Here is a 57,671-nt window from a genome sequence, read left to right on the forward strand (position 1 = left end):
AGAAAAGAAGCCCTTAAAGCTCTTCTACCCCTTCAAAGAGGAGATTTTGCAGGCATTTATGAGGCGATGGAAGGTAGACCGGTTACAGTTCGTCTTCTTGACCCACCACTTCATGAGTTTGTACCTCACACAGATGAAGATATTGCAGAGCTTGCAAAAGAAATGAAACTAGATTTTGAAGATCTTAAAGCAACGGTAGAAGGACTCAAAGAGTTTAACCCAATGATGGGGCATCGTGGTTGCCGTTTAGCAGTGACTTATCCTGAAATTGCAGAAATGCAAACACGTGCTATTATTGAAGCTGCTGTACAAGTGAAGAAAGAAAAAGGTTACGACATTGTACCAGAAATCATGATTCCACTTGTAGGCGAAAAGAAAGAACTTAAATTTGTGAAAGATGTTGTTGTTCGTACAGCAAATGAAGTTATTAAAGAATCAGGTATTGAAATGGAATACCATGTAGGTACAATGATTGAAATCCCACGTGCTGCACTTACAGCAGATGCTATTGCAGAGGAAGCAGAATTCTTCTCATTTGGTACAAATGACTTAACACAAATGACCTTTGGTTTCTCTCGTGATGATGCTGGTAAATTCCTACCTGCTTACTACGATACAAATATTTATGAAAGCGATCCATTTGCAAGACTTGATCAAACAGGTGTTGGTCAACTTATAGAGATGGCTGCTGAAAAAGGACGACAAACACGTCCAAACATTAAACTTGGTATCTGTGGTGAACATGGTGGTGATCCATCTTCTGTAGAGTTCTGCCATAAAGTAGGTTTAAATTATGTATCTTGTTCACCATTTAGAGTGCCAATTGCAAGACTTGCTGCTGCACAAGCTGCGCTTACTCAAAAATAAGAATATATTTCATAAAAGTGCTACATAAGGCTTGCCTTATCGTAGTACTTTTTGTTTGTGCGATTATACTAAAAAAAATGTGCTTTTATGACACTTTTTGTTTCTTTAAACAAATTTGTCATTTAAAAAAGGAAATGGAGAAATTATGTAGTATTACTAATAGTATGTGAGGTGATAAAAATGTGCCATCGAAGAAGGCAAGAGGCATTTGAAAAAGAGTATTTAAGTCCTTATGCTATGCGAGTGAGTCAATCTAAAGGGCGAGAGCGTTTAGAAGAGGAATGTGAAGTTCGAACAGCCTTTCAACGTGATCGTGATCGTATCTTACATTCAAAAGCTTTTCGAAGGATGGCTCATAAGACACAAGTTTTTATTTCACCAGAAGGAGATCATTATAGAACGCGGTTAACACATACGCTAGAAGTAGCGCAGATTGCACGAACACTTGCAAGAGCTCTAAGGCTGAATGAAGATTTAACAGAAGCTATTGCCTTAGGACATGACTTAGGACATACGCCCTTTGGACATACAGGTGAGAGAGTTTTATCAGAATTAACAGAAAGACGTTTTTCACATAATAAACATAGTTTGCGTGTAGTTGAGAAACTAGAAAATGAAGGAAAAGGACTTAATTTGACCTATGAAGTGCGGGATGGTATAGTTAATCATCCCACCAGTGGACATCCTCAGACTTTAGAGGGATGTATTGTTCAAATTGCTGATAAAATAGCTTACATTAATCATGATATTGATGATGCAATTAGAGGGAAGGTATTGACACAAGACGATTTACCCCTAAAGTATCGTCAAGTATTGGGGGAGACATCTAGTATTCGGATTAATCGTATCATTATGGATCTTATTAATGAGAGTAATGGAAAATCCATGATAAAAATGAGTCAATCTATGCAGACAGCTTTTTATGGTATGCGTCAGTTTTTATTTGATAAGGTCTACATTGGTTCTTCTGCTAAAGAGCAGGAAGGAAAGGCAGAGCAAGTAATTCGTCAGCTTTATGCTTACTATATCCATAAACTAGAGGCATTGCCACCTCATATTTATCAAAAATTAGAGTATGGAGAAACAAAGGAACAACTTGTTTGTGATTATATTGCAGGGATGACAGATCGTTATGCGATTCATTGTTTTTGTGATTTGTTTTTTCCTGCATCTTGGAATATTTACTAAGAATAGAATAAGGTTTCTTTAAACATAAGATTAGATAGAAAGAAGGAGAGTAGATGTATCCCCAACATGTGATTGAAGAGATTAGACAACGCAGTGATATTGTATCTATTATCTCCGAACATACGAGTCTTACAAAAAAAGGAAATAATTACACAGGTTTATGTCCCTTTCATACGGAAAAAACACCTTCTTTTTCTGTCAGTGAGGATAAGCAACTTTATTATTGTTTTGGATGCGGAGCAGGTGGCAATATACTAACTTTTTTGATGCAAAAAGAGAATATGAACTTTGTAGAAGCACTTAAATATTTAGCAGAACGTGAAAATATATCTCTAGAAGAAGATTATCTTTCACCAGAGGAAGTGGAACGTACACATCATCGTCAAAAACTTCTAGAAGTTTTAAAGGAAGCAGGTAAATATTTTTATTACATGCTAAGAGATGCTACTCATAAAGAGGTACTTCATTATTTAACAGAACGTGGTCTGAATTTAGATACAATTAAACAATTTGGTATTGGTTATTCTCCAGCTACGTATAATGGATTATATAAATATTTAGAACAAAAGGGCTATTCTAAAGAACTTCTTATGGAGTCTGGATTATTTGTAGTAGGTAAGCAGTCACAAGTTATAGCAGATCGTTTTATGGGACGTGTAATTTTTCCAATTTTTGATACAAGTAAAAAAGTAATTGCCTTTGGGGCCCGTGTATTAGATAATAGTTTACCTAAGTATTTAAATTCACCTGAAAATCTTTTGTTTAATAAAAGTAACACATTATATGGTTTACATTTAGCAAGAAGTAGTGCCAGTACCTATTTTATTTTAGTAGAAGGCTATATGGATGTTATAGCTATGCATCAAGCTGGATTTACTCAGACAGTAGCTTCATTAGGTACGGCTTTTACGCCACTTCATGCAAAGCTTTTAAAGCGTTATACAAAGGAAGTGGTTATTCTCTATGACAGTGATAGTGCGGGTATTAAGGCTGTTCAGCGTGCTATTCCTATTTTGCGAAATGAAGGGCTCAAGGTAAGGGTACTACAGCTTAAGGAAGGGAAAGATCCTGATGAATACTTAAAAACTCATGGTAGAGAAAGTCTAAAACGTTTATTGGAGGAGGCAACGACAGATGTATGGTTTGAGATTTCACGTTTAGAACTTCAATATGATTTAAAGGTAACAGAACAAAAGGTGAAGTTTTTACAAGAAGTTGCTTACAAGCTAAGTGATTTAGAAAGTAGTATTGAGCAAACGCTTTATGCAGAGGAAATAAGTGAACAATATGGGATTGACCTCAATGTTTTAAAAGCAGAGATTGTTCAACATTATAAGCGCAAGCAGCTCCTTCCTAGAGGCTATAATGCCAAAGCATCTGTACCTGTTAAAAAGCCAGTGTTAAGTGCAGAAGTAAACTTTTTAGCAACTATTTATCATTATCCACATATTGGAAAGCAAATAGGAGATTATGTGACATGGGAGATGTTTGAAACGCCTTTATTACAGGATTTAGCTAGAGTTATTAATGAAGTACTTGTGGAACAGAAACCCTTGGATATGGATTATTTTGCAGCTACCTATCCAGAAGCTCAAGACCAAACTATTATTTCATATGTTTTAATGAACTATGATGAGCGTTATGAGGATCAGAGTGTTCTAGAAAAAATGGTGCTAGAAAATATAAAAAGAATTAAGAAAAGTTATATTGAGAAAAAAAGCAGAACAGCAAAAGATGTAACCGAGATACAGAATCTACTATTACAAAAAAACGACCTTGACAAATTGTATATTGATTTTAGAAATGGTTAGAATAGTAGACAGGAGAAAGGATGGATAATCGTGAAAGATATGGCAGAACAGAAGCTAGCGTTTAAGACGAAGCTTGACCAATTAATGACTATTGCAAAAGAAAAAAAGGGGGTACTTGAACAAGACGATATCAATGATGTTTTCGCAGATATGGATTTGGACCCCACTAAGATTGAACAGATTTATGAATATTTAGAATCTCAAAATATTGATATAATAGGTAATATCACAGAAGTTGAGTTAGAAGTAGAGGAAGAGGATATTGATATTACCAATCTACCAGATGGTATCAGTATTGATGACCCTGTACGTATGTACCTTAAAGAAATCGGCAAAGTACCTCTGTTATCAGCAGACGAAGAGATTCGTTTAGCAGAACGTATGCAAGAAGGTGACCAAGAAGCTAAGAAAAAATTAGCAGAAGCAAATTTAAGACTTGTTGTTAGTATTGCTAAACGTTATGTGGGACGAGGGATGCTTTTTCTTGACCTTATACAAGAAGGGAATTTGGGGCTTATCAAAGCTGTTGAAAAATTTGACTATACAAAAGGTTTTAAGTTTAGTACCTATGCGACTTGGTGGATTAGGCAGGCAATCACTCGTGCTATAGCAGACCAAGCGCGTACCATCCGTATTCCTGTGCATATGGTAGAAACCATCAATAAGTTAATGCGTGTTTCACGTCAACTTCTTCAAGAGTTAGGTCGTGACCCACAGCCAGAAGAAATTGCTAAAGAAATGGAAATGAGTGTAGCTAAGGTACGTGAAATTATGAAAATTTCTCAAGAGCCTGTTTCGTTAGAAACACCCATTGGAGAAGAAGAAGATAGTCACTTAGGAGATTTTATTCCTGATGAGGATATTCCTGTACCAGCAGAAGCAGCAGCCTTTACACTTCTTAAAGAGCAGCTTATAGAAGTTTTAGATACCTTAACAGAAAGAGAACAAAAAGTTCTTCGCTTACGTTTTGGATTAGATGATGGTAGAGCAAGAACTTTAGAAGAAGTCGGCAAGGAGTTTAATGTAACACGTGAGCGTATTCGCCAAATTGAAGCTAAAGCACTCCGTAAATTACGTCACCCAAGTCGTAGTAAAAAATTAAAAGATTACTTAGAGTAGAAGTTGACTTGTCAACTTCTCTTTTTGATAGAGAGGATAGAATATGGAAGTACAATTATCCAAAAGATTACAAGCTATTGCAGATTGTGTACCTGCTGGAAGCCGTGTGGTGGATGTGGGAACAGACCATGGCTATATTCCTATTTATTTAATTCAAAATCATATTGTGAAGAGTTGTATTGCAACAGATATTAATAAGGGGCCAGTTGCTAATGCCAAAAGGCAAATTGCACGTTTTGGTTTAAAGGATATTGATGTACGATTAGGTAGAGGGCTTGAGCCTATCCGAGAAGGGGAAACGGATGTTCTTATGATTTCAGGTATGGGTGGCTATTTGATTTGTGATATTCTTAAAGCAGCACTTCCCTTAGTTAAGAAGAGCTCGCAGCTTATTTTACAACCTCAGCAAGATGTGCCTGTAGTACGCCGTTTTTTACACACCATAGGTTTCTGTATAAGTAATGAATGCTTTGTAGAGGATGAAGGGAAATATTATACTATTCTTGTGGCACAACCAGGTAAAGAGTGTTATACAAAAGAATATGAGTATACTTATGGCAAATGTCTTATTGAAAAGAGAGATCCTATTTTTAAAGAGTGGCTCCTTTTAAAACAAAAACGGTTGGAAGCTATTGAAGCGCAATTAGAAGGGGTAGAGACGCCTACTAGCTTAAAACGCAAAGAAGCTTTAAAAAAAGAAAAATTAATGCATAAAGAGGTAATGGCATGTATATTTTAAAGGATATAATGACTTATTTGGAGCAACTGGCTCCTTTGAAATTGGCTGAAAAATGGGATAATGTAGGACTCATGCTAGGAAGTCGTAGACAGTCTGTTCAAAAGGTATTATGTGCACTTGATGTGAATGAAGAAGTTGTGGAAGAAGCTATAAAGAGTAGGGTGCAATGTATCATTACACACCATCCCTTTTTCTTTTCAGAGATTAAGTGTGTAGATTTAGATACTAAAAAAGGGATGCTCATTGCTCAACTGCTCTCACATTCTATAAGTGTTTATAGTATGCATACGAATTTCGATAGCGCTCCCTCTGGTCTAAATGATTTCTTATGTACACAGCTAGGTCTAAAAAATTGTCAAGTTCTACAGATAACAGGTCGTGATAGCCTTTACAAGGGGATAGTATATGTACCAGAAACACACTATGAAAAGGTGCGTGAGGCAATTATTACCCATAATCCATATAAGCTAGGTATGTATACTGGTTGTACATTTACAAGTCAAGGAGAGGGAACTTTTAAGCCACTCGAGGGAAGCCATCCATACATAGGCAAGCAGCAGCAGTTGGAGAAGGTAGCTGAAAAGAAGATTGAGTGGTTATGTAGGGCGAGTGACCTTCAAGCGCTTTTAGCAGTGGTTCGTGAAGTACATCCTTACGAAGAAGTTGCTTTTGATGTGTATAAGATGCAACATCTTGAAGAAGTCTATGGTTTAGGACGTTATGGTGAGTTAGAAAGGCCAGTTACCTTTGAAGCCTTTTTAGAAAAAGTAAAATATGTTTTCAATATTAAACAATTGCGCAGCACTCAACTCACCTTTGAAAAACCCATTCAGCGCGTTGCTATTTGCTCAGGAAGTGGAGCGAGTTTTTTAACACGAGCAGCTCAAGTGGCAGACTTATATATTACAGGGGATATGAAATTTCATGAAGCACAAGAGGCTAAAAGCCTTGGATTATGTGTATTAGACGTAGGGCACTATGCCTCTGAGAATGGTGCTATGGCTTATCTAGGACAAAAGCTTTCGGAGACATTTGAAAATTTAGAGGTTGTGATTTCAAAAGTGCATGCAGAAACCTTGCATATACTCTAACTAAAAAGGGGGAAATAAGATGATACAAACAATCAAGGTAACACTTAAGGATGGGCGCATTTTAAGTTATGAAAAACCTGTTTCACTTTATGAAATAGCAGAGACAGTTCAAAAAGAATACCCCTATCCCATCATGCTAGCCAAAACGCCTACAGGTTTTAAGGAACTCTGCCAAGTTATAAAAGAAGACATACAGGACTTAGAATTTGTAGACTTAAGTCAAAAAGATGGCATGCGAGTATATCAACGCAGTGCGACTTTCCTTATGATTGTGGCAGCTAAACGTTTAAAACCAACTTGTAATATCTATATTAATCATCATATTACAGGAGGTTATTTTTGTGAATTTGAAGATGCTACCATGTCTAATGAAGCTTTTATTGCACAGATTGAAGATGAAATGAAGCAGATGGTAGGAGAAGCATTACCTATTTCAAAATATACTTTTTCCACTGATGAAGCCTTAAAACTTTTTGAAAAAGAAAAAATGTTTGATAAAAAAGAACTTTTTAAGTACCGTAGAACGTCAACCATTAATGTATATGATCTAGATGGATTTAAAAATTATTTCTATGGCTATATGCTGACCAATACAAGGTGGATTACACTCTTTAAACTCATACCGTATGCACATGGTTTTATCTTACAGTTTCCTAAAGAAAGTGATCCTTCTGTTCTTGCTGATTTCATACCTCAACCCAAGCTTTCGGAAGTGTTTAGGGAGTCTGAACAGTGGGCAAAGATTATGGGGGTTGATATAGTAGCTTCTCTTAACCGTGTCATTTCTCAGGGGCAAGCAGAGGATTTGATTCGCATTTCAGAGGCTCTTCATGAGAAAAAAATCGCTCAAATTGCAGATAAAATTGTAGCTAAAGAAAAGGTAAAGTTAGTTCTTATCGCAGGTCCTTCTTCCTCAGGAAAAACAACTTTTGCTCAGCGGCTTTGTATCCAACTACGTGTTAATGGAGTAAAGCCACATGTCATATCTATTGATGATTATTTTGTTAACAGGGAATTTACGCCACGTGATGAAAGTGGAGCGTATGATTTTGAAGCTTTAGAAGCCATCGACATTGCATTATTTAATGAACACATGAATCGCCTTATCCAGGGTGAAGAAGTAGAGATTCCTAGCTTTAACTTTGTAACAGGACAAAGGCAATATAAGGGGCATCGTGTACAGCTAGAGGCAGAAGATATACTTGTAATTGAAGGAATTCATGGTTTAAATGAAAAATTAAGCTATGCAGTACCTAAAGAGAATAAATTCAAAGTGTATGTTAGTTGTCTCACACAGCTAAATATTGATCATCATAATCGCATTCCTACAACAGATACTAGGCTTATCCGTCGTATGATTCGAGATAATGAATACCGTGGCATATCACCTGAGCGTACTATTGAGTTATGGGCTTCTGTAAGAAGAGGTGAAAACAAAAATATTTTTCCTTATCAAGAAGAAGCAGACGTGATGTTTAATACCGTATTAATTTATGAATTAGCTGTTTTAAAGCAAAAAGCTGAAGCCTTACTTTTTGGAGTGGATCGCCAATCTCCTTATTATCCTGAGGCAAAACGAATGCTAAAGTTTTTAGAATATTTCTTGGGAATGGATACAACCTGTATCCCAACAACATCTATTATTCGTGAATTTATTGGTGGTAGCTCCTTACATTCCTAATTGACAATAATGTAAGGTTATGCTATTATTGAAAAGTTGTTAAGTAAGTCAGACAGTCGCACGTACCAACTCGAAAGAGGGTGCTTGAGGAACGTCCGGGCTCCATAGAGCAAGGTGCTGGATAACACCCAGTGGAGGCAACTTTAAGGATAGTGCAACAGAAATAAACCGCCTACTTTGATAGGTAAGGATGGAAAGGCGAGGTAAGAGCTCACCGTCCCTTAGGTGACTAAGGGAGCCCTGTAAACCCCACCTGGAGCAAGACCGTACAAAAGACATATAGTTGCTCGCTAGTCTTTGGGTAGGTCGCTAGAGCCATTTGAGGTAACTCTTGGCGTAGATAGATGACTGTTTGATACAGAACCCGGCGTATAGACTTGGTTAACAACCTGATAAAGTATAGAGAGTCAACAGATTACACCTTTTAGTGTACTGTTGACTTTTTGATTTAAATAACAAACTATAAAAATCAAAGAAGGTATGGGATTTTAAATCTATTTGGACTATACTGTAAAGGAAACAAGTGAGGAATATAAAAATAGGAGCTGAACAGAGTGGAAAGAGAAATTATTGTTTATACAGATGGTGGTGCTCGTGGAAATGGAAGTAAGGATTGTGCATCGGCTTGGGCGTATACATTAAGTTATGGTTCTCACTATAAAGAAGATAAGGGAGCTATTCGTGGTGCAACAAATAATCAAATGGAGATGACAGCTATTATTGAAGCTTTAAAAGCTATTAAAAATAAAAGTTTACCTATTCGTGTACACAGTGACTCTGCATATTGTATCCAGGGGATTACCTCATGGATTCACAACTGGAAAAAAAAGGGTTGGATCAACTCTAAAAAAGAACCTGTAGAAAATAAAGACCTTTGGTTAATGATGGATGCTTTAGTCACACAATGTACAGATATTCAATTTATTAAGGTGAAGGGGCATGCCGATGTAGCAGGAAATATTCGTGTAGATGCTCTTGTAAATGAGGCAATGGATGAACTAGAAGGATAGGTTTTTAAATAGATAAATGAGAAGGAAATAGAGGAAGACAAAAGAGGTAACAGGAGTTGTTACCTCTTTTTTTTATGGGGGAAACTCAGCATCATAAAATTTTAATATCCTAGCTATGACTTTTACTAAAATATCTAATACATTAACAAGTTTTTGGTAATAATTAAAGAGAGTTGTTTTAGTGATAGCTACTTAGCATAAAAAATAAAAAGCATATGGAATAGGATAAAATTATTTGTATAAAATAAACAAAAAGAATAAAGAGAATAAGTAAATTTAAACAAAGTGGTTAAACGTTTTAACAATTTTATTGACTTAGGAATAAAAAATGTGATATTTTATATTTGAAGAAGGTTAAACGTTTTATCAACAACTCAGTATATTTATAAGAAAAGGAGAAAAGATATGATAGAAGTTATTATTTCAATTGTAGCAATAATATTACTGTCAGTGCTAATTGTAAAAAAATACAATACCACAATTGCGTTACTATTTTGCGGCATTCTTTTATTAGCGGTAGCCGTTATTTTAGGACATCCTGTTCTAGATAATGAAACCACTACAGGGCTTGCCCTACTGGATATTTTTAAAAATATCGAAACAGCATTTCTGAGCCAGTTAGGGAATATTGGTTTAACACTGATGTCCTTAATGGGATATTCAACTTATATGACTTATATAGGTGCAAATGATAAAACTGTTCAAGTTATGTTAAAACCTTTAGGAAAAGTTAAATCCAAATATGTTTTAGTACCGATTATTTTTATATTAGGAAACCTACTATCATTAGTAGTTCCAAGTGCTTCAAGTTTAGGTGTATTATTGATGGCTACACTATTTCCTATTCTTACAAGGGTGGGGATGAGTCCACTAACAGCAGCAGGTATTATAGCTACTACTGCTACTATTATGCCGACTCCCCTTGGAGCTGACAATGTAATCGCAGCTGAAACGTTTGGTATGACTATACTTGACTATGTTGGCAAACATGCTGCTATTTCTATTCCTTCTCTGCTTCTTATGGCTATTGCCCATTATTTTTGGCAAAAATATTGTGATAAAAAAGATGAAACAAAGGGTATAGCTTTTAAGACAGAGTTAAAGGGTTTACGTGAAAATCTTCCTCCCACTTTCTATGCATTATTACCTGTTTTACCTTTGGTTTTAGTAATAGTTATTAATTTAGGATTTCCTTCATTAAAGGTTGGACTAGTAACTATTACCTTTATCAGTTTGATTGTTACCATTATCTGTGAGGCTTTAAGAACACGAAATATTGTTAATGTTACTCAAGATGTTCAGGAGTTCTTTAAAGGTATGGGAACAGGTTTAGCTTCTGTAGTATCTATAATGGTTGCAGCAACTGTTTTTGTAAATGGTTTAAAAGCTTTAGGGATTGTTGATATGTTGATGAATTCTGCTAAAGGTTTAGAAGGTGCAGGGATTATCATGATGTTAGCGTTTAGTGGTATTACCTTTATTATTGGTTTGATTAGTGGTAATGGCCTATCCGTATTTTATGCAACTGTTGGTTTAATTCCTAGTGTGGCAGCTGCAGCGGGTGTATCACCAGCCATGATTGGTTTGCCTATGCAGATGATTGCTAACCTTGTACGCTCTATCTCACCTGTAGCGGCTGTAATTGTTATTGTTGCATCTTCAACTGGAGCTACACCAGTTCAGTTAGTAAAAAGGACAAGTATACCTATACTAATTGGAATTATAAGCTGTTTGGTACTATCTTTTGTATTGTTATTTTAAAGTATAAAAATGAGCGCTTATTAGCGTTCATTTTTATAGTAAAAGAGGTGGCCATAGATAGGAGAAAAAATAATAAGATCTACTTGATGGATATCAATAAAGGAATATTAAATGATATAGGTGGTAGGATGAAAATAGAGATTGTTGACAATGCATTAACACCAGAAATATATATAGCTGTTAGAAAACAAGTAAATTTTAAATATTATCCGTATGAGGATGTAAAAGTTGCGCTAAAAAATTCTCTCTATACAGTAGTTATCTATGATGAAGGTAAGCCTATAGGAATATCAAGAATCGTTGGTGATGGAAAGATTGTCTTTTTTATAAAAGATGTGGTGGTTATTCCTGAATATCAAAAACAAAATATCGGCTCTATGCTGATGGACAGGATACAGCAATATATTTCAACAGTAGCATGCGAAGGAGCCTATATTGGACTTATGTCAACACCTGGACTTACTAATTTTTATAAAAAGTTTGGATTTATTGAAAGACCTACAGCCGAACTTGGACCCGGTATGGTGAAATTTTATAATACATGACCGATTAAAAGGTTAAGAGTTATTTGGATAGTTTTAGAACATCTATAGAGGTGAAGGTTTTTGGAAGGAAAGAGGTGTACCTGATAATGAAAAAATTAATCGTATTAGGCAGTCTGAATATGGATATTTCAATTCAAAGTGATTATTTACCCAAAAGTGGTGAAACCATTAATGGCTATGAATTCCTTATGAACTCAGGAGGTAAGGGAGGGAATCAGGCAGTATCAGCAGCCAAGCTTGGGACAGAAGTAGAAATGATTGCAAAAGTAGGAAATGATGCCTTTGGAAGACAATTAATAGATGATTTAAGAAGTTATGGAGTAAATGTTTCAAATATTGAAATTTCAAAGGATATTTCATCTGGAGTAGCTGTGATTACAAGATGTAATAATGATAATAGAATTATATTAAGTAACGGAGCTAATCATACTTTAGATATAAAAACGATAAAAGATAAATTAAAAAAGATAGCTAATAAAGGTGATATTTTCTTAACACAACTAGAGAATGATTTTGAAATTGTAAAAAAAGCAATTAAATATGCTAAAGAATTAGGTCTATATACCATTCTAAATCCTGCACCTGCAAGAGAAATTGAGGAGGAGTTCTATCAATATTTAGATTTGGTTATTGTTAATCAAAGTGAATGTGAATTATTGACAGGTATTTATCCTCATGAACAAAGTACTTATGAAAGTGTATTAAAGGCATTTAGTGATAAGGGAGTACATGTAATTGTTACCCTTGGTACGGAGGGAAGTATAACCAATTATACAGGTAGTTTGGAGTATATTGCATCAAGGAAGGTAAAAGTAGTTGATACAACAGCAGCAGGAGATTCTTATATTGGTGCTTTGTGTCGTTATTTAATAAAGGATAAAGATTTTATAGAAGGATTAAAATTTGCCTCAGATGTGGCAGCTTTAACTGTCACTAAGAAGGGTGCCCAAGTTTCAATACCTTATTTCGATGAAGTAAAAGCATATTATAAGGAGGATAGAAATTATGAATAAAAGACCTATTATTATTGATACAGATCCTGGTATAGATGATGCCTTAGCTATTGCAATTGCATTATATTCCAATGAACTAGATGTGAAGTTAATTACTACCGTAGCTGGTAATGTAGGAATTGATAAAACAACCTACAATGCGTTACGTTTATTAAAGTTTTTTCAGAAAGAAAATGTTCCTGTTGCAGTAGGTGCAGATAGGCCTCTTATCAGATCTTACGAAGATGCTAGCTCTGTACATGGAAAAAGTGGTATGGAAGGCTATGATTTTGAGCCGCCAACTCAAATACCTATTGAAGAAAATGCAGTAAATGCTATGCGTAGAGTTATAATGGAAAGCAAAGAGGCCATCACTATTGTGGCAATTGGGCCATTAACCAATATTGCACTTTTGCTTAAAATTTATCCAGAAGTAAAGAAAAACATAAAAGAAGTTGTTATGATGGGGGGAAGTGCAAGCCGTGGCAACATGGGAGTTATGTCAGAATATAATGTAGGCGTTGATCCTGAGGCAGCCTATATTCTTTTCCATAGCGGGCTAGAAATAGCCATGGTAGGTTTAGATGTCGGTTTTAAGGCATTGGTTTTTCCAGAGGATAGTGAGGCCATTAGAACGATGAATAAAACAGGAGAAATGGCATATTGTCTGTTTAAGAAATATCGTGGTGGAAGCTTTAATACAGGCTTGAAAATATATGATAGTACAGCTTTAGCTTATTTGCTTGCCCCTCAAATATATGAAATCGTAGAAACCTATGTTGATGTGGAACTTGCTGGTTCTATGACAGCAGGCTGTACATTAGTTGACCTAAAAGGTTATTTGAAACAACCACATAATGCTAAAGTCTGTATAGATATAAATCAGGAAAAATTCCGCGAATGGTTTAAAGAATCTATTCGTAAATGTATTTAAATACATTTACGAATAATATGTTAAGCAACCATCAAGCTTGATATACCACAGTAGGAAGGAGGTCATTTCATATGAATAACTTTATAATGTATAGTATTGCATTCTTATCAGTTATTGCTGTCATAGTTATGTTGATAAAAAAAATGGATTTAAAGATTACTTTATTTGCAATGGGTGTTGTATTAATGTATATTGCAGTATTCATGGGAAATACCATTGGTGGTGATAATTTTAAATCTTCAGGATTAACAGTTTTAGATCCCTTATTAATAGTAATTAATGAATTTAAAGCCTCATTTAATTCAGCTGGGTTTATTATTATGATTTTAGGTGGATATACTTCGTATATGTCAGCAATCAACGCCAATGAGGTTACTGTTAATACTCTGACAAAACCCATAAAAAAGATAAAATCAGTTTATATTTTAGTTCCTGCTGTATTCTTAATAGGCAATTTGCTTTCGCTAGTTATACCAAGTGCATCGAATCTAGCTATTATTTTATTAGCTACGTTATATCCAGTACTTCGTCAAGTAGGAATGACGCCCCTTACTACAGCTGCTGTGATTGCCACAACAGCAACAGTGATGCCTACTCCTTTAGGAGGAGATAATGTAGCTATTGCTAGTGAGCTTGCTAAATATGCTGCATTTTCTGGACTAACAGTGTCTGATTATGTCTTAAAGTATCATGCTGCTGTATCTGTACCTACCTTAATTGTTATGGCAGTAGTACATTTCTTCTGGCAAAAGTATATGGATAAAAGGACGAGAAAGCTTAATAAAGATGAGATTGTAGTAGATGCAGTAAAAGAAATAAAGGGAGGTATATTTTTTCGTATAATATACACTCTCTTACCCATATTTCCTATTTTACTATTAATAGCTATCTATTTACTAGATGCCTTTAGAGATGTCACAGTAAATATTAGTGTCGAACTTGCAGTGGTAGTTTCTTTTGTAGTTGCTATTATCTGTGAAGCAATCCATAAAAAGAGTATAGTTTCAGCACTTAGTAAGACGGATTTCTTTTTTAAAGGCATGGGTACTTCAATGGCAACTGTTGCTCTATTAGTGGCAGCCACAGTTTATGTTTCAGGTCTTAAATCTATTGGGTTAATTTCATCATTACAAACTACCATGTTTGAGATTCAAGGTTCAGGATTTATACTACCACTAATTCTAGTTTGTTTAACACTATTAATTGTGTTGTTAAGTGGAAGTGGAACGGCATTATTCTATGCCTTAGTTCCTTTAATGATGCCATTAGCTATGGCGGCAAATATAAATGCTTTAGCGATAACAATACCTATGGCATTAGCAGGAAATATTATAAGGGCAGTATCTCCTGTAGCAGCAGTTATTATGATTGTTGCAGGTACTGTTAAGATTAGTCCTCTAGATCTTGTTAAACGGACTTCAGTGCCAATGATTACTGGTATTCTATTTATGTTTGTTTTATCCATGATCTTATTTTTATAGAATAGACTTTTCTTGTATTTGCGTGTTAATATATATTGTAAAGGGTTTTAAATTTGGAGGTTGCACAAATGAAGGTTACAATTAAAGATATTGCACGAGAAGCAGGAGTGAGTGTAGCAGCAGTTTCTTTGGTACTAAACCAAAAGGATTGTAGAATTGCTGAAGAAACAAAGAAAAGGATAATAGAGGTTGCAAGAAAATACAATTATACAGTTAATCAACAAGCGAGAAGTTTAGTGACAAAAAAATCAAATGTAATTGGCTTAATTATTCCAGATATAGAAAACATATTCTTTTCATCCTTGTCTAAGAAAATAGAAGAATATTGTCGTAGAAAAGGGTATGCTATAATGATTGTAATCTCTGATGAAAATCCAAAGGAAGATATTGAATTATTACATTTACTTGTTTCTAGGGGTGTAGATGGTATTCTTTATACACCCAGTAATGGGAATGAGCAGGATTATGAAAAAATTAGAAAGTATTTAAGTTCACTTCCTATTCCTTATGTAATGGTAGATCGATATTTAGATAATATAGAGTGCAATAAAGTGTATATTGATAATATAAATGGTTCTTTACAAGCAATAGAGATGCTAATAAAAAATGGACATACAAAAATTGGGTGTATAGGTTATGCAGTTTCCAAATCTGTTACTTATTCACGTGTTACAGGCTATAAAGAGGCCATGAAACAATTCGGTTTGCCTGTGAATGAAAAATATATTTATGATGGGCAATATAAAGTTATTGGTGGGTATCATGCAGGTAAGGAGATTGTGAATAGTGATTTAACCGCTGTATTTATTTGCAACGATATGATGACACTTGGTTTTTTGAAATATTTAAGTGAATGTGGCAAAAAAGTTCCTAATGATTATTCTATTATTAGCTATGATAATACGCTACATAATTTTGTAGTATCCCCTAAAATTACAACAATAGATCAAGATTTAGGTGAGTTAGCAAAAAACGCATGTCAATTATTATTTAAAAATATTAGTAATAAAAATACGAATCCAGAAGTTATTTGCTTATATCCTCAATTACTTATAAATGAAAGTGTGAAAAAGATAAATTAAGAATTTATATATATAAGGGAGTATAGAAAACGAATCAGCTCGTTTTTTATACTCCCTTATGTTATATTATTATATTCCCACTTTAGTAACTAGTCTTATAAATAAAGGCCTTAAAAAAGCTTAATGATAGGAATCTATGGGGTAGACTGTTTTTGACAATAGCAATCAATGGCGTGAGCGACACGCTTAGCCGCTACCACTGCATCAATAACGGTTTTAGCGCCACTAACTACATCTCCACAGGCAAAGACACCTTCTTTAGTGGTATGCCCTACTTCATCGGTAACTAAAAGACCATAGCGCGTTTGAAGTGAAGAAGAAGTAGAAACAATATTAGTTTGAGGAACCTGGCTGATAGCAATAATAATGGTATCACAAGTGAAAAGTTTTTCAGAATGAAGGATTTGTTCCAAAACAAACGACCCATCTTCTTGTAACACTTCCCGAGTGTCTGCTAGGATAATTCCTTTATCTGTAATTTCTAAAGGCGTTTTATAAAAGTTAAAATGTACCCCGTCTTGTTTGGTATGGGTAATCTCAGCTTGTGTAGCCGTCATAGTTTCCTCACCACGACGATAACAAATAGTAACTTCTGAAGCACCATAATATTTTGCGCTACGAGCAGCATCCATAGCTACATTACCTGCACCAATAACACAAACTTTTTCACCTAAATGATAGGTAGATGGATTTTTTAAATAGTCAATGGCATAGAGGGCGTTGCCAAGGGTTTCTCCTTTAATACCTAATGTCTTTGGATTCCAAACACCTGTACCAATAAAAATAGCATTATATCCATCAAAAAGGAGTTTATCCAGTGTGATAATAGGCCCTACTAAGGTATTATGTTTGATTTTAACACCTAATTGAAGAAGCTTTTGCTCAAGTTGCTCAATAAGAGTGCGAGGCAAGCGAAATTCGGGTATACCATAGGTTAGCACGCCACCGATACGATCACGCATTTCAAAAAGAGTAATATCATAACCTTTTTGAGCTAATGTGATAGCAATAGTAAGTCCAGCAGGTCCAGAGCCAACGATGGCTATTTTAAAACCATTTTTAGGTGCGCGTGTTATAGTAAGTTCTTCTAAATAGCGCTTAGAAATGAATTCTTCAATAGTGTGGAAGGCAACAGGCTCACCTTTAATACCTTTAATGCAAGCTCCTTTACATTGATGTTCATGGGGGCAAACAATAGCACAAATAGCCGAGAGAGGATTGTTATTGAAAAGAAGTTCACCTGCTTCATGAATCTGTCCTTCTTGGAACAAATGAATAATCTCTGGAATAGGTGTACGAATAGGGCAGTGTATCTGACAACGGGCATTTTTACATTTTAAACAACGGTTAGCTTCAGTAGATAAATTAATCATAAAGTGTGTCTCCTTTGATGTCTCTTATGAATGTCTAAGTTGGGTTTATTATAAGGGGGAACAGATAAATGTTCAAGAATTGATAATTATTAAACAGAGTTTTTTTCATTTTTTAGGGGCGAATGCTTGTTATCTCTCTTAAAAACACATACAATAAAAGAAATAGACACAAGTAAGTACATGGAAGATATGTGGGTGAAAAAGATGGAAGTTGTAGCAAAAGCTTTTTTTGAAGTATTAACAGAATTAAAGGTAAAAGAAGACTTAGGAAATCTCTTTAAGCAAGTAGAGGTGGAGGAAGTCTTTTTAAATCAAAGTGAAAGGGCTCTTACTTTTAGGCTATGTAGTAAACACCTTATTCATCAAAAGCAAGTTAAAAAAATGGAGGCACAAATTAAAAAACAAGTTTTTCCAACTACTCCCATTTGCATTCACCTTTTAATGCAATACAATTTGCCAAAGGAAATGTCACTTGAGGGAATCATAGAAGATTATAAAGAAAGCTTGCTTTTTGAAATTATGGAATATAGTCCCTCTGTTTATATGATTATTAAAAATGCCAAATGGGTAGTAAGCAGTAATACTCTGCAGCTTACTTTGGAGGAAAGCCTATGGGCACGCAAAAAGTCTCAAGGAGTACGCCAGTTTTTAGAAGAGATATTTGAAACCCGGCTAAGACGTTCACTTAATGTACAATTTGAATATTGTGTGGGAAAAGGTCCCTCTCTTATACAAGAAAATGAAGTGCGCTTAAGAAAAGAAGTAGGAAATTTAATGCAAAATTTACCCTCCAAAGAACAAGCGCTTAAAGAAGAAAAAATTCAAGAAATACCACAAGCAGCATCCAAGATGCAGCGTAGGCCAGCAGCAGATCCAGAAGTTTTCTATGGACGCAACTGTGAAGGAGCTATTACACCCATTAGTGAGATACAAGATGCTATTGGGGAGGTTGTTGTAAAAGGGAAGATTCTTGCTTTAGATACGCGTGAAATTCGCAATGAAAAAACAATTATTATCTTTGACATTACCGATTTTACAGATACCATTACTGCTAAATGTTTTGTGAAAAATGAAGAACTTCCAGATATTTTAGAGCAACTTAAAAAAGGGAGTTTTTATTTAGTAAAAGGTGTAGCACTTTTAGATAACTTTGATAAAGAAATTAGTTTGGGCTCTATTCAAGGCATTAAGGCCATCGCAGACTTTACTACTAAGCGGATGGATAGAAGTCCTATTAAACGTGTCGAACTGCATTTACATACAGTAATGAGCGACATGGATGCGGTGGTAGATATTCATAAAGTCATTAATCGAGCGAAGGAATGGGGGATGCCAGCTCTTGCCATTACTGATCATGGATGTTTACAAGCTTTTCCTATTGCCAATCACTGTGTAAAAAAAGACGAGCCTTTTAAAGTGATTTATGGGGTAGAAGGTTATTTTGTAGATGATTTAAAACAACTAGTCATTGCTTCTAATAATCAAAGTTTACAAGATACTTACGTAGTGTTTGATTTAGAGACTACAGGGTTCAGTCCCACTCATCATCAGATTATTGAGATTGGGGCAGTGAAAGTTATACAAGGAGAGATTGTAGACAGATTCAGTGCATTTGTTAATCCGAAGAGAGCTATTCCTTATGTGATTCAAGAGCTTACAGGAATTTCAGATAAGATGGTACAAGATGCCTTACCTATTGAAAATGTGTTGCCTGAGTTCTTAGACTTTTGTGAAGGAGCTGTGTTAGTAGCACATAATGCTGATTTTGATTATAGTTTCATAGAGGTGAATGCTAAGAAACAAGGTCTTTGTGCTACCTATACAGTTGTAGATACGGTCTCCTTAGCGCGTATACTTTTACCTAATCTTAGTAATTTTAAATTAAATACAGTGGCTAAGGCACTTGAAGTAAGTTTAGAAAATCATCATCGAGCAGTTGACGATGCCACTGCTACAGGTGAAATATTTGTTAAATTTATAGAGAAACTTGAAGCAAAAGGAATACAAACACTGGATGAGTTAGAGCGATTAGCAAAGGCTTCACCTGAGGCAATTAAGAAAATGCCTTCTTATCATGGGATTATTTTAGTTAAGAATGAGGTAGGAAGGGTGAATCTAAATCGTCTTGTTTCAGCCGCTCATCTGGATTATTTTAATAGGCGGCCACGTATGCCCAAGAGTTTGATTGAAAAATATCGAGAAGGGCTTATTATTGGTTCAGCCTGTGAAGCAGGTGAGCTTTTTCAGGCACTTATTAAGGAAAAAGATGAAGCAGAATTAAGGCGTATTGTTAATTTTTATGACTATCTTGAAATTCAGCCTATTGGAAATAATAAATTTATGTTAAAAACAGATAAATACCCTGCTGAAACAGAGGAAGATTTACGTGATTATAATCGACGGATTGTAGAATTAGGTGAAAAGTATCATAAACCTGTTGTAGCTACTTGTGATGTGCATTTTGTGGATCCAGAAGATGAAGTATATCGTCGTATTATGATGGCAGGCAAGGGCTTTAAGGATGCAGATGAACAAGCACCTTTGTATTTACGAACTACAGATGAAATGTTAGAGGAGTTTAGTTATTTAGGAGAGGCAAAGGCAGAAGAGGTGGTCATTACCAATACGTTACTAATTAATGAACAAATTGAAAAAATTTCTCCTGTACTTCCTGATAAATGTCCGCCTGAAATATCAGATTCAGATGCCACTTTAAAGAAAATTTGTTATGATAAAGCCCATGAAATTTATGGTCCTGATTTACCACAAGTAGTAGTCGAACGATTGGAAAGAGAGCTTAACTCCATTATTTCCAATGGCTTTGCTGTCATGTATATCATTGCACAGAAGCTTGTATGGGATTCCAATGCACACGGTTATTTAGTTGGTTCCCGTGGCTCTGTGGGGTCTTCTTTTGCAGCAACCATGGCAGGAATTACAGAGGTTAATCCTCTTGCACCACATTATATTTGTCCAGCGTGTTATTATTCTGATTTTGACTCAGAAGCTGTTAAAGCTTATGCAGGTCGTTCGGGATGTGATATGCCCGATGCTAAGTGCCCAAAATGTGGACAGGATCTTTTAAAGGAAGGACATGATATTCCTTTTGAGACCTTCCTTGGCTTTGAAGGAGATAAAGAACCGGATATTGACCTAAATTTCTCAGGAGATTATCAGGCTAAAGCCCATAAATATGTAGAGGTTATTTTTGGAGAAGGTAAGGCATTCCGTGCCGGAACGATTGGTACCATGGCAGAAAAAACAGCTTTGGCTTATGTTTATAAATATTTTGAAGAACGCAATGAAACCAAGAGAAGAGCAGAGATGCGCCGATTAGCAGAAGGGTGCACAGGTGCTAAGCGAACGACTGGACAGCATCCAGGAGGAATTATTGTTGTACCACATGATAGAGAAATTTACGAATTTACAGCTATTCAGCATCCAGCAAACGATATGAATACGCCTATTATAACGACTCACTTTGAATATCATTCCATTGACCATAACCTCTTAAAACTTGATATTTTAGGACATGATGATCCTACTATTATTCGTCGTTTAGAAGATATCACAGGAATTAATGCCAAAACAATTAAACTTGATGATAAGGATGTGATGTCTTTATTCCATAGTACGGAAGCTTTAAAAATTAACCCTAAAGACATTGGGGGCATTCCTTTAGGGTGTTTAGGTATTCCGGAGTTTGGAACAGACTTTGTTATCCAGATGCTTTTAGATGCTAAACCTCAAAGTTTTTCAGATTTGGTACGTATTTCAGGACTTTCTCATGGAACCGACGTGTGGCTAGGAAATGCTCAAACTTTAATAGAAGAAGGAAAAGGGACAATTTCCTCTGTTATTTGTACGCGTGATGATATTATGACCTATCTTATTAATCAGGGAATGGATAAGGGGCTTTCCTTTACCATTATGGAGAGTGTACGTAAAGGTAAGGGATTAAAACCTGAATGGGAAAAAGCTATGTTAGAAAAGGATGTACCAGATTGGTATATTTGGTCGTGTAAAAAAATTAAATACATGTTCCCAAAGGCTCATGCTGCAGCCTATGTTATGATGGCGTGGCGTATTGCTTGGTATAAGATTTTCTATCCACTTGCTTATTATACAGCCTTCTTTAGTATTCGTGCATCTGCTTTTTCCTATGAATTAATGTGTCAAGGAAAGGAGCATCTAGAGTACCACATGAAGGAACTTATGAGTAAGGGAAAAGAAAATCAGACAGCAAAGGAACAAGATACTCTAAAAGATATGCGCTTAGTGCAAGAGATGTATGCAAGAGGTTTTGAATTTGCACCTATTGATTTGGAAAAAGTAGATGATAAGCGTTTTCAAATTATAGATGGTAAAATTATGCCTTCTCTAAGTGCGATTGATGGCTTAGGTGAAAAGGCAGCAGAAGCTATCGTACAAACTATTAAAGAGGGGCCCTTCTTATCCAAAGATGATTTTAGGGCCCGTACAAAGGTAAGTAAAACAGTAACAGATAAAATGAGTGAACTTGGTATATTGAGTCATTTATCAGAATCGAATCAACTTGATTTATTGGAATCATTTGGTTTTTAAGAAAGGAAAGAAAGAGATTGGAAGCATTTTATTTTAAAAAGTATCCCGAAGATAGCTATGACTTAGAAGGCCTACTTTGTCTTGCAGAAAATGAGGAAGCACCCCTTGTATTTATGCTAAAAGATGAGGATGAATTAAATTATATTCGGAACCGTTATACCATCTTAAATTATGAAAGAGGATGGCAACATACCTTAAAGTGGATTAAGCAGTATTTAGAGCAAGACGAAATGCAGAGTCTATTTATAGGTTTTGCTGCTCTTTATCAAGGGAAAATTTTGTTTTTAGGTGGAGAATCAGTTAGAGCTTCGGAATGTATGGAGGCTGATATGGAGTTGACAGAAAATCAAGTTTATGGCGTTTGTGTGTCCTTAAGAAAAGGAGAATATGTATTTGAGGAAGTTCTCTATTATGATGGGCAAGAAAAAGAGCAATCTGTTGCTTTTCCTTTACAAGAAACAGGTGAATTAGGTAATCGTTTAAGTACTTTTATTGATCAATATGAATAATACTATTAAAAATCCCCTATGGCATATTGTAAAAACCATAGATTTTTAGGATCATAACGGATGAATAACACATGTTAAAAAAGAGGAATGTACGTAGCAGAACGAATGGAAATAACTTTCTGAGCCTCATCCCAATCAACTTGTAAGTTAAGAGCTTCAGCAATAAAACGAATAGGTACCATAGTAGTTCCTTCTAAAATAAAAGGAGCTAGGGTAAGTGTAGTTGGAAAACCATCCACATAAGCCAAAGTGCTATCAAGAGTAAGTTCTAAGACATGCTCACCTTTTAAGGTGATTTTTTTTGTTTGAGGCTCATAGTAGAGGATAATGTCTAAATGCTCAGGAATGAGATGCAAAGGAATGAACGTAGTTCCTTCGCTAATATAAGCAGGGACAGGTGTTGATACAAAATGATCATTAATCCGAAGCGAAACATTTTGAGATAAAAGAGGATGATTTGCGTAAGTAATAGTAGATGGCATAAGCCAATCTGTATAAAAACCATAAATCCCTTTGGCTTGTTGTTTAACCACTTCGTCAGTTGTATTAACTGTATGGGTAAAGACTTTTACATTACATTCTTGGGCCATTTTGAGAAGTGCATCATTCACAAGAGAAGAGGGCATGGTAAGAACACGATAGTTATGCTTTAAAAGTGTTGCTTTTACTTTTTGCGCATCATAGCGATCAGGGGATGTATAAAGCGTATAAATGACATTTTTAAAAGGATATACTTCCTCTAGTGCGGTTGCAGTTGCTTCATCATAAACTTGAATAATTAAACGATCAATAATGGTAGAATCAATTTGTTGAGCTGCTTCTAATAAACGACGCATTTGAAGCTTAAAAAGCTCAGGTTCAATGGTCTTTGTATCTGTTACTAAATACATATCTGAATGATTTTTTAAAAGGGTAAGTAGGTCAAATACAGATAAAGTTGTATATTTTCCTTGAATTTGTTGTGCATTATAGCGCTCAAAGCTAGTCGCACCTCCTAAAATTCCTTTGCCTATTGTAAGCCCCCAAAAGGTATTCCAATCATGCAGGAAAACAAGTTGATCATCTGTAGATAAAGCCATATCCACCTCAAATACACGAAACCCCTTTTCATAATTTTGCTTAAAGGCTTCAAGGCAGTTGGTATAGTTGATGCCATCAATACGTCCCAGTGCGTGGGCGATGACTTGATGCTCATCTTCCCAATAAAAACTTTCCTCTAGTTGGGGAATATAAAAGGTAGAAGCAAAAGAAGAAATTGGAAGAAGAGTAAAGAGGACAAAGCTTAAGATAAGTAGAGGTTTTGGTAGTTTCATTAGCAAAACTCCTTTTTATGTATAGTTTGATTTTTTGTAATCGTTGAATATGTAAAAAGACATACTCTATCATGTCACTCCTAAGAGGAGTGAACATGGAGTGTTTGAGTAGGAAAAGCAATTTGAATGGTTTCTTTTTCACAAATCTCTAAAATACGTAGGTTAATTGTTTCTTTTATTTTTAAGTAAGAAGCATAATCTGTAGCAAGAGAAAAATACAATACCTGAATGTTAAGCGAGTAGTCACCTAAGCTTTCAAGACCAACTAAGAAAGATCCCTGCTCAATAGTAGGGTGAGCACTTAAAAGGCAATTGATTTGCTGGATACAGGTATGGATTTTATCAAGAGGAGTATGGTAGGGTAAGGTAAGGTTAAACTTAACACGACGCTTTTCCATACGGGACCAGTTAATGATATTTTCATTACCTATTTTAGCATTAGGGATAACCACTACCCCTTGTGTAAAGGTACGAATGCGTGTACTGCGAAAACTAATGTCTTCAATGATTCCTTCTATGCCAGAAACTTCTACCCAGTCGCCTATTATAAAGGGTTTGTCCATCATCAAAAGTGCCCCTGATAAAATATTAGAAAGGGCATCTTTAGAAACGAAAGCAAAGGCAACACCACCGAGACCTACTCCTGTAATAATGCCCCCTATGTCACCAAAAAGAAGAGAAAGGACGATAGCACCACCTATTAAAAGGGTAAAAAAACGAATTAACTTAGAAGTAAAACGGATAAGAAGGGTGTTATCAGTAATGCCCAACTTAGCATTAAGATCAGAAAGCACCATTTCATAAACGACTTCAAGATTATAAATTCCCCAAGTGGCTATACTAACAAAGACAACGGTATATAAAGTTGTTACACTTTCAAAAGGAATAAAATCTAGAGAAAATACTGCTTCAGAAGACCAAAAGGAATTGCTACTAATCTCTTTATAACGTATGAGAGGGGAAATACAAAGGGCACCCCAGATACCTGTAAATAGGAATAAATAATCAAGGGGTTTTTGTAAGGCTTCAGTAAGCTTAGAACCAAGTGCTAGTTTCTTGATAGAAATTTTAGATAAAAGACCGATAGTAAATTTACGAAGGAGCTTTCTAAAAAGTAAAAAGAAAAGTAGAAAAGCAAAAGCACCTATTAAACGTATAATAAAGGGATTCCAGTCCAAGTTTTTTAAGTAAATCATAAAATGTATCCTTTCTAAAAGCTATAAATTTCTACAAATCTACCTAGTATTATACAATAGAAAGGCATATAATTAAAGGAATTTATGGTCAAATACCACGAACAATGGTATACTTAAAGACATAAAGAACAAAATAAGAATGTGTACTCGAGGAATAAAAGCCAATGAAAGTATCAAAAGACCTATGGATTGAAAAGGGTGTGCGTCGTAGTAGCATACGTGCAATAAAACAAAATAAAAAAAGTAGACAAAAGGTTTATGTATTATGCACCTCTTATCATCAAGATGCCCTTTTTGAGGTAGTGGAAAGTCGATTTATCTCCTCAAGGTATGAACATAGCTCTGTCTTAGCCATTACCCTCACTAAGACCAAGGCATTTGAAAGAGTTTATTTGCTTATTAATGCTTTATACAATGAACAAACAACAAGCTATGAGTCTTTACAAGCAGAGTAAGGGAGGTTAGGTATGGCAATCTTGGGAGTTGTATTAAAAATAATAGCTAGTTTTTTAGTGCTTCTTATGGGATTACTATTAGCAATACTTTTGCTTCTTTTATTAGGTCCTATTACTTATAAAGGTTATACAGCATATTATGAGTCAGCAGAAGGTGAATGGGAGATTACTCTATTTCATTTATTTCGTGTGAGGTTTCAAATGCTGGAAGGAAAGGTAAAGGGAGAGGTGAAATTATTAGGAGTAAATGTTCGTGCTTTTTCTCCTGATGAATTAGAGACTCTTACAAAAGACGTAGAGGCTGATTTAAAAGGAGATATGCTTGTAGTAGAGCCATCTAAGACTAAGACTAAGAAAAAGATTGCAAAAAAAGAAAAGGTTAGTCCTTTTAAGGCAAAATGGGGAAGACTAAAGGCTATAACAACAGATCCTGCTTTAAAACCTTTTATAAAACATTCTATAGAGACATTGGGAAAAATAATAAAGGTTTTAAAACCAAAAGTTTTTCATTTTCACTTATTACTAGGTAAAGAAGATGTAGCCAAGACAGGAGAACTATTAGCTGGACTAACCTTATTATTTCCTTGGTATTATCCTTATGGAACCATAGAGGGAAATTTTGAAGCAGCAGGTATAGGGGGAGAGATCTATTTGCAGGGAAGCTTTAGACTTGTCCAGTTTTTTAAAATAGGGCTTTGGTGGCTACTTCATAAAGACACGAGACAGATGCTAAGTCGAATACTATATAACAGAGAGGAAGAATAGAGATGGAAAACAAGGCAAATCAAAACATGGATGATTTAATGGCAAAGTTAGAAAACTTTATTACAACTAAAACAGTAGTAGGTGAGCCCATACACATTGAAGATACGATTCTTGTTCCGTTAGTAGATGTGAGTTTTGGTGTAGCAGCAGGTTCTACTGCAAGCTCCAAATTTTCAGAACGAAAAAAGGAAACAGAACGTAAAGTAGATGGAGGGACAGATGCAGGGGCTGGTGGTTTAGGTGCACGTATGACACCAAGTGCTATGTTAGTGATTCAAAATGGTACGACACAGCTTATTTCCATTAAAGGGCAAGATAGTGTAACCAAATTAATTGATATGATTCCAGGACTTCTTGCTAAAGTACCTGATTTAGTTACAAAGTTTACGCATGAGGGGGCAACTGCTAAGGAGAAAAAGGCTCCTAAAAATCAAACAGAAACTGCTGTGGCAGATAAGTATCATACTTTAGATGAAGAGAATGAGTAGTGCATCATAAAAGCAGGTAATTGGTTTTTCCAATTACTGCTTTTATAGTAAGAGGAGGTATGTACTTACTAGCCTTTAGTCACAACAAATGCTAAGATAAAAAAAAGCACTTTATTGAAAGAAGTGAAATAAATAAAGGAGGAGAAATAATGGGGGAGAAAAAGGGTGATCAAAAGGTAAATATTGGAATCATTGGCGTAGGTGGTGTAGGTGGTTATTTTGGGGGAAAGTTAGCACAGGCCTTTCAAGGAGACGATAGGTATAACATCTATTTTATTGCAAGAGGTACACATCTAGCTAAAATAAAGGAACAAGGGTTAATTTTAAAAACACATCAGGAAGGTGAGCTAAGATGTATTCCTACTTTGGCAACTGAAGAGATAAGTCAGTTACCACCTCTAGACATTTGTTTAATATGTGTTAAAAGTTATGATTTGCAGCAAGTACTTCTTGCATTAAAACCTAAGCTAAAGGCAACATGTCATATTCTTCCTTTACTAAATGGGGTAGATATTTATGACCGTATTAGAAAGGTAGTTTTTCAAGGAAACGTATATCCAGCTTGTGTATATGTTGGGACGCATATTTTAGAACCAGGGGTGATAGAACAAACGGGAGGAACTTGTAAAATTATCCTAGGTAAGGATCCTCAAAAAGAAGATGAGGCAACCCTATTAAAAGAAGTGTTGAAAAAAGCTAATATTACTTTTGAGTGGACAAAAGAATATTGGGAGGAAATTTGGAGTAAATATATGTTTATTGCTTCATATGGTTTAATAACAACTATTTATAATAAAACCATTGGAGGGGTATATAAAGACCCTGAATTAAGTGAACAAGTAAAATATTTGATGCAGTATATTAAAGAATTAGCATTGTTAGAAGGTATTCATTTGAAAGAAACGAGTATAGAGGAGTCTTATCACAAAGCCAGTACCTTTCCTTATGAGACAAAAACATCCTTTCAAAGAGATTATGAGAAAGGAACTGGAAGGGATGAAAGAGAAATATTTGGGGCGACACTTCTTCGACTAGGTAAAAAGCATGGATTATCAGTAGTAGGTATAGAAAAAATTTATAATCAATTAGTGTAAGAAAAAATAGAGTGATAAAAAAGATAAAGAGCTACTGGAAACTCCAATAGCTCTTTTTGTTAAACATTAAAACGGAAAAGGATAATATCACCGTCTTGTACTACATATTCTTTGCCTTCTAAACGAACAAGTCCTTTTTCTTTTGCAGCTGTATAAGAACCGCAACTCATTAAATCATCAAAATTAACAATTTCTGCCCGGATAAAACCTCTTTCAAAATCTGAATGAATTTTTCCAGCAGCACCAGGTGCTTTTGTACCTTTAGTAATGGTCCAAGCACGTACTTCTTGCTCACCAGCTGTTAAGTAACTAATAAGTCCAAGAAGCTTGTAGCTAGCTGAAATAAGTGTATCAAAACCTGTGCAACTAAGATCTAAGTCCTGAAGGAAAATGGCACGTTCTTCTTCTGAAAGCTCAGAGAGCTCTTGTTCAATTTGAGCACATACTGTAAATGTATCAGATCCCTCTTGGTTAGCAAAATCACGAACAGCTTGAACATAAGCATTTTCTACTTTACCTACAAGATCATCTTCAGAAATATTAGCCGCATATAAAACAGGTTTAGCTGTAATGAGGCCTAGAGAGGCAATAAATATATCTTGTTCTTCCTCTTCACCTAGTAATTGACGAGCAGAATGCCCATTTTCTAGAGTTTTGTAAACCTTTTGAAGAATTTCTAGTTCTTTAGCAAGTGCTTTGTCTGCCTTAGCACCTTTTACTGTTTTAGCAATACGACGTTCAAGAACTTCCATATCTGCAAAGATAAGTTCGAGATTAATGGTTTCAATATCTCTTAAAGGATCAACAGTCTTATCTACGTGAACAATGTTTTCATTTTCAAAGCAACGTACAACTTGAACGATGGCATCTACTTCACGAATATGTGAGAGGAATTGGTTCCCTAAACCTTCACCTTTGCTGGCTCCTTTAATAAGTCCTGCAATATCCACAAATTCTACGATAGCAGGTACAACACGTTTAGAGTTATACATTTGACGCAATTTTTCAAGGCGTGGGTCGGGAACAGCTACGACACCTACATTAGGTTCAATTGTACAAAAAGGGTAGTTTGCAGATTCGGCACCTGCTTTTGTTAATGCATTAAATAAGGTACTTTTACCTACGTTAGGTAATCCAACGATACCTAATTTCATAATTTTTCATCCTTCCTTAAGTAAAATCTATGAGACAATCCTGTTATTACACTATTAAAAAAACAGCAAGGTAGTAACTCGTCTATTTATAACCCTTTCTATATTAACGTATAATGACCTAAACTGCAATAAAATGCAGTCTTATTATGTATAAAACATAAGAAGTTTATACGAGCAGAACTTTAGAGCAGGCGTTTACAGTCTTAGATAAATATTCTATAATGAAAAGATAATAAAGGAGGAATGTTATGCCAAATATTTATTTTCCCTATTTAAATCTTAAATTCTATATTGATCCTATTGCTTTTGAACTATTTGGTCTACCTGTTTATTGGTATGGCATTATTTTGACATCTGGTATTATCTTAGGGACTTTACTTGCCATGCAAATAGCAAAAAAAGAAGGACTAAACCCAGATTTAATCATTGATTTTATTCTTTATGATATCATTTTTGCGTTATTAGGTGCGCGTACTTATTATGTATTGTTTAATTGGGACTATTATAAAGATCATTGGGTGGAGATTTTCAATTTGCGCCAAGGGGGGATTGCCATTTATGGAGCAGTACTTGCTTCGATAGTGGTTGCCATTATATTTACTAGGGCTAAGAAAATTAACTTTTTGCAGTTTGCTGATGTAGCTGTTTTTGGTCTAACTTTAGGACAAATTATTGGTCGTTATGGTAACTTTGTTAATATGGAAGCTTTTGGTGATTATACCAACAGTAAGTGGGCAATGCGCCTACTTAAAAGTCAAGCAAAACCACCTTTTTCGGAAAATGTTCTTCAAAATATACAGTCGGCTTTTGGAGCAGAATATATTCAAGTTCATCCTACTTTCTTTTATGAATCAACATGGAATGTTGTGTTATTAATCCTCCTTTTTGTACTTCGTAAGCATAAAAAATATCATGGACAACTATTTTTCATGTACCTTATTGGTTATGGGATTGGCCGTTATTGGGTAGAAGGATTACGTACCGACCAATTACTTTTGCCTATTCTTCATTTTCCCGCGTCACAATTAGTTGCCATTTTATCCATAATAATGGGAATAATTGGAATTATAATGTGTCGAAAGTCCGATAAGACCGCCTGATTAATCCAAAAATTAAGAATAATTGTTGATTTTTTCCAAAATAGGTATTATAATTTAAACTATAGAGAAAAGATAAATTATTTTTAATTTTTTAAGGGGGATTTGATATGGAAAGTATGCGTAAAAGTATATTAGTACTGCAATCTGATTTGAATAGGCAGCTCATAAGTGGAAAACCAGGACTATTTAATAACAAAGCAGTTTATTCCCTTAGCTTGAAGTTGGACAAGGAGATTGTAAAATACTATAAAAAAGTTATGAATCATTAAGAATAAAGGAATAAAGCCTAATAACAGAGAAGAAGACCAAAGATTCTATTTGGTCTTCTTTTTATGTCTTTAGTTTTAGAAAATTAATTTCTCTTTATCTTATATTCTACTTGAAATTTTTAGGGAAAACGCATAAAATATAAGAAAGTGGTATGAAGTGGGGACAAGTGGGGTGAAGTGGTAGATGTTTATAGGTGAATATAAACACAGCTTAGATGAAAAGGGAAGAGTGATTGTGCCTGCTAAATACCGTGAACAACTGGGCGACACCTTTATTTTAACAAAGGGTTTGGATGGCTGTTTGTTTATTTATCCTGTTTCAGAGTGGGTTATTTTTGAACAAAAGCTCAAAGACCTTCCACTGACTAATACCAATGCAAGAAAGTTTGTTCGTTTTTTTTTTATCAGGTGCAGTTGAATGCAGTGCGGACAAGCAAGGTAGAATACTGATTCCAAGTCAGTTAAGAGTATATTCTACCATTGAAAGAGACATAGTATTTATTGGCATGAGTAATCGTATTGAAGTTTGGAGCCATGAGAAGTGGGATGCTTATAACGCAGAAGAATTTGATGCAGATACAATTGCACAACAAATGGAAGAATTAGGAATATAAAGGTGACTAAAATGAAATTTGAACATGTATCCGTTTTATTAGAAGAATGTTTAGAAGGTCTTCAGATTAAATCAAACGGCATCTATGTAGATGGTACGTTAGGTGGAGCCGGACACTCTAGTGAAATTTGTAAGCGTCTTTCTAAAGAAGGACATCTTATTGGCATAGATCAAGATAATAATGCTTTGGCAGTGTCAAGGGAACGTTTAAAAGATGTTTTTCCTAAGGTAAGCATTGTAAAAAGTAATTTTGAACAAGTCGATGAAGTACTTAACCAATTAGGCATTGAAAAAATTGATGGCATGTTGATAGACTTAGGGGTTTCATCCCATCAACTTGATGAAGCATCCAGAGGTTTTTCCTATATGCAGGATGCACCTTTAGATATGCGTATGAATCAAGAAAATGCCTATTCAGCATATGAAGTCGTTAACGCATTAAGTGAAGAAGTATTATACACGCTTATTCGTGATTATGGTGAAGAAAAGTGGGCAAAACGCATTGCACAGTTTATTGTAAAAGAGCGTCAACAAAAACCTATTCAGACAACCTATGAATTAGTAGAGGTCATTAAAAAGGCTATTCCTCATGGTGCAAGAAAGGATGGTCCACATCCTGCCAAAAGAACGTTTCAGGCAATTCGCATTGAGGTGAATCGTGAATTAGATATTATTGAACCCACTATTCGAAAGATAGTAGAACGATTAGCAATAGGAGGGAGGTTATGTATTATTACGTTTCACTCTTTAGAAGATCGTATAGTGAAACAGACTTTTAAACAATTGGAAGATCCTTGTACATGTTCAAAGAGTTTTCCAATCTGTATATGTGGTAAAGTATCAAAAGTGAAAGTGATTTCACGTAAACCCATTCTTCCTTCAGAAGAGGAGATTGAATGGAATCCACGATCCAGAAGTGCTAAATTAAGAATTATAGAGAGAATTTAGTAGAAAGAGTTAGAAGAGGAGGAAGAGCGGGTGGAAGAAAGATTTGAACAAAAGTATAGTTATCAGTATGGCAGTGTTGTTAGAAACTTATATGAAGCAGAACCTATATCACCTAGAAAATATCCTCAGCAAAATCCACAGCCTCAAAGTATCCCACAAGTTCGTCCAAACGTAGATAGAGTCTTAGCGCTTAAGTTAAGTCTATGCGGTCTCTTTGTTTTTGTATGTACCTTTATGTACGTACATATTTACTCAACATTAGCAACAGCGCAAGCTGAGCTTAAAACAGTTAAAAATCAAATCCGAGAAACACGAAGTACTATTAGTTATACACAAGCACATATTTCAGAGAAGTTAAATCTTGATTATATTCGTCAGCGTGCTTCAAGGGAGCTAGGAATGGCAGAACCTTTGCCTTATCAAATTGTATATGTAGAATTACCTAAGCAGAGTTATACCTTATCGAGCAAATAAAGTAGGAGTTAAGATGGAAAGACGACAACAATCAGTTAAAAAAAATCAAAATACCCTTTCTAAGACGCGCCTAAATAGGCGCATCTTTATTATAGCCCTTTTTTTTATAGTTTTTATTATTTATATGATCTACCAAGTTACTTACATTAAATTCATACATGGTGAAGAGTATCAAAAGCAAGTTTATAGTCGGCTTATGAGTAGAGAAAGCCCTATCAATCCTCAACGAGGAAATATTTTAGATCGTAATAACAATACACTCGCAACAAGCTTTTTGACGTATGATATTACCTTATCACCTAAGGAAATTATGGAAGAGGAAGAGACGGATAGATATGTAATCTATGAAGCATTGGCTGAGGCAGTAGATAAAAAAGCGGAAGAAATTCAAGCTTTAGTTGAAAAGAATCCATCTTCTCAATATGCTCTTCTTGCTAAAAATGTAGCTAATGAAAAGGTAGAGGTTTTAAAAGAAAAAAAAATAAATGGAAAAGCTTTAACAGGTGTTTGGTATGATAAGAGTTTTATTCGAAGCTATCCAAAAAGTGAATTAGCTGCTCAACTTTTAGGGTTCTATAATAAAGATGGGCAAGGTCAATATGGTATTGAACAACAGTATAACGAGTATTTGGTAGGAGAAGCAGGTCGTATTTTCTCACAGTTTCAAGATGAACAAATCATTACAACAGAAATGAAAGCAGTAGAAAATGGTGCCAACATACGCTTGACCATAGATGAAGTTATTCAGCAATATGTAGAAACAACCATGAAGAAATATATTAAGGAGTATAATCCTGTTAATGCAGCAGCGATTATTGCCAATCCTAACACCGGCGAAATTTATAGTATGTACTCTTATCCAAGCTTTGACCCTAATCATTACAATAATCTTGAGGAGCAGTTGGGAAAAGAAGTATGGAATGGTTTAAATGAACAAGATAAAACGACAGCTCTTTATAGTGCATGGCGAAATTTTACTACACAGAATCCTTATGAATTAGGTTCTACTTTTAAGCCTCTTTTGATAGCATTGGCCATCGATGAACATGCCATTGACTTAAATGATACCTATCTATGTCATGGGTCTATGCAAGTAGCTGATCGTTTAATTCATTGTTGGAAAACATCTGGACATGGTGAACAAACAGTAGAACAAGCTTTGGCTAATTCATGTAATATGGCCATGATTCAAATTGCTGAAAAGATTGACTATGACTTGTTTTTATCTTATATGGATAAATATGGTTTTGGTGAGAGGACAGGTATAGCTTTGCCGGGTGAAGAAACAGGGCTTTTACATAACAAGCTAGGTCCTGTAGAGCGTGCAACTTATTCCATGGGGCAAACTTTTACAGCCACACCTGTTCAATTAATAAGTGCTTTTTCAGCTGTTATTAATGGGGGCTACTTACTTGAACCGCTTGTTGTTTCAGATATTGTTGATGAACGAGGAGAAGTTCTTTATCATGCTAAACCAGTTATAAGAAGACAAGTCATATCAAAGGAAACTTCAGAACTTGTGAGACGCTATCTTGGTAAGGTAGTTGATGAGGGAGGAACAGGAGTTAATGCTCATATAAGTGGATATAAGATTGGTGGAAAGACGGGAACAGCAGAAAAGGGAGAACGTGGAAATGAGAAATATATTGTTTCTTTTGTTGGTTACGCGCCGCTAGAAAATCCAGAAGTTATTGCCCTTGTTATTTTTGATGAAGCACCTGAAAAGAGTGGTGCTCCTACTAAGGCTTTTAAAGAGATGATGGGAAAAATCTTACCTTACTTACAGATTGAAACAACTTCTAATATGCAAGAAACAAAAGAAGAACAAGGAGAAGTGCCTTCTCTTATAGGTAAGAATTTATATGAAGCTACGAGTTTATTACAAGCTCAGGGATTAACGTATCAAAGTATAGGGGTAGGAACTCAAATAAAAAGTCAATATCCTAAGGAAGGAACGCTTTTGCCAAAAGGCTCAAGTGTACGCTTATATATGCAAGCAGAAAATCCAGGAGCATTGTTGGAAGTACCTAACTTAATCGGTATGAGTATTGAACAAGCACAGAGTTTGGTAGGGGAGGATTTTACTTTGTCAGGAAATGGGAGTGGTGAAATCACAAATCAAGTACCGAAAGCTGGAGCTAAAATAGAAAAAAAAGCACAAATAGTTGTACAAACATATCAATAAAGAGAATAATGACTCCTCCTTTAAAATAAACTTTAGGTAAGACAACTTTTAAAGGAGGAATTTTTGTATGCAAAAAGAGGTTTCTGTTCGTGTGCAACGTCGTATTCTTATCCTTATTCTTTGCTTTGTTATAGGAATAGGGGGAATGTCTATACGTCTTGCATATGTACAAATAATAGAAGGTACTATGCTTCAAGAAAAAGCACTCGAGCAACATACAAGAGACCGTTTGATAGCACCTACTCGTGGGATTATCTATGATCGGAATTTAGAGATTCTTGCTCAAAGTGGTTCTGTTGCAACGGTAGGTGTTGTGAATGCTCAAATTAAAGATCCAGAAGGAGTCGCCAAAATTTTAGCAGAACGCTTAAAAATTGATTATGAAAAGGTATACCAAAAAGTGACCAAACATGTGGCTTTTGAACGTATTGCTACGAAGGTGGATAAGGAGATAGCAGACGAAATTAGAAATTTAAACTTAGCAGGTGTAAAAGTAGATGAAGACTCGAAGCGTTTTTATCCTTATAATGAATTAGCGGCACAAACTATTGGTTTTGTAGGAAAAGATAATCAAGGAATTGTAGGTTTAGAAGTGAAGTATGATTCTTATTTAAAGGGGATTCCAGGGAAAATTTTAATGGAAACCAATGGAAAAGGGCAGAGGAGAGAAGAAGAAGCAGAAGTACGTATGAATCCTATTCCAGGCGATAATTTAGTTTTAACTTTAGATGTGACATTACAACAATATGCTGAACAAGCCTTAGAAAAGGTAGTTGAAATGAAGGGAGCAAAGAGAGGTTCACTTATTTTAATGAATCCTCAAAATGGTGAAATTTATGCGATGGCCAATAAGCCAGATTTTGATTTAAATGTTCCTTTTACTATTAATGATGAAACTTTAGCAAATGAATGGAATTTATATAGTATAAAGGAACAACAAGATTTACTTAATCAAATGTGGCGTAATTTTACAATTAATGACACCTATGAGCCAGGTTCTACTTTTAAGATATTTACTTCTGCTATGGGATTAGAAGAAAACGTAGTAACAGAAAATAGCCCTTTTAACTGTGGGGGTTCACGTATTGTAGCAGGAAGAACGATTAAATGTTGGCGTAGCCCACGTTCTCATGGTGCACAAAACTTTGTACAAGGTGTACAAAACTCATGCAATCCCGTATTTATGGAAGTAGCTGAACGTGTAGGAGCGAATAAGTTTTATGACTATATGATTAAGTTTGGCTTTAAATCTAAAACACAAATTGATTTACCTGGTGAGGCTGTAGGGATTTTACATAATAAAAATAAAATTGGCCCAGTAGAACTGGCAACGATGTCTTTTGGACAGTCCTTTCAAATAACACCACTTCAGCTATTAGCAGGTGCAGCTTCAGTAGTGAATGGAGGTTATCAAATTACTCCTCATCTAGGTAAAGAAATTATTGATAATAAAGGAAATGTCGTAGAGGTTTTTGATTATCCTAAAGGGGAGCAGATTATAACAACTGAAACGAGCGAACGCATGAAAAAAATTTTAGAAAGTGTTGTTGCAGAGGGAACTGGAAATAAGAGCTATATTCCAGGATATCGCATTGGTGGGAAAACAGCTACATCTCAAAAGTTACCTCGTGGTTCTGGTAAATACATAGCATCTTTTCTTGCTTTTGCTCCGGCTGAAAATCCAGTAATAATGGGGATTGTTATTATTGATGAACCACAAGGTGTTTATTATGGTGGAACAGTAGCAGGACCTGTTATGCAGGAAGTATTGGCTAATGCCTTACCCTATTTGAATATTGAGCCTATCTATAATGAAAAGGAACAGGCTTTAAGAGAAGTACAAACCTTAGTTGTTCCTAACTTTGAGACACTCTCTCTAAAAGAAGCTAGGCTGTGGGCAAAAGAGAAAAATATCATTCTCCAGATTGAAGGAACAGGAGAAAGAATAGTTGCACAATTTCCAATGCCAAATGAAGTAATTAATTTAACAACTAAAATTATACTTTATACGCAGTAGATGACTTTTTAATCCCTAAGACTCATGTTATAATAACAAAGAAATAAAGTTAGGAGGATGACAATGAAGCTGAAAGACTTAATGGTTGGATTAGAATATAATTGCACTATAGGTAATATGGAACAAGATATTGACATGATTATTTATGATTCGCGTATTAAAACAAAAAGTGGATTATTTATAGCGATAGAAGGTTTTAAGACAGATGGTCATCAGTATATTCAGGCAGCAATTGAAAATGGGGCAAAGGCATTACTTGTCCAAAAGGATATTGGGGTAGAAATAAAGGGTATGACAGTCATTCAAGTAGAAGATACAAGAAAAGCAATGGCGATTGTAGCGAATAATGCATTTAAACATCCTTCTTCTAAAATACAAGTAGTAGGAGTAACGGGTACTAATGGAAAAACCAGCATTACTTATTTGCTAGGGCAAGTTTTAGAAGCCTATAAGCAAAAAATAGGAATTATTGGTACTATTGAAAATCGCATTGGCAATACTATACTTAAAGCAGAACGTACTACTCCTGAATCTCTTGATTTGCAAGGACTTTTTAATAAAATGGTGGATGAAGAGGTAGATTATGCCCTTTTAGAAGTTTCTTCCCACGCTTTAGAGTTGAGTCGTGTAGCAGGTGTTGATTTTAATATTGGTATTTTTACTAATTTAACACAAGATCATTTAGACTTTCATGGAACAATGGAGAACTATGCATATGCTAAGGCTAAGTTGTTTTCAATGTGTGAAGTAGGAGTGATTAATGCAGATAGTCCATATGCACACATTATGACTGAAAAGGCAACATGTGAGCTTATAACTTATGGTATTTATAATGAGGCAACTTATAAAGCCTCGGATATACACATTACAGCAGAAGGTGTACGCTATACCTTATGTGCACCTGAAGGTGTTTTTGAAGTAGTAGTACCTATTCCTGGACAATTTACAGTGTATAATACTTTGGCAGTTATTGGAGCAGCTTCTTCACTTCAAGTACCAATGCCACATATTATTGACACACTTGCTCAGGTAAAAGGGGTACCTGGTCGTGTACAATCCTTTACTTCAGCAAAGGGTTATAGTGTTTTAGTGGATTATGCACATACACCTGATGGGCTTCAAAATGTACTTGAGACAATTAAGGAGTTTGCGAAAGGTGAGATAATAACAGTCTTTGGCTGTGGTGGTGATCGTGATAAAACCAAGCGTCCACTAATGGGTGAAATTGCAGCACGCTATTCTACACACGTTATTATTACTTCGGATAATCCACGTACGGAAGATCCACTTAGTATTTTGGATCAAGTAGAAAAAGGTGTAAAACAACATAAAGTGTCTTATAGTAAAATGGTAGACCGTAAAGCTGCTATATTAGAAGCACTTCAACAGGCAAAAGCAAAAGATGTCATTTTAATTGCAGGTAAAGGACATGAAAACTACCAAATTCTTAAAGACCGTATTATCCATTTTGACGACTCTGAAATTGTAAGAGAGTATATCCAGGGGGAAGAGTAATGAAATTACTTTTGCAAGATATTATAAAAGCTATAGAGGGTGAATGTTTAAATCCTCATCAATTAGAGAAGCAGCTTATAACAGGTATTTATACGGACTCAAGATGTCATTTAGAGGGGGGATTATTCATTCCTCTTAAAGGAGAGCACTTTGATGGGCATACTTTTATCCCTCAGCTTAAAGCAAAAGGAGTAGTAGCTACTTTAACGGAGGTACGTGAGGTACTTGACGCTGAACTTTGTACAATTTATGTCCAGGATACGAGAAATGCTTTATTGCAATTAGCACGTTACTATAGGCAGCAGTTTAGCTTGCCACTTATTGGCATTACAGGAAGTGTAGGTAAAACGAGTACAAAGGAAATCATTGCAGCTGTATTAAGTGGTAAATGGCAGGTTCATAAAACAGAAGGAAACTATAATAATGAAATTGGATTACCCCTCACTCTTTTTAAGTTGGAGCCTTATCATGAAGTGGCTGTTATTGAGATGGGGATGAACCACTTTGGGGAAATTAGTAGATTAAGCCAGGCAGCACTTCCAGATATAGGAGTAATTACCAATGTCGGAACATCTCATATTGAAAATTTAGGAAGTCGAGAAGGGATTCTAAAAGCAAAGCTAGAGATAACTGATGGTTTATCGCCAGAAGGACTTTTGATAGTCAATGGAGATAATGATTTATTAGGTAGTTTAGAAAAGCTAACTTATCCCGTTATACGATATGGTTTATCAAAAGAACATCCTTATTATGCAGAAAATATTGTATGTCATGCAGAATATACAACAGCAACCATTCATACACCCAGTAGAGAATATGCCATTCAAATCGCAGCATTGGGTGAGCATATGATCTATAATACACTGGCGGCTATTGCTGTTGCTGAGTATTATGGTTTAACGGAAGAAGAAATTAGCCGCGGTATTGCCTCTTACCGTCCGCCTAAAATGCGCATGCATATCACAAACTTACAAGAAGGTGTGACTCTTATAAATGATGCATATAACGCAAGTCCAGATTCTATGGAGGCAGCACTTAAAGTATTAGAGAACTATCCTTGTAAGGGAAGACGTCTAGCAGTTTTAGGGGATATGCTCGAAATGGGAGAATATGGTCCGGAACTCCATAGAAGAGTGGGGCAATTTACTTCTGAATGTCAAATTGATGGAGTTTGTGCAGTAGGTGAATTAGCTAAGTATATTGCAGAAGGTGTATGGAGTAAGGAAGCAATTATGTGGTGTAAGCATTATGAAACAAAGGAAAAATTCAAAGAAGAAATGAAAAAAATTATACATTCAGAAGATGTGGTACTTTTTAAAGCGTCACGTGGTATGAAGTTTGAAGAACTGATTGATGTGTTAGGAAAGGTGAAGGATGATGAAAAATGATGCCTTATATGCGGCTTTAATTGCCTTTTTTTTAAATATTGCAATGAGTCCATTTGTGATTCCACTCTTGCAAAAATTTAAATTTGGTCAAAATGTAAGAAGTGATGGGCCTAATAGTCACTTGAAAAAATCAGGAACTCCTACTATGGGTGGCGTAATTATTTTAGGGAGTATGGTACTAACAAGCTTACTTTTTAGTATCAATAATAAGGAACTTCATACTATTTTATTTGTAACAATTGGATTCGGACTTATTGGATTTCTAGATGACTATATCAAAATTGTCAAAAGACGTTCTTTAGGTCTTACGGCTAGGCAAAAAATTATTGCTCAATTAGTTGTAACAGGGATTTTTGCTTATGCACTTAAAGTCTATTTAGGATTAGATACCAGTATTATTTTACCTTTTAGTGAAGGGAGAGAACTAGATCTTGGTTATCTATTTTGGCCATTTCTTGTTATTGCTGTATTAGGGGTGGTAAATGCTGTTAATCTTACAGATGGCTTAGATGGTTTAGCATCAGGGGTAACAGTTTTAGTTGCTACTTACTTTGCAGCAATTGCTTGGGCTATGCACAGCAATGTTTTGCCTATTGCAGCAGCTGCTGTGGGAAGTTTATTAGGCTTTTTATTGTTTAATAGTTATCCTGCTAAAGTGTTTATGGGAGATACAGGTTCTTTAGCACTTGGAGGGTTTGTAATTGCTACAGCTTTTGTTATGAAAATGCCTCTTTTTATTTTAATTGTAGGTATTATTTATGTTATCGAAAATATATCTGTTATATTACAAGTTGCTTATTTTAAGAAAACAAAGAAGCGTTTGTTTAAAATGGCGCCTATTCATCATCATTTTGAGTTATCAGGATGGCCAGAAACAAAAGTGGTCACAGTCTTTAGCATTGTGACAGCAATTATGTGTTTAATTGGCTTAGTAGCTTTATAGGAGGAAAAAAGATGGATGTAAAAGGGAAAAGTATCCTTATCATAGGGAATGCACGTAGTGGGATAGCAGCAGCTAAACTTGCTCTTAATCAGGGAGCTCAAGTTTGGATTTATGATGGAAAAGCTTATGAAAAGTGGAATGAAGAAATACAAAAACACATTCAAGAAATGAAAAAACAAGGGATTGGCTTTATTCTAGGTGAAGAGCCTGAGCTTGAGAACATAGATCTTGTTATTATGAGTCCAGGGGTACCTCTTGATATACCTTGTGTAAAAAAGGCTAAAACGAAGGGGATTGAAGTAATTGGTGAATTAGAATTTGCTTCTCGCTTTTGTAAAGCACCTATTGTTGCGATTACAGGTACAAATGGTAAAACCACTACCACTACCTTAGTAGGCGAAATAATGAAAAGTTATAATCCACAAACCTTTGTTGTAGGGAATATTGGCAGGGCATTCAGTGAGGATGTACTTACTATCCCAACAGATGGTATTGTGGTAGCAGAGGTAAGTAGTTTTCAATTAGAAACGGCTCCTACCTTTCATCCAGTGGTATCTGCCATTTTAAATATTACGCCGGATCATTTAAATCGCCATCATACCATGGAAAACTACTGTGCTTGTAAATATCAGATTCTGGCAAATCAAAATACCAGCGATTTTTGTGTTTTAAATAGTCAAGATACGTATTTTAAAGAAGCTAAAGAAAAAGCAAAGGGACAAGTGATTACCTTTAGTTTAAAAGAGGAGAATTTATCAAGTGTTTTTTTACAAGACGGGAAATTAATAGAAAATATACTAGGAGAAAAAAATAGTATTTGCGAGGTAAATGAGCTTAAGATAAAAGGGACTCATAATATTGAAAATGCTGCCGCTGCTATTGCTATTTGTAGAGCTTTTGGGGTGCCAATATCCTGTATTAGGGAAGCACTTCTAGCATTTAAAGGTGTAGAACATCGTACAGAGTATGTAACAACTAAGAAAGGGATAGACTTTTTTAATGATTCCAAGGCAACCAATACAGATGCAGCTATTGCAGGTTTAATGGGACTTAGTGTACTAGGTAAACCTATTCGTCTGATAGCAGGAGGGATGGATAAGGAGATCTCCTTTAGACCTTGGACAAAACTTTTTAAAGGGCGAGTAGCTAAGGTTTATATTATTGGTGAAACAAAAGAACAACTAATGAAAGAATGTGAAGAAGAGGGCTATTACAACTATCAAGGTTTTATAACTTTTGAAGAAGCGATACATGCAGCTTATAGGGAAAGCCAATCAGGGGAATGTGTTTTGCTTTCGCCTGCTTGTGCAAGCTGGGATATGTTTGAGAGCTATGAACAAAGAGGAGAATTATTTAAAGAGATTGTAAATCATTTGGAAGGGTGAGAAGTGTGGCGCAAAAAGGGACGAACCTTACCAAACAAAAGAAAAATGTAAAAAATACACCAGATTTCATTTTATTAGCAATAATTGTACTTATCGTTAGCTTTGGAATTATTATGGTATATAGTGCAAGTTTTTACTATGCAACTAATAAAGGTGAAACACCTATTTATTTTGCACTGAAACAATTAATTATAGGTATTGCAGGGATTATACTCATGCTTATTATTACCTTTAAGTTTAATTATCGTATTTTTTCAAATATGTTTTTGGCTAAAGTTTTATATGGGATAAGTATTATTCTTTCAATAAGTGTTATGTTTATAGGTCAAACAGTTAATGGTGCAACACGTTGGCTTAAAATGGGTCCCATCCAATTTCAGCCATCAGAAATAGCTAAAATAGCTGTAGTCATTATGCTCTCTTCTTATATTATTAAACATCGTAAAGAAATGAATAAGTGGAAGTACATAGTAGGAGCATGGGGAATTATTCTCTTTCCTACACTAGTTGTTGCTATTGAAAATCTAAGTTCAGCTATTGTTATTTTCTTTATTGGATTAATGATTATGTTTGTATCTAGTCCTAAGGTATGGTACTATTTAGCCTTTATGGGGATTGGAGCATGTTTAGCGGTGGGAGTCTATTTTTTAGCTATTACAACAGAACCCAATGAGGAAATTAATATACCTATTGTAAAACATATTTTAAAGCCTTATCGCTTAGATCGTATACGTGTATGGAAAAATCCTTGGCTAGATCCAAGAGGAAAAGGTTATCAGCCTATACAAGCTCTTTATGCAGTAGGTTCGGGTGGTGTTTTTGGAAGAGGGTTGGGGAAAGGTGTTCAAAAACAAGATTTCTTACCTGAACCACATAATGACATTATTTTCGCAGTTATTTGTGAGGAACTTGGATTAGTAGGAGCAATCATATTATTATTAGGATACTCCATTTTAGTAGTTCGTGGACTAAGTATTGCTATAAGGGCTACTGATTATTTTGGAACACTAGTGGCTGTAGGTATATCAACTATGGTAGGTATTCAGGTTCTTATTAACGTAGCGGTAAATACAAACACCATTCCTACAACAGGTATGCAGCTTCCACTTGTGAGCTATGGTGGGACAGCTTTAGCTATTTTACTTGCTACCTTGGGATTATTGCTCAATATTTCTTGTACATCGTCTATTAAAAAGCTTTCGAAGTAATATGTCACAATTTTCCACTTTAGAGAATAAAATGGTCTTATAGAAGCTTACCTATAGGAGGTGCTCTCAGAATGAGTAAGTACGTTATTCATGGAGGTAAGCGTCTAGAAGGAGAACTGCGAATTGATGGTAGTAAAAATGCAGTTTTGCCAATTATAGCAGCAACCTTATTGACTGGAAAAAAAACATATCTCTATAACTGTCCTAAGATAACAGACGTAGAGATTATGATGGAAATATTAAAACAACTTGGTTGCGACGTAAAGTGGGATAATAAAACACTGATTATAGATACTAGTACTTTAAAAAGTTATAATATATCAGAAGAGCTAGTAAGAAAGATGCGTTCTTCTATTATTTTATTAGGAGCTATTATAGGGCGTTTGGGGAAAGCTAAGATTAGTTATCCAGGCGGATGCCCATTAGGTGCGAGACCTATCGACTTGCATCTTATGGCTTTTAAAAAAATGGGTATTTTAGTTGAAGAGAAACACGGTTTTATTATTTGTGAAAGCAGATACCTTCGAGGCGCTAAAATCCATCTTGACTTTCCAAGTGTAGGAGCCACAGAAAATGTTATGTTAGCGGCTACACTTGCATCAGGAACTACAATTATTGATAATGCAGCTAGAGAGCCAGAAATAGTTGATTTACAGGATTACCTTAATGCTTGTGGCGCTCAAATAACTGGTGCTGGCTCAGGGACAATTGTTATTCATGGTGTAACAGAATTACACGATGTGACCTATAAGGTCATTCCAGATAGAATCATGGCAGGAACCTATCTTGTTGCTGCAGCCATTACACGAGGAAATATTATACTGAATGAAGTGAATCCGACTCATCTTAGAGCCATTACTTCTAAATTAGAAGAGACAGGGTGTACAATTATTGAAGAAAAGCAACGTATTATTTTAGAGACACCTAGGATATTAAAAGGTATAACATTAACTACAGAACCCTATCCGGGTTATCCGACAGATATGCAGTCACAAATGATGGCCTTATTATGTACCAGTAAGGAAACAAGTATTATCAAAGAAAATTTGTTCGAAGCACGTTTTAAACCGGCTTATGAGCTGATACGAATGGGGGCTAATATTAGTGTAGAAGGAAAAATTGCTATTATTAGACCCAGTAAGCAGCTTACTGGAACGAATGTGCAAGCTGAAGATTTACGGGGAGGCGCGGGGCTTGTACTAGCAGGACTTTGTGCAATAGGGGAAACGAGTGTAGAAAATATTCATCATATCAAAAGAGGGTATGAAGATATTGCAAGGGACTTAAGAGAACTTGGAGCTTGTATCGAAGAGAGGGAGTAATGAAGGTTGAGAACAAGAGATAACGTATTTGCTAAGAAAATAATGTACGCAATAGGAATAGTAAGTATTTTAATGATTACTTTAAGCGTCCTTCCAATTTGGCAGGTAACAAAAATTATAGTGAAAGATAGCCAATATTATTCAGAAGAAGATATTAAGAAGGTGCTAAAACTAGAAGGTGAACCTCTTTGGGGAATGTCTAAAAAAAAGCTTAAAGAGCAATTAAAGAAGCTCCCTTATGTAGAGGATAGTCAAATTGATTATAGCTTTCCAGGAAAAATACAAATATGTCTTATTGAAAAAGTGCCTTATGGATATGTTCCTTTTATGGGAACATATCTTTGCATTGATGAAAAAGGACAAGTTATCGAACAAGTTAATAGTGTTGTTCAAAAGCTTCCTATCATTAGAGGATTAGTCTTTAATGCTTTTAAAATAGGAGAAGTACTTCCGCTTGAGTCAGAAGATGCACTACTTATAGCAGTAGAACTGATTAATATCTTAAAAAAGTATAATTATACACAAAAAGTAACTGGAATTGATATTTATAACCTTGAACAAATTCACTTGTATGTTGATAATTTAGATGTTATAATTGGAAATATACAGCATTTTGAAGAAAAGCTTCAATGGCTTATAAAAATCCATGAAACACATGATATGGGCGTGTTAAATTTGTCCCAGATACCCAATGGACAAGTTGTTTTAAGCCCCATTGAATAAACAAATATATTAAAAGAATAACTTGAGACGAAAGGGGAGTCTATTTTGCTTGAATTATGGGAAAATGAACTACAAGGTGCACAGATAAAAGTAATAGGTGTTGGTGGGGGTGGTAATAACGCTGTTGACCGTATGATAGAAAAAGGACTTAATGGTGTTGAATTTATTACAGTAAATACAGATCATCAAGCTTTAGCAAGATCAGGAGCTCCTACTAAAATACAAATTGGCGAAAAGATTACCCGAGGATTAGGTGCAGGTGCAAACCCAGAAATTGGAACGAAGTCAGCAGAAGAGAGTCGTGAAGAAATTATCCAATCTATTAAAGGAGCAGATATGCTCTTTATTACTGCAGGTATGGGTGGTGGTACTGGAACAGGTGCAGCACCTGTTATTGCAGGTATTGCTAAAGAACAAGGTATTTTAACCGTAGGTGTAGTAACGAAGCCCTTTAGTTTTGAAGGTAGGAAACGTATGATTAATGCTGAAAAAGGGATAGCTGAATTAAAGCAAAATGTAGATACTTTAGTTGTTATTCCTAATGATAAAATTCTACATGTTATTGATAAGAAAACAACGATGGTAGATGCTTTTAGTAAAGCAGATGATATTTTACAGCAAGGTGTACAAGGTATTACCGATTTGATTTCAAACCCTGGAATTATTAATCTTGATTTTGCAGATGTACGTACCATTATGAATAATAAGGGTGTTGCACATATGGGTATTGGTCGGGCAACTGGTGAAAGCAGGGCAGAAGAGGCTGTGAAGTGTGCTATTAGTAGTCCGCTGTTAGACACGAGTATTGAGGGAGCACGTTGTGTCCTTGTTAATATGTGTGGTGGTGAAAGTCTTGGATTAATGGAAGCAAATGTAGGAATGAGCTTGATACGTGAGTCTGTTGATCCTGATGCTGAAATTATTTTTGGTACGTCTATTAATGAAGAATTAGGTGATGAAATTATTATTACAGTTATTGCTACAGATTTTCAAAATGATGATATAAGTATTAATAGTTTCCCAAAGGTACAAGTGCCTAAAATGGAAACCAAACAACCTAGTTCAGGCTCTGCAAATTTAAATAGGGAAGAAAAATTCACACCGATTAAAGATATTCAAGTAGAGATACCACAGTTTTTAAGAAGAAATAGATAGTAAAAAAAGATACGATAATGTCGTATCTTTTTTTTTATACTCGTGCTATTTTTTACAAAATTTGTAAAACATTTCTTTTACAATAAGGATATTGAAAGAAAAGCTTTGTGAGGTGAGAAGGTGTATGTTTTATATTTAGATGTACTTTTTTTCATTAATTGGATAATGAATAGTATGGTGTTCTTAATAGCTACACTTATGCTCAATGAACCTTTACAGTTGAGACGACTGGGATTGGCTGGAGGGATGGCAGCAGCACTTTATTGCCTTGTAGTAAGTGTGCCTTTTTTACAAGATATACCAGCCTTAGTTTACACACTGATATTACCTAGTTTATCTATTTTATATTTATATAAACCTCGGCACATAACAATATTTATAAAAAGGTGGTTACTTTGCCAAGGATTAGCCTTTTTATTAGGAGGAACTACGTTTAGTTTATGGTATATGCTTGGCTATAAAGGAAACTTTGAAGAAATAAGTATTTTATACTTGCTAGGGATTGCAGGCAGTGTAACGTTGGTTATCTATATGAGCTTTTATAGTATTAGAAAACATTGGATTTTACCTCACTTTGAGTATAGAGTAAAAATGCTTCATCAAGGTAGAATAGGTGAATTCCAAGCTGTTGTGGATACAGGTAATATGCTTTATACACCTTTTAAGCATCAAGCAGTTAGCGTTGTTACTTATGCTGCTATAGAAAGTTTATTAACTGAGGAAGAATACTTATTTGTTAAAAACTACATGGGACAAAAAAACTGGGAAGAATTAGAGCAAATCCCAAAGGGGATAACACTTATTCCGTTTAATAGCGTGGGGTGTAAAAGTGGTTTTTTGATAGGAATAGAGATGGAGGAGATTTATGTTTATAGGCACAACAAAAGGCAAGATTTTAAAAGGTGTATTGTAGGAATTTCACCCACATCTTTTTTTTCAGATAAGGCCTATAATACATTGCTTCATCCTGAATTTATAGTTGATAAGGGGGAATGAAAATGAAAAAAAGAGTAAAAGTCTTAAACTGGCTTCGTAAGCGTTGGTATAGCTTTCTTACCTTTCTTTTAAAAAAGGTACCTCAGGCTGTTCATTATATTGGTGGAAGTGAGGTTTTGCCACCACCACTTAGTAGAGAGGATGAGGAAATACTTATTCAATGTCTTTCAGATGCAAGTGGTTTTGAGGAAGAAGAAAAACGAATAAAGACGATTTTAATTGAGCGCAATTTAAGGTTGGTTGTTTATATTGCTAGGAAGTTTGAAAATACAGGAATTCATATGGAAGATCTGATTTCTATTGGTACCATTGGATTGATTAAATCAATTAATACTTTTAAACCGAGTAAAAAGATCAAGCTAGCTACTTATGCATCACGCTGCATTGAGAATGAGATTCTGATGTTTTTAAGGAGAACCAATAAACTTAAAACAGAAGTATCCATCGATGAGCCTCTCAATGTAGATTGGGATGGCAATGAACTACTGCTTTCTGATATCTTAGGGACGGAGCCTGACATTATTTATCGTAATATTGAGGAAGAAGTAGATAAAGATTTATTGCAGCAAGCTCTTTTAAAACTCTCGGATAGAGAAAGAGAAATTGTAGAATTAAGATTTGGATTTAGTGAACAAGGTAAAGAGAAAACACAAAAAGAAGTCGCTGATTTATTAGGTATTTCTCAGTCCTATATCTCTCGTTTGGAGAAAAAAATTATATTGAGATTAAAAAAGGAAATTAATAGAATGAGTTAAGGAACTGAATAAATATATGTTTTATGGAAAAAATTATTTATAGACTTAACAAATGCTGGAAGAGTAGGACTAGGAGGCAGATGAGATGGCTATAAATAAAGTAGAAATATGCGGAGTAAATACGGCAAAGCTTCCCATACTTACCAATGAGCAAAAAGAAATTCTTTTTAAACTCATTGAGGAAGGGGATCATGTAGCAAGAGAAGAATATATTCGAGGTAATTTAAGACTTGTACTCAGTGTGATTCAACGCTTTAATAATCGTGGGGAATATGTAGATGATTTATTTCAAGTAGGATGTATTGGACTTATAAAAGCAATTGATAATTTTGATGTCACGCAGAATGTTAAATTCTCTACCTATGCAGTTCCTATGATTATTGGAGAAATACGACGTTATTTAAGGGACAATAATGCAATACGCGTAAGTCGTTCCTTAAGAGATACAGCGTATAAAGCATTGCAAGCTAAAGAAAGGTTAACTCGTAAGAATGCAAAAGAACCTAATATCAATGAAATAGCTTCAGAGTTAGGTATTTCTAAAGAGGAGGTAGTTTTTGCACTAGATGCTATCCAAGATCCCATTTCTTTATTTGAGCCAGTATACCATGATGAAAGTGATACTCTCTATATCATGGATCAAGTAAGTGATGACAAAAATCAGGATGATATTTGGCTAGAGAATATTGCTTTAAAAGAGGCAATGAAACATTTAAATGATAGGGAAAAACAAATACTTACATTACGTTTTTTTGCAGGGAAAACTCAAATGGAAGTAGCAACAGAAATAGGTATTTCACAAGCACAAGTATCACGTTTAGAAAAAACAGCTTTAAAGCATATGAAAAAATATATTTAGAGGGATATTGGGGGGAATAGTGATGATGCGTATTGCAGATATGAAACACAAAGAAGTTATTAATACATTAGATGGTTCACGACTAGGTTATATTTGTGACATTGAATTGGATTGGAATGAAGGAAAGGTGGAGAAGGTGATTATTCCTGGACCTAGCAAAATCATGGGTTTGTTTGGAAAAAATTTAGAATATGCAATTCCATGGGATAAGATAAAAAAAATAGGCGAAGACATCATATTAGTTGAAATGAATACAGAGGAATACTTGAAAGAAAGTGAGTATTGACAAGGGTGAGAACTATATGCTACTCTCTAAATAATACTAGAATGAGGGGGTAGATAAAATGAAATGCCCTTACTGTGGTTTTGGTACATCTAAGGTTCTTAATTCACGTCCTGTGAATGAGAATGAAACCATAAGAAGACGTAGGCAGTGTGAGCAATGTGAGCGTCGATTTACAACTTATGAAAAGGTTGAGACTATACCTATCATGATTATTAAACGTAATATGACACGAGAACCTTTTGATAGAGAAAAGCTTTTAAAAGGGATTGTACGTTCCTGTAACAAGCGAAGCATTAGCATAGAACAAATTGAAGGATTAGTAGACGAGATAGAAAATGCTATTAGTACGATGGAGACAAAAGAAATTTCTTCTACTACGATTGGTCAAATGACAATGGAGCACCTAAGGAACTTAGATGAAGTTTCATATATTCGTTTTGCTTCTGTCTATAAGCAATTTAAGAGTATTGATGAATTTATTACGGAGCTAGAAAATATAAAAAAACAAAAACAATAAAAGGCTACATTTAAGTATCTATAGATGTAGCCTTTTATTATGCCCAAAATTGACGGTCTAATAAGCGATAATGAAGAGCTTCAGCAAGTTGACTACTATCAATATGAGAAGTATTATCAAAATCTGCGATTGTGAGTGAAAGGCGAAGAATTTTATCATATGCACGTAAGCTTGAAGCAGTATGCTGAAACCAATTATTAAGTAAGCGTTGTGCTTCAGCTGTAAGTTGACAATAGTCATTTAAGCGGTTAGAAGGAATTTGACTATTCCAATGGAAAGATTGATTTTTAAAGCGTTCTTTTTGAAGTTCAAATACTTTTATAACATGAGTATAAAGCATTGTTGAGGAAGTAGTAGATGTTTTTTTCATTTCTTCAAGAGTAGGGGAGGGCGCCTCAAGGTGTAAATCCATTCGATCAAGTAGTGGACCAGATAGCTTACGAAGATAGTGTTTAATCTCTGTTAAACTACAAGAACATTTTTTAGTATCAGGATAATAACCACAAGGGCAAGGATTAGTAGAAGCAATAAATAAAAAATGTGCAGGATAAGTAATACTGGTTTGAGCACGCGAAATAGTAACTTGATGTTCTTCTAAAGGTTGGCGTAATACTTCAAGGGCTGAACGGTTAAATTCTAAAAGCTCATCAAGAAAGAGAACGCCATGATGAGCGAGACTAATCTCACCTGGCTTAGGATGAGCACCTCCTCCCGTAAGGCCAATAGGTGAGATTGTATGGTGAGGTGCACGAAAAGGACGCATACGGATGATGCCATGGTGAGGGAGTTTTTGTGCGACACTGTAAATCTTAGTAATATCTAGTGCTTCTTCCAAGGTGAGAGGAGGTAAAATAGAAGGTAATCTTTTAGCTAACATGGTTTTACCAGATCCGGGAGGTCCTATTAAGATGGCATTATGGTAACCACCAGCAGCTAGCATTAGTCCTCGTTTGACATTTTCTTGACCTTTAATATCTGCAAAGTCTAATGGTTCTTTAGGAATAGAACTAGAACAAGTGGTGGGAGGACAAGGTTCTAGATTTTTATCTCCTTTTAAAAAAGTAATAACTTGATTTAGATGAGAAGCAAGTAGGATAGGACATTTCTGAATGAGTGAAGCTTCTTCTTGATTGGTAACAGGTACAATACAATAAGTAAATTGTTGAGGAGAAAGATTACAAAGAATAGGCAAAAGACCTTTGACACTCCTTAGAGAACCATCTAAAGCAAGTTCACCTATAAATAATATAGAGGTAAGTATGTTGGTAGGGATTTCGCCCATGCAACCTAAGAGTGCTAAGGCAATGGGTAAATCGTAAAGAGAACCTTCCTTTTTAATGTCAGCAGGAGCAAGGTTGATAGTGATTTTACGAGCAGGAAATTTAAAACCACTATTTTTAATGGCACTTTTTACACGTTCTTTAGATTCTTTAACAGCGCTATCAGGAAGACCTACAATATCAAAGCCTGGTAAGCCATCACTTAGATCAACTTCTACTTCTACAGGTAATGTATCAACACCATTTAATGAAAAACTGTTTAATTTGCAAAACATCCGGTTATCCTTTCTTTAATGAACTTTTTTTAAGTATAGGATAAAAAGATAAAATTTAAACACAGTAGATTAATTTTTTTGAATATTAATAAAACGGTAAGGTGATGAGATAATGGATACAGTTTATAATATTTGGTTGCAACAAACGCCTTTAGTAGCTCGTCAAAAGCAGGAGCTACTGACTTATTTTGGAGAGGCTAAAAAAGTATATGAGGCTTCTTATGAAGCTTATTTTGAAGCGCATTTAGAAAAAAGGTGTATTGAGAAACTCTTACTAGCAAAGAAAAGACTTAACGAAGCAGAAAAGATAAAGAATTATTGTGAAAAAGAAGGCATATATATACTAGATAAAACTCATCCTGAGTATCCTTTCTATCTCAAGCAAATTGTAGATAGCCCTATAGTTTTATTTATTAAAGGACAGCTAGCTAGTTTGCAAAAACCTCTTTTTGCTATTGTAGGTTCTAGAAAATGTTCAGAATATGGTTATGAAATGGCGTATCAATTGGCAAGTAACCTAGCTCAAACAGGTATTACTATAGTAAGTGGTATGGCTTTAGGAATTGATGAAGCAGCTCATAAAGGAGCTTTAAGAAACGGAGATTCTATAGCAGTTTTAGGGACAGGAGTAGATTGTTGCTATCCTAAAAAAAATTATGGAATATATAAGGAAATGTGTCAAAAAGGGTGTTTGGTAACAGAATATGAACCAGGAATTGAACCGCTACCTTTTCATTTTCCATTAAGAAATAGAATTATCAGTGGTATGACAATGGGAGTATTAGTTGTGGAAGCAGACATTAGAAGCGGCTCATTAATTACAGCAAATCTTGCATTAGAGTATAATCGTGAAGTATTTGCTGTACCTGGAAATATTACTAGTTCTTTGAGCTCTGGTACGAATGAATTAATTAAACATGGTGCTAAATGTGTCACTTGTATAGAGGATATTTTGGAAGAATTACCTATAGATTTTTTAAATACATTTGAAGAGAATAAAAAAAATAGTTCTGTAAATCCTTATTATAAACTTGCACAACATGAAACTATAGTATATGCTTATGTAAGTTGGAATCCTATATGTTTAGAGGAGCTATTATTAAACACAAGGTTACCTTATATGAATTTATTAGAGTGCTTAGTAGGGTTAGAAACTCGTGAACTTATAAAGAGATTACCAGGAGAAAGATACGTACGTATTAAATGAGGAGGTCCATATGGCTGATAATTTAGTGATTGTAGAATCAGCAGCTAAAGTAAATACAATTAGTAGATTCTTAGGGAAAAATTATAAAGTAGAGGCATCAATGGGACATGTAAGAGATCTACCTAAAAGTCAATTAGGGATAGATGTAGAAAATAACTATGAGCCTAAATATATTACTATTAGAGGAAAAGGGGAATTACTTCAAAAAATAAGAAAGGAAGTAAAAGGTGCTGACAATATTTATTTAGCAACTGACCCAGACCGTGAAGGAGAAGCTATTTCATGGCATTTATTTCACACTCTTAAATTACAAGATAAAAATGTATATCGTATTACCTTTAATGAAATCACAGAAAAAGCGGTTAAAGAAGCACTTAAACATCCAAGAACTATCAATATGGATTTAGTAGATGCGCAACAAGCAAGACGTGTATTAGACCGTTTGGTAGGGTATAAGATTAGTCCAATTTTATGGAAAAAAGTGCGTAAAGGGTTAAGTGCAGGACGTGTACAATCTGTTACCCTTCGGTTAATTAGTGATCGTGAAAAAGAAATTCGTGAATTTGTAGAAGAGGAATATTGGTCCATAGAGGTTCACTTAAGTGCGAATAAGAGTAAGGCTTTTGAGGCAAAACTAGAGAGCAAAGGTGATCAAAAAATAACTATTGCTAATGAACAAGAAGCAAAAGCTATTATTGCAGCATGTGAAAAAGGTGAATTCCATGTTATAAGTACTAAAAAAAGTAATCGTATAAAAAATACAGTACTTCCTTTTACAACGAGTACAATGCAACAAGAAGCTGCCAAACACCTTGGTTTTTCTACACAAAAGACAATGAATATTGCTCAGCAACTTTATGAAGGGATTAAAGTAGGGAAAAAAGAAGTGGGTGTTATTACTTATTTACGTACTGACTCTGTACGTATTGCTGACAAAGCCAAAGAGGAAGCAGCACTTTACATCAAAGAAAAATTTGGTGAAAATTATTTAGGTGAACAAAAAGACAATGGAAAAGCTAAGAAGATTAATATTCAAGATGCACATGAGGCGATTAGGCCCACTTATATGGAATATGAACCAAGTGTAATAAAAGAATACCTTTCAAGAGATCAATATCGTCTCTATCATCTGATATGGAATCGCTTTCTAGCAAGTCAAATGGCACCTGCAGAATATGAAACTCATTCTATTAAAATTCAAAATGGCGACTATATTTTTAAGACAGCCTATTCAATTACTCTTTTTGAAGGGTTTATGAAAGCTTATAATTTAAATGAAGAAAAGACCAAGAAAACCAATCTATTACAAGTACAAGAAGGACAAAGTTTACAGTGTGGGAGCATGATTCCTAATCAGCACTTTACGCAACCTCCTGCGCGTTTTTCAGAGGCAATGCTTGTAAAAACCTTAGAAGAAAATGGAGTAGGGCGCCCTAGTACTTATGCACCTACTATTACGACACTTTTGGCAAGAGGTTATATTGTAAAAGAAAATAAGATGCTTTATCCTACGGAGTTAGGAGAAGTGGTAAACCATATTATGTTAGAGCAGTTTGATGAGATAGTAGATGTAGAGTTTACGGCTAATATGGAGCGTATTCTTGATGAAATTGCAGCAGGTAATGTAGAATGGAAAGAAATTATTAAATCTTTCTATCCACATTTTAATCAAACAGTATTAAAAGCAGAAGCTGAAGTGCAAAACGTAGATCTTACTGAAAAAACAGATATTCCTTGTGAAAAGTGTGGTACACATCTCATTGTACGTTATGGTAAATATGGTAAGTTTTTAGGATGTCCTAGTTTCCCAGAATGTAATTTTACAAAGCCTTGGTATGAAGAAACAGGTATTGTGTGTCCTATTTGTGGTGGTAAGGTACTTATTAAGAAGACGAAAAAGGGCAGAACTTATTATGGGTGTGAGAACAATGGCGAAAATTGCGAATTTATGTCTTGGGAAAAACCTACAGGTGACAAGTGTCCTGCATGTGGAGATGTGCTTGTTGAAAAAGGAAATAGTAAAAATAAAAAGACAGTATGTAGAAACACAACCTGTAATTATGGCAAACAGAATAAATAATTAATTTACAATTTGTTAAATATTATTAGTATTAAAGTTTACATTTATATATTGAGTTTTTTGTCAAATGGTGTTACTATTTGTTTATGGGCAGACAAAGTTGCTAAGTCAACTTTGTCTTTTTAAGTGAATGAATGTATATTTTCTAATTTTTTGAACATACTAAAGTATAGAAAACCTTTAGATTATAACTAAGTACAAATGAATTAAGGAGGAGATGTCATGTCTCAAGAATTATTACAAAAAATGCGTAAAGTGAATCGCTTACTTCAAAGATTTGGTTCAGATCGAGTTATCTTTTCTGATATCTGTGAAGTAATTGGTGATGTAGTTAAATCCAACGCAGTGGTTGTAAGTGCAAAAAGTAAAATATTAGGTGTAAATAGTACAATTCCTCATAACTTTGCAAATGCAGAACAATATATGGATTATTCTATCAATGATCAATTCATGACTATTATGGATCTTAAAGAAAATGTAGCATTAGAAAGTATTTTTACAGAAACACCTAATAGCGCAAATTATATAGCTTGCATTGTACCTATTATTGCAGGTGGACAAAGATTAGGTACTTTCTTACTCTATAAAGAAAAGGGAGAGGGCAATTTTACAACTGAAGATTTAATTTTAGCAGAATATGGTGCAACCATTGTGGCTGTAGAAATGCTTGGTTCGTTAAAGGATGAAACAGATGAAGAAGAACGTCGTATTGCTATTGTGAAATCAGCAATTGGCACGCTTTCTTATTCTGAACTTGAAGCTATCTTCCATATTTTTGAAAAACTTGATGGAACAGAAGGACTTCTCATTGCAAGTAAAATTGCAGATAAAGTAGGGATTACACGTTCTGTTATCGTTAATGCGCTTCGTAAATTTGAAAGTGCAGGTGTCATTGAATCTCGTTCGTTAGGTATGAAAGGAACTTATATTAAAGTTCTTAATCCAGCACTTCTTGATGAACTTGCTAAATTACGTAAATAATAAAAAAGATGACTTAGGTCATCTTTTTTATATGTAAAAGATAGTACTATAAGAGACATTTTAAAATAAAAATTAGTGTTTAAGATGGATATTTTTAGTAGCAAACAGAATTGGTTTTGAAACAAGGCGTTGTGTATTTCCAGCTAAGAAGATAATAAAAAGTAGAAGAGCCCCTAACCAATAAACAGGTAAATAAAATGGAGTTTTTTCAACTTGCCATTGCCATAAGGGATAAAGACATTTAGTAAGGAGAAAACTTATAAAGCCTTGAGCAAGTTTATAGAAAAAGTAAGGTACTAGAGAAAAAGGTACTTTTTCAAGGATATAAGAAGTTTGAAATAGAATACAGATTCCTCCAAAGCCTAGAATAAAAGCAATCAGTGGAAGGCTAGTTGCAGGAGGAAGAGCAGATTGGCATAATCCACTTACACCATTAGAAAGCTCTAGAAGACCCGAAAGAAATAAAAGCTGAGAAGAAGAAAGCTGAAGATGGTAAGGACTTATAAAAGCAGGTAATACAGTGATAAAGAGGCTTACTAGCACGGAAAAGAAAATGATATATGCACCTACATAGACGATAGTATCCATACCGTTCTTAACTGCTTCATTAAAAAGATTGGAAAAAGAAGAAGAGGACTGCGTATCATGGTGATTTCTTTTAAAGGAAGAAGCTCTAGCAGGAAAACGGCGTAAACAGATACTGATTAAAAAGGCAGAAAGAAAGTGGATAAAAAGTAAGAAGTAGCCTAAATGAGTGTTTTGGAGTAGTAGTGTACCTACTGTGCCAACAATAAATAAAGGACCACAGTTATTAGCAAAGCAAAGTACTTTTTGTGCTTCTGACAGGGAAAGATAATTTTGTTGATAGAGTTCCTTGGTTACTTTTGCCCCCATAGGATAACCTGCTATGAGACCAAGTATAAAAGCTAGCAAACTACCACCTGGTAGATGCCAGAGTCTTTGTGTCCACTTATTCATAGTGAATTGTAATTTGCCGAGAACATCAGAACCCATTAAAAGATTGACCAAAATAATAAAAGGAAGCAAAGAGGGAAGTACCTTATTAAACCAAAGAAGGAGTCCTGAGGAAGCAGCTTCAATGCAAAGCTGAGGATAAAGAAGCATAGTACCTAACAATAGAAAAATGAAAAAGATAAGGGTAATTTTTTTAAACACGTGCAACCTCCTTAGTAAAGCCTACATAATTTAAGACAAGTCTTTAATTATGTATATGAAAGAACAGATAAAAAAATAACAGCCTAAAAGGCTGTTAAACTTTAATAAAGGGTTGTGTGTAATCTTGAAAATAAAAAGAGGGTTTTTTACAAAGGTAATAGTAGAGCTGAGTTGCTCGTATTTCGTAAGTAAGAAGTTTTTGAGCTTCAGGCGAAAGTGTATGCTTTACTTTAGATAGATTGGTGATGATTGGAACAGATGCCTTTTGTGTAAGTTTTTTTAAAAGAGGAAAGGCTGTTTTTCTACATCCTAAGACTCGAATATAAGGAATCCAGTCGTGAGTTTCTAAAGATAACATATCTATTTTTTTAATATCAAGAAGGAGCCTTAAAAAGGCACGTTGTACAGTTGCCCGGGTATATGTTTTTGAGGTAACTGCAGTAAGAATAGTTTCTAAATCTATGGTTTGAGAAAAGGTATTGTAAATAGAATGCATTAAATCTTTTGGAACATCCCAAATAGAATACAAATCCTCTTTTTGGGATAACATAAGTTTATATTGGAGCAAACTACCTAAGTCGTCCCATTGTGGAAGTGCTGTAGGTTCTTTAGGAAGAAAAAAGAAGCTACTGGGTGGCATGCAGCTTGAAATAGATGTATGGTCACTAGCAAGTAATGCTTGGCGAATAGCAGTAGCAGAGGCAATAGGAGCTGTAATAACTGTTTGATGGTAATCGGCAATTTCCCGCTTTAGGGTAGTAGGTATGATAGATGACTCCCAT

The 57,671-nt window shown here is 35.0% G+C and carries 49 protein-coding genes, 1 other RNA gene and 1 pseudogene (2 of these 51 cut by a window edge); 44 read left to right on the forward strand and 7 right to left on the reverse strand.

Features of this window, described 5'->3' with window-relative positions:
- From ppdK to CS063_RS07010, 15 genes are all read left to right on the forward strand, one after another.
- On the forward strand, window positions 1–867 hold the 3' portion of the coding sequence (ppdK, locus tag CS063_RS06940; protein WP_099448973.1) for a pyruvate, phosphate dikinase. The gene continues 1,758 nt to the left of window position 1, outside the view; only the last 867 of its 2,625 coding nucleotides appear in the window; its start codon lies beyond the left edge, outside the window; its stop codon occupies window positions 865–867.
- A 180-nt stretch (window positions 868–1,047) separates the two neighbouring features.
- The gene (locus CS063_RS06945; RefSeq protein WP_099448974.1) at window positions 1,048–2,055 is read left to right on the forward strand and encodes a deoxyguanosinetriphosphate triphosphohydrolase; all 1,008 of its coding nucleotides are present in this window, start codon (window positions 1,048–1,050) and stop codon (window positions 2,053–2,055) included.
- Window positions 2,056–2,108: 53 nt separating this feature from the next.
- Window positions 2,109–3,866, forward strand: coding sequence for a DNA primase (gene dnaG, locus CS063_RS06950; protein WP_099448975.1), 1,758 nt, complete (start codon window positions 2,109–2,111; stop codon window positions 3,864–3,866).
- A 39-nt stretch (window positions 3,867–3,905) separates the two neighbouring features.
- A complete protein-coding gene (gene rpoD, locus CS063_RS06955) occupies window positions 3,906–4,985 on the forward strand; it encodes an RNA polymerase sigma factor RpoD (protein ID WP_099449085.1) in 1,080 nt (359 codons plus the stop codon).
- Window positions 4,986–5,028: 43 nt separating this feature from the next.
- Entirely contained in the window at window positions 5,029–5,724 is a 696-nt protein-coding gene (locus CS063_RS06960; RefSeq protein WP_099448976.1) for a tRNA (adenine(22)-N(1))-methyltransferase, read from the forward strand.
- Entirely contained in the window at window positions 5,712–6,815 is a 1,104-nt protein-coding gene (locus CS063_RS06965) for a Nif3-like dinuclear metal center hexameric protein (protein WP_099448977.1), read from the forward strand. The genes CS063_RS06960 and CS063_RS06965 overlap by 13 nt, the downstream gene beginning before the upstream one ends.
- 19 nt (window positions 6,816–6,834) lie before the next feature.
- Window positions 6,835–8,496: a nucleoside kinase gene (locus CS063_RS06970; protein WP_099448978.1), complete on the forward strand. Its 1,662-nt coding sequence runs from the start codon at window positions 6,835–6,837 to the stop codon at window positions 8,494–8,496.
- Between the two features lie 40 nt (window positions 8,497–8,536).
- An RNA gene (gene rnpB / locus CS063_RS06975) (RNase P RNA component class A) lies at window positions 8,537–8,884 on the forward strand.
- Window positions 8,885–9,050: 166 nt separating this feature from the next.
- Window positions 9,051–9,506, forward strand: a complete 456-nt coding sequence (locus tag CS063_RS06980; protein WP_099448979.1) for a ribonuclease H family protein — start codon at window positions 9,051–9,053, stop codon at window positions 9,504–9,506.
- A 405-nt stretch (window positions 9,507–9,911) separates the two neighbouring features.
- A complete protein-coding gene (gene dcuC / locus CS063_RS06985; protein ID WP_099448980.1) occupies window positions 9,912–11,267 on the forward strand; it encodes a C4-dicarboxylate transporter DcuC in 1,356 nt (451 codons plus the stop codon).
- 128 nt (window positions 11,268–11,395) lie between these two features.
- Complete coding sequence (locus CS063_RS06990; RefSeq protein ID WP_099449086.1) at window positions 11,396–11,812, forward strand: GNAT family N-acetyltransferase; 417 nt, start codon at window positions 11,396–11,398, stop codon at window positions 11,810–11,812.
- Window positions 11,813–11,898: 86 nt separating this feature from the next.
- Window positions 11,899–12,825: a ribokinase gene (gene rbsK / locus CS063_RS06995; protein ID WP_099448981.1), complete on the forward strand. Its 927-nt coding sequence runs from the start codon at window positions 11,899–11,901 to the stop codon at window positions 12,823–12,825.
- Window positions 12,818–13,738 carry a ribonucleoside hydrolase RihC gene (rihC, locus tag CS063_RS07000; RefSeq protein WP_099448982.1) on the forward strand — a complete coding sequence of 307 codons (921 nt, stop codon included), beginning with the start codon at window positions 12,818–12,820 and terminating at the stop codon, window positions 13,736–13,738. Before rbsK ends, rihC begins: the two co-directional genes overlap by 8 nt.
- Window positions 13,739–13,809: 71 nt before the next feature.
- On the forward strand, window positions 13,810–15,219 hold the full coding sequence (gene dcuC / locus CS063_RS07005; protein WP_099448983.1) for a C4-dicarboxylate transporter DcuC: 1,410 nt from the start codon (window positions 13,810–13,812) through the stop codon (window positions 15,217–15,219).
- Window positions 15,220–15,287: 68 nt separating this feature from the next.
- Complete coding sequence (locus CS063_RS07010; RefSeq protein ID WP_099448984.1) at window positions 15,288–16,301, forward strand: LacI family DNA-binding transcriptional regulator; 1,014 nt, start codon at window positions 15,288–15,290, stop codon at window positions 16,299–16,301.
- A gap of 134 nt (window positions 16,302–16,435) precedes the next feature.
- Here CS063_RS07010 and CS063_RS07015 read toward each other — a convergent pair whose 3' ends face one another.
- Window positions 16,436–17,674, reverse strand: a complete 1,239-nt coding sequence (locus tag CS063_RS07015) for an NAD(P)-dependent oxidoreductase (RefSeq protein ID WP_099448985.1) — start codon at window positions 17,672–17,674, stop codon at window positions 16,436–16,438.
- A gap of 204 nt (window positions 17,675–17,878) precedes the next feature.
- On the opposite strand from CS063_RS07015, the gene CS063_RS07020 reads away from it, so the two are divergent.
- Both CS063_RS07020 and CS063_RS07025 read left to right on the forward strand, forming a co-directional pair.
- A complete protein-coding gene (locus CS063_RS07020) occupies window positions 17,879–22,258 on the forward strand; it encodes a PolC-type DNA polymerase III (protein ID WP_180270723.1) in 4,380 nt (1,459 codons plus the stop codon).
- 17 nt (window positions 22,259–22,275) lie between these two features.
- Window positions 22,276–22,767: a hypothetical protein gene (locus tag CS063_RS07025; RefSeq protein WP_099448986.1), complete on the forward strand. Its 492-nt coding sequence runs from the start codon at window positions 22,276–22,278 to the stop codon at window positions 22,765–22,767.
- Window positions 22,768–22,841: 74 nt separating this feature from the next.
- Here the strand turns inward: CS063_RS07025 and CS063_RS07030 are convergent, their stop codons facing one another.
- On the reverse strand, window positions 22,842–24,080 hold the full coding sequence (locus tag CS063_RS07030; protein ID WP_099448987.1) for a stalk domain-containing protein: 1,239 nt from the start codon (window positions 24,078–24,080) through the stop codon (window positions 22,842–22,844).
- An 80-nt stretch (window positions 24,081–24,160) separates the two neighbouring features.
- Window positions 24,161–25,276: a mechanosensitive ion channel family protein gene (locus tag CS063_RS07035; protein ID WP_099448988.1), complete on the reverse strand. Its 1,116-nt coding sequence runs from the start codon at window positions 25,274–25,276 to the stop codon at window positions 24,161–24,163.
- A 164-nt stretch (window positions 25,277–25,440) separates the two neighbouring features.
- Between CS063_RS07035 and CS063_RS07040 the strand changes: the two genes are divergently transcribed.
- The 4 genes from CS063_RS07040 (at window position 25,441) to CS063_RS07055 (ending at window position 28,078) form a co-directional block, all read left to right on the forward strand.
- Window positions 25,441–25,731 carry a hypothetical protein gene (locus CS063_RS07040; RefSeq protein ID WP_099448989.1) on the forward strand — a complete coding sequence of 97 codons (291 nt, stop codon included), beginning with the start codon at window positions 25,441–25,443 and terminating at the stop codon, window positions 25,729–25,731.
- Window positions 25,732–25,743: 12 nt separating this feature from the next.
- On the forward strand, window positions 25,744–26,496 hold the full coding sequence (locus tag CS063_RS07045; protein ID WP_099448990.1) for a hypothetical protein: 753 nt from the start codon (window positions 25,744–25,746) through the stop codon (window positions 26,494–26,496).
- A gap of 2 nt (window positions 26,497–26,498) precedes the next feature.
- Window positions 26,499–26,984, forward strand: coding sequence for a GerW family sporulation protein (locus CS063_RS07050; RefSeq protein ID WP_099448991.1), 486 nt, complete (start codon window positions 26,499–26,501; stop codon window positions 26,982–26,984).
- Between the two features lie 149 nt (window positions 26,985–27,133).
- On the forward strand, window positions 27,134–28,078 hold the full coding sequence (locus tag CS063_RS07055; protein ID WP_099448992.1) for a ketopantoate reductase family protein: 945 nt from the start codon (window positions 27,134–27,136) through the stop codon (window positions 28,076–28,078).
- Between the two features lie 59 nt (window positions 28,079–28,137).
- Here CS063_RS07055 and ychF read toward each other — a convergent pair whose 3' ends face one another.
- Window positions 28,138–29,232: a redox-regulated ATPase YchF gene (gene ychF / locus CS063_RS07060; RefSeq protein ID WP_099448993.1), complete on the reverse strand. Its 1,095-nt coding sequence runs from the start codon at window positions 29,230–29,232 to the stop codon at window positions 28,138–28,140.
- A 248-nt stretch (window positions 29,233–29,480) separates the two neighbouring features.
- Between ychF and lgt the strand changes: the two genes are divergently transcribed.
- The 20 genes and pseudogenes from lgt to nrdR all read left to right on the forward strand — a co-directional run bounded on the left by lgt (window position 29,481) and on the right by nrdR (window position 49,890).
- A complete protein-coding gene (lgt, locus tag CS063_RS07065; RefSeq protein WP_099448994.1) occupies window positions 29,481–30,332 on the forward strand; it encodes a prolipoprotein diacylglyceryl transferase in 852 nt (283 codons plus the stop codon).
- Between the two features lie 107 nt (window positions 30,333–30,439).
- Window positions 30,440–30,601, forward strand: a complete 162-nt coding sequence (locus tag CS063_RS17615; RefSeq protein WP_180270718.1) for a hypothetical protein — start codon at window positions 30,440–30,442, stop codon at window positions 30,599–30,601.
- Between the two features lie 184 nt (window positions 30,602–30,785).
- Window positions 30,786–31,215 (forward strand): annotated as a pseudogene (gene mraZ / locus CS063_RS18135) (division/cell wall cluster transcriptional repressor MraZ).
- An 11-nt stretch (window positions 31,216–31,226) separates the two neighbouring features.
- Window positions 31,227–32,162: a 16S rRNA (cytosine(1402)-N(4))-methyltransferase RsmH gene (gene rsmH, locus CS063_RS07075; protein ID WP_099448995.1), complete on the forward strand. Its 936-nt coding sequence runs from the start codon at window positions 31,227–31,229 to the stop codon at window positions 32,160–32,162.
- A 30-nt stretch (window positions 32,163–32,192) separates the two neighbouring features.
- Complete coding sequence (locus CS063_RS07080) at window positions 32,193–32,636, forward strand: hypothetical protein (protein ID WP_099448996.1); 444 nt, start codon at window positions 32,193–32,195, stop codon at window positions 32,634–32,636.
- Between the two features lie 13 nt (window positions 32,637–32,649).
- On the forward strand, window positions 32,650–34,821 hold the full coding sequence (locus CS063_RS07085; protein ID WP_099448997.1) for a penicillin-binding transpeptidase domain-containing protein: 2,172 nt from the start codon (window positions 32,650–32,652) through the stop codon (window positions 34,819–34,821).
- Between the two features lie 67 nt (window positions 34,822–34,888).
- Window positions 34,889–36,838: a penicillin-binding transpeptidase domain-containing protein gene (locus CS063_RS07090; RefSeq protein WP_099448998.1), complete on the forward strand. Its 1,950-nt coding sequence runs from the start codon at window positions 34,889–34,891 to the stop codon at window positions 36,836–36,838.
- A 63-nt stretch (window positions 36,839–36,901) separates the two neighbouring features.
- Window positions 36,902–38,353, forward strand: a complete 1,452-nt coding sequence (locus tag CS063_RS07095; protein ID WP_099448999.1) for a UDP-N-acetylmuramoyl-L-alanyl-D-glutamate--2,6-diaminopimelate ligase — start codon at window positions 36,902–36,904, stop codon at window positions 38,351–38,353.
- Window positions 38,353–39,741 (forward strand): UDP-N-acetylmuramoyl-tripeptide--D-alanyl-D-alanine ligase, encoded by a 1,389-nt coding sequence (locus tag CS063_RS07100; protein ID WP_099449000.1) that lies wholly within the window; start codon window positions 38,353–38,355, stop codon window positions 39,739–39,741. The genes CS063_RS07095 and CS063_RS07100 overlap by 1 nt, the downstream gene beginning before the upstream one ends.
- The gene (gene mraY / locus CS063_RS07105) at window positions 39,731–40,684 is read left to right on the forward strand and encodes a phospho-N-acetylmuramoyl-pentapeptide-transferase (protein ID WP_099449001.1); all 954 of its coding nucleotides are present in this window, start codon (window positions 39,731–39,733) and stop codon (window positions 40,682–40,684) included. Before CS063_RS07100 ends, mraY begins: the two co-directional genes overlap by 11 nt.
- An 11-nt stretch (window positions 40,685–40,695) precedes the next feature.
- Window positions 40,696–42,069, forward strand: coding sequence for a UDP-N-acetylmuramoyl-L-alanine--D-glutamate ligase (murD, locus tag CS063_RS07110; protein ID WP_099449002.1), 1,374 nt, complete (start codon window positions 40,696–40,698; stop codon window positions 42,067–42,069).
- A gap of 5 nt (window positions 42,070–42,074) precedes the next feature.
- Window positions 42,075–43,277, forward strand: a complete 1,203-nt coding sequence (locus CS063_RS07115; RefSeq protein WP_308415449.1) for an FtsW/RodA/SpoVE family cell cycle protein — start codon at window positions 42,075–42,077, stop codon at window positions 43,275–43,277.
- A 71-nt stretch (window positions 43,278–43,348) separates the two neighbouring features.
- A complete protein-coding gene (murA, locus tag CS063_RS07120) occupies window positions 43,349–44,599 on the forward strand; it encodes a UDP-N-acetylglucosamine 1-carboxyvinyltransferase (protein ID WP_099449003.1) in 1,251 nt (416 codons plus the stop codon).
- Between the two features lie 6 nt (window positions 44,600–44,605).
- Window positions 44,606–45,322, forward strand: a complete 717-nt coding sequence (locus tag CS063_RS07125; protein ID WP_099449004.1) for a cell division protein FtsQ/DivIB — start codon at window positions 44,606–44,608, stop codon at window positions 45,320–45,322.
- Between the two features lie 45 nt (window positions 45,323–45,367).
- Complete coding sequence (gene ftsZ, locus CS063_RS07130; RefSeq protein ID WP_099449005.1) at window positions 45,368–46,477, forward strand: cell division protein FtsZ; 1,110 nt, start codon at window positions 45,368–45,370, stop codon at window positions 46,475–46,477.
- A gap of 120 nt (window positions 46,478–46,597) precedes the next feature.
- Window positions 46,598–47,473: a sigma-E processing peptidase SpoIIGA gene (locus CS063_RS07135; protein ID WP_099449006.1), complete on the forward strand. Its 876-nt coding sequence runs from the start codon at window positions 46,598–46,600 to the stop codon at window positions 47,471–47,473.
- A gap of 2 nt (window positions 47,474–47,475) precedes the next feature.
- Entirely contained in the window at window positions 47,476–48,228 is a 753-nt protein-coding gene (sigE, locus tag CS063_RS07140) for an RNA polymerase sporulation sigma factor SigE (RefSeq protein ID WP_099449007.1), read from the forward strand.
- An 85-nt stretch (window positions 48,229–48,313) separates the two neighbouring features.
- Window positions 48,314–49,087, forward strand: a complete 774-nt coding sequence (sigG, locus tag CS063_RS07145; RefSeq protein ID WP_099449008.1) for an RNA polymerase sporulation sigma factor SigG — start codon at window positions 48,314–48,316, stop codon at window positions 49,085–49,087.
- A gap of 22 nt (window positions 49,088–49,109) precedes the next feature.
- Entirely contained in the window at window positions 49,110–49,373 is a 264-nt protein-coding gene (locus CS063_RS07150; RefSeq protein WP_099449009.1) for a YlmC/YmxH family sporulation protein, read from the forward strand.
- Window positions 49,374–49,431: 58 nt separating this feature from the next.
- Window positions 49,432–49,890, forward strand: coding sequence for a transcriptional regulator NrdR (nrdR, locus tag CS063_RS07155; RefSeq protein WP_099449010.1), 459 nt, complete (start codon window positions 49,432–49,434; stop codon window positions 49,888–49,890).
- A gap of 37 nt (window positions 49,891–49,927) precedes the next feature.
- Here the strand turns inward: nrdR and CS063_RS07160 are convergent, their stop codons facing one another.
- Window positions 49,928–51,445, reverse strand: coding sequence for a YifB family Mg chelatase-like AAA ATPase (locus CS063_RS07160; protein WP_099449011.1), 1,518 nt, complete (start codon window positions 51,443–51,445; stop codon window positions 49,928–49,930).
- 112 nt (window positions 51,446–51,557) lie between these two features.
- Here CS063_RS07160 and dprA point away from each other — a divergent pair, with 112 nt between their 5' ends.
- From dprA to codY, 3 genes are all read left to right on the forward strand, one after another.
- Window positions 51,558–52,652, forward strand: a complete 1,095-nt coding sequence (gene dprA, locus CS063_RS07165) for a DNA-processing protein DprA (RefSeq protein ID WP_099449012.1) — start codon at window positions 51,558–51,560, stop codon at window positions 52,650–52,652.
- A 10-nt stretch (window positions 52,653–52,662) separates the two neighbouring features.
- Window positions 52,663–54,732 (forward strand): type I DNA topoisomerase, encoded by a 2,070-nt coding sequence (topA, locus tag CS063_RS07170; protein WP_099449013.1) that lies wholly within the window; start codon window positions 52,663–52,665, stop codon window positions 54,730–54,732.
- A gap of 222 nt (window positions 54,733–54,954) precedes the next feature.
- Window positions 54,955–55,713, forward strand: a complete 759-nt coding sequence (codY, locus tag CS063_RS07175) for a GTP-sensing pleiotropic transcriptional regulator CodY (RefSeq protein ID WP_099449014.1) — start codon at window positions 54,955–54,957, stop codon at window positions 55,711–55,713.
- Window positions 55,714–55,785: 72 nt separating this feature from the next.
- On the opposite strand, the gene CS063_RS07180 is transcribed toward codY, so the two are convergent.
- Window positions 55,786–56,889 (reverse strand): hypothetical protein, encoded by a 1,104-nt coding sequence (locus CS063_RS07180; protein ID WP_099449015.1) that lies wholly within the window; start codon window positions 56,887–56,889, stop codon window positions 55,786–55,788.
- 94 nt (window positions 56,890–56,983) lie between these two features.
- Window positions 56,984–57,671: the 3' portion of a nucleotidyltransferase gene (locus CS063_RS07185; RefSeq protein ID WP_099449016.1), read on the reverse strand. Its footprint extends 545 nt past the window's final position; the window shows 688 of its 1,233 coding nt (coding positions 546–1,233); the start codon falls outside the window, past its right edge — the gene reads right to left on this strand; it ends in the stop codon at window positions 56,984–56,986.

The organism is Sporanaerobium hydrogeniformans, from assembly GCF_002735925.1.
Lineage (GTDB): Bacteria > Bacillota > Clostridia > Lachnospirales > Cellulosilyticaceae > Sporanaerobium > Sporanaerobium hydrogeniformans.

Coding starts and splice junctions, on each gene's coding strand:
- CS063_RS07150 (WP_099449009.1), top strand. CDS start 49,110: ATGATGCGTATTGCAGATATGAAACACAAAGAAGTTATTAATACATTA.
- ychF (WP_099448993.1), bottom strand. CDS start 29,232: ATGAAATTAGGTATCGTTGGATTACCTAACGTAGGTAAAAGTACCTTA.
- CS063_RS06945 (WP_099448974.1), top strand. CDS start 1,048: ATGTGCCATCGAAGAAGGCAAGAGGCATTTGAAAAAGAGTATTTAAGT.
- CS063_RS17615 (WP_180270718.1), top strand. CDS start 30,440: ATGGAAAGTATGCGTAAAAGTATATTAGTACTGCAATCTGATTTGAAT.
- nrdR (WP_099449010.1), top strand. CDS start 49,432: ATGAAATGCCCTTACTGTGGTTTTGGTACATCTAAGGTTCTTAATTCA.
- CS063_RS06965 (WP_099448977.1), top strand. CDS start 5,712: ATGTATATTTTAAAGGATATAATGACTTATTTGGAGCAACTGGCTCCT.
- lgt (WP_099448994.1), top strand. CDS start 29,481: ATGCCAAATATTTATTTTCCCTATTTAAATCTTAAATTCTATATTGAT.
- CS063_RS07100 (WP_099449000.1), top strand. CDS start 38,353: ATGAAATTACTTTTGCAAGATATTATAAAAGCTATAGAGGGTGAATGT.
- CS063_RS07160 (WP_099449011.1), bottom strand. CDS start 51,445: ATGTTTTGCAAATTAAACAGTTTTTCATTAAATGGTGTTGATACATTA.
- sigG (WP_099449008.1), top strand. CDS start 48,314: ATGGCTATAAATAAAGTAGAAATATGCGGAGTAAATACGGCAAAGCTT.
- sigE (WP_099449007.1), top strand. CDS start 47,476: ATGAAAAAAAGAGTAAAAGTCTTAAACTGGCTTCGTAAGCGTTGGTAT.
- rpoD (WP_099449085.1), top strand. CDS start 3,906: ATGGCAGAACAGAAGCTAGCGTTTAAGACGAAGCTTGACCAATTAATG.
- murA (WP_099449003.1), top strand. CDS start 43,349: ATGAGTAAGTACGTTATTCATGGAGGTAAGCGTCTAGAAGGAGAACTG.
- codY (WP_099449014.1), top strand. CDS start 54,955: ATGTCTCAAGAATTATTACAAAAAATGCGTAAAGTGAATCGCTTACTT.
- CS063_RS07035 (WP_099448988.1), bottom strand. CDS start 25,276: ATGATTTACTTAAAAAACTTGGACTGGAATCCCTTTATTATACGTTTA.
- CS063_RS06970 (WP_099448978.1), top strand. CDS start 6,835: ATGATACAAACAATCAAGGTAACACTTAAGGATGGGCGCATTTTAAGT.
- CS063_RS07045 (WP_099448990.1), top strand. CDS start 25,744: ATGGCAATCTTGGGAGTTGTATTAAAAATAATAGCTAGTTTTTTAGTG.
- mraY (WP_099449001.1), top strand. CDS start 39,731: ATGAAAAATGATGCCTTATATGCGGCTTTAATTGCCTTTTTTTTAAAT.
- topA (WP_099449013.1), top strand. CDS start 52,663: ATGGCTGATAATTTAGTGATTGTAGAATCAGCAGCTAAAGTAAATACA.
- CS063_RS07085 (WP_099448997.1), top strand. CDS start 32,650: ATGGAAAGACGACAACAATCAGTTAAAAAAAATCAAAATACCCTTTCT.
- CS063_RS07010 (WP_099448984.1), top strand. CDS start 15,288: ATGAAGGTTACAATTAAAGATATTGCACGAGAAGCAGGAGTGAGTGTA.
- dcuC (WP_099448983.1), top strand. CDS start 13,810: ATGAATAACTTTATAATGTATAGTATTGCATTCTTATCAGTTATTGCT.
- CS063_RS07095 (WP_099448999.1), top strand. CDS start 36,902: ATGAAGCTGAAAGACTTAATGGTTGGATTAGAATATAATTGCACTATA.
- CS063_RS07090 (WP_099448998.1), top strand. CDS start 34,889: ATGCAAAAAGAGGTTTCTGTTCGTGTGCAACGTCGTATTCTTATCCTT.
- rihC (WP_099448982.1), top strand. CDS start 12,818: ATGAATAAAAGACCTATTATTATTGATACAGATCCTGGTATAGATGAT.
- CS063_RS07055 (WP_099448992.1), top strand. CDS start 27,134: ATGGGGGAGAAAAAGGGTGATCAAAAGGTAAATATTGGAATCATTGGC.
- rsmH (WP_099448995.1), top strand. CDS start 31,227: ATGAAATTTGAACATGTATCCGTTTTATTAGAAGAATGTTTAGAAGGT.
- dprA (WP_099449012.1), top strand. CDS start 51,558: ATGGATACAGTTTATAATATTTGGTTGCAACAAACGCCTTTAGTAGCT.
- CS063_RS07040 (WP_099448989.1), top strand. CDS start 25,441: ATGAAAGTATCAAAAGACCTATGGATTGAAAAGGGTGTGCGTCGTAGT.
- murD (WP_099449002.1), top strand. CDS start 40,696: ATGGATGTAAAAGGGAAAAGTATCCTTATCATAGGGAATGCACGTAGT.
- CS063_RS07020 (WP_180270723.1), top strand. CDS start 17,879: ATGGAAGTTGTAGCAAAAGCTTTTTTTGAAGTATTAACAGAATTAAAG.
- CS063_RS07015 (WP_099448985.1), bottom strand. CDS start 17,674: ATGATTAATTTATCTACTGAAGCTAACCGTTGTTTAAAATGTAAAAAT.
- dnaG (WP_099448975.1), top strand. CDS start 2,109: ATGTATCCCCAACATGTGATTGAAGAGATTAGACAACGCAGTGATATT.
- CS063_RS06960 (WP_099448976.1), top strand. CDS start 5,029: ATGGAAGTACAATTATCCAAAAGATTACAAGCTATTGCAGATTGTGTA.
- CS063_RS06990 (WP_099449086.1), top strand. CDS start 11,396: ATGAAAATAGAGATTGTTGACAATGCATTAACACCAGAAATATATATA.
- rbsK (WP_099448981.1), top strand. CDS start 11,899: ATGAAAAAATTAATCGTATTAGGCAGTCTGAATATGGATATTTCAATT.
- CS063_RS07050 (WP_099448991.1), top strand. CDS start 26,499: ATGGAAAACAAGGCAAATCAAAACATGGATGATTTAATGGCAAAGTTA.
- dcuC (WP_099448980.1), top strand. CDS start 9,912: ATGATAGAAGTTATTATTTCAATTGTAGCAATAATATTACTGTCAGTG.
- CS063_RS07030 (WP_099448987.1), bottom strand. CDS start 24,080: ATGAAACTACCAAAACCTCTACTTATCTTAAGCTTTGTCCTCTTTACT.